The organism is Halomonas caseinilytica (assembly GCF_001662285.1).
Lineage (GTDB): Bacteria > Pseudomonadota > Gammaproteobacteria > Pseudomonadales > Halomonadaceae > Halomonas > Halomonas caseinilytica.
Window position 1 is genome coordinate 681,954 of record NZ_BDEO01000001.1, and the last position, 56,595, is coordinate 738,548.

General features: G+C 64.0%; 55 protein-coding genes (2 of these 55 running past the window's edge). 31 read left to right on the forward strand and 24 right to left on the reverse strand.

Annotated elements, in window-relative coordinates:
* From HSDC_RS02940 to HSDC_RS02960, 5 genes are all read right to left on the reverse strand, one after another.
* Positions 1–625 carry the 5' portion of a glycosyltransferase family 4 protein gene (locus HSDC_RS02940; protein WP_064698408.1) on the reverse strand. 533 nt of this gene lie to the left of the window's left edge, so the window shows 625 of its 1,158 coding nt (coding positions 1–625); its start codon is at positions 623–625; its stop codon lies off the left edge, out of view.
* A gap of 106 nt (positions 626–731) precedes the next feature.
* Complete coding sequence (locus tag HSDC_RS02945) at positions 732–1,643, reverse strand: murein hydrolase activator EnvC family protein (protein WP_082919922.1); 912 nt, start codon at positions 1,641–1,643, stop codon at positions 732–734.
* Positions 1,592–2,461 carry a 1-acylglycerol-3-phosphate O-acyltransferase, YihG family gene (gene yihG / locus HSDC_RS02950; protein WP_064698409.1) on the reverse strand — a complete coding sequence of 290 codons (870 nt, stop codon included), beginning with the start codon at positions 2,459–2,461 and terminating at the stop codon, positions 1,592–1,594. The genes HSDC_RS02945 and yihG overlap by 52 nt, the downstream gene beginning before the upstream one ends.
* 86 nt (positions 2,462–2,547) lie before the next feature.
* Positions 2,548–4,497 carry an acetoacetate--CoA ligase gene (locus tag HSDC_RS02955; RefSeq protein WP_064698410.1) on the reverse strand — a complete coding sequence of 650 codons (1,950 nt, stop codon included), beginning with the start codon at positions 4,495–4,497 and terminating at the stop codon, positions 2,548–2,550.
* Between the two features lie 100 nt (positions 4,498–4,597).
* Positions 4,598–5,512 (reverse strand): LysR family transcriptional regulator, encoded by a 915-nt coding sequence (locus HSDC_RS02960; RefSeq protein WP_064698411.1) that lies wholly within the window; start codon positions 5,510–5,512, stop codon positions 4,598–4,600.
* 159 nt (positions 5,513–5,671) lie between these two features.
* Between HSDC_RS02960 and HSDC_RS02965 the strand changes: the two genes are divergently transcribed.
* Together HSDC_RS02965 and HSDC_RS02970 are read left to right on the forward strand one after the other, a co-directional pair.
* Entirely contained in the window at positions 5,672–6,373 is a 702-nt protein-coding gene (locus HSDC_RS02965; protein WP_064698412.1) for a CoA transferase subunit A, read from the forward strand.
* A 147-nt stretch (positions 6,374–6,520) separates the two neighbouring features.
* The gene (locus tag HSDC_RS02970; protein ID WP_064698413.1) at positions 6,521–7,183 is read left to right on the forward strand and encodes a CoA transferase subunit B; all 663 of its coding nucleotides are present in this window, start codon (positions 6,521–6,523) and stop codon (positions 7,181–7,183) included.
* Positions 7,184–7,373: 190 nt separating this feature from the next.
* Here the strand turns inward: HSDC_RS02970 and HSDC_RS02975 are convergent, their stop codons facing one another.
* The 3 genes from HSDC_RS02975 to HSDC_RS02985 all read right to left on the reverse strand — a co-directional run bounded on the left by HSDC_RS02975 (position 7,374) and on the right by HSDC_RS02985 (position 9,672).
* On the reverse strand, positions 7,374–8,138 hold the full coding sequence (locus HSDC_RS02975; RefSeq protein ID WP_064698414.1) for a VOC family protein: 765 nt from the start codon (positions 8,136–8,138) through the stop codon (positions 7,374–7,376).
* 293 nt (positions 8,139–8,431) lie between these two features.
* Complete coding sequence (locus HSDC_RS02980) at positions 8,432–8,704, reverse strand: GrxA family glutaredoxin (RefSeq protein WP_064698415.1); 273 nt, start codon at positions 8,702–8,704, stop codon at positions 8,432–8,434.
* Positions 8,705–8,850: 146 nt separating this feature from the next.
* Positions 8,851–9,672, reverse strand: a complete 822-nt coding sequence (locus tag HSDC_RS02985; protein WP_064698416.1) for an inositol monophosphatase family protein — start codon at positions 9,670–9,672, stop codon at positions 8,851–8,853.
* Positions 9,673–9,825: 153 nt separating this feature from the next.
* On the opposite strand from HSDC_RS02985, the gene HSDC_RS02990 reads away from it, so the two are divergent.
* Positions 9,826–10,596: a 3-hydroxybutyrate dehydrogenase gene (locus HSDC_RS02990; RefSeq protein WP_064698417.1), complete on the forward strand. Its 771-nt coding sequence runs from the start codon at positions 9,826–9,828 to the stop codon at positions 10,594–10,596.
* 5 nt (positions 10,597–10,601) lie between these two features.
* A complete protein-coding gene (locus HSDC_RS02995) occupies positions 10,602–11,363 on the forward strand; it encodes a TatD family hydrolase (protein WP_064698418.1) in 762 nt (253 codons plus the stop codon).
* Between the two features lie 33 nt (positions 11,364–11,396).
* Here HSDC_RS02995 and ygfZ read toward each other — a convergent pair whose 3' ends face one another.
* Positions 11,397–12,434, reverse strand: coding sequence for a CAF17-like 4Fe-4S cluster assembly/insertion protein YgfZ (gene ygfZ / locus HSDC_RS03000; protein ID WP_082919923.1), 1,038 nt, complete (start codon positions 12,432–12,434; stop codon positions 11,397–11,399).
* Positions 12,435–12,591: 157 nt separating this feature from the next.
* Between ygfZ and HSDC_RS03005 the strand changes: the two genes are divergently transcribed.
* The 6 genes from HSDC_RS03005 (at position 12,592) to HSDC_RS03030 (ending at position 19,517) form a co-directional block, all read left to right on the forward strand.
* Positions 12,592–12,789, forward strand: coding sequence for a hypothetical protein (locus HSDC_RS03005; protein ID WP_064698419.1), 198 nt, complete (start codon positions 12,592–12,594; stop codon positions 12,787–12,789).
* Positions 12,790–13,194 carry an OsmC family protein gene (locus HSDC_RS03010; RefSeq protein ID WP_064698420.1) on the forward strand — a complete coding sequence of 135 codons (405 nt, stop codon included), beginning with the start codon at positions 12,790–12,792 and terminating at the stop codon, positions 13,192–13,194.
* Positions 13,195–13,236: 42 nt separating this feature from the next.
* The gene (uvrB, locus tag HSDC_RS03015) at positions 13,237–15,258 is read left to right on the forward strand and encodes an excinuclease ABC subunit UvrB (protein WP_064698421.1); all 2,022 of its coding nucleotides are present in this window, start codon (positions 13,237–13,239) and stop codon (positions 15,256–15,258) included.
* Between the two features lie 185 nt (positions 15,259–15,443).
* Positions 15,444–16,949, forward strand: a complete 1,506-nt coding sequence (locus tag HSDC_RS03020; protein WP_064698422.1) for a fumarate hydratase — start codon at positions 15,444–15,446, stop codon at positions 16,947–16,949.
* A gap of 129 nt (positions 16,950–17,078) precedes the next feature.
* Positions 17,079–18,497, forward strand: a complete 1,419-nt coding sequence (cls, locus tag HSDC_RS03025; protein ID WP_064698645.1) for a cardiolipin synthase — start codon at positions 17,079–17,081, stop codon at positions 18,495–18,497.
* 102 nt (positions 18,498–18,599) lie between these two features.
* Positions 18,600–19,517 (forward strand): LysR substrate-binding domain-containing protein, encoded by a 918-nt coding sequence (locus tag HSDC_RS03030; protein WP_064698423.1) that lies wholly within the window; start codon positions 18,600–18,602, stop codon positions 19,515–19,517.
* Positions 19,518–19,549: 32 nt separating this feature from the next.
* Here the strand turns inward: HSDC_RS03030 and HSDC_RS03035 are convergent, their stop codons facing one another.
* Entirely contained in the window at positions 19,550–20,644 is a 1,095-nt protein-coding gene (locus tag HSDC_RS03035; RefSeq protein ID WP_064698424.1) for a bifunctional nicotinamide-nucleotide adenylyltransferase/Nudix hydroxylase, read from the reverse strand.
* 142 nt (positions 20,645–20,786) lie between these two features.
* Between HSDC_RS03035 and HSDC_RS03040 the strand changes: the two genes are divergently transcribed.
* Positions 20,787–21,866, forward strand: coding sequence for a YihY/virulence factor BrkB family protein (locus tag HSDC_RS03040; RefSeq protein WP_244534407.1), 1,080 nt, complete (start codon positions 20,787–20,789; stop codon positions 21,864–21,866).
* A 14-nt stretch (positions 21,867–21,880) separates the two neighbouring features.
* Here HSDC_RS03040 and HSDC_RS03045 read toward each other — a convergent pair whose 3' ends face one another.
* Positions 21,881–22,918 carry a Glu/Leu/Phe/Val family dehydrogenase gene (locus tag HSDC_RS03045; protein ID WP_064698425.1) on the reverse strand — a complete coding sequence of 346 codons (1,038 nt, stop codon included), beginning with the start codon at positions 22,916–22,918 and terminating at the stop codon, positions 21,881–21,883.
* 175 nt (positions 22,919–23,093) lie between these two features.
* On the opposite strand from HSDC_RS03045, the gene HSDC_RS03050 reads away from it, so the two are divergent.
* The gene (locus tag HSDC_RS03050) at positions 23,094–23,366 is read left to right on the forward strand and encodes an acylphosphatase (RefSeq protein WP_064698426.1); all 273 of its coding nucleotides are present in this window, start codon (positions 23,094–23,096) and stop codon (positions 23,364–23,366) included.
* Positions 23,367–23,419: 53 nt separating this feature from the next.
* Here HSDC_RS03050 and HSDC_RS03055 read toward each other — a convergent pair whose 3' ends face one another.
* The 3 genes from HSDC_RS03055 to HSDC_RS03065 all read right to left on the reverse strand — a co-directional run bounded on the left by HSDC_RS03055 (position 23,420) and on the right by HSDC_RS03065 (position 26,621).
* The gene (locus HSDC_RS03055; protein WP_064698427.1) at positions 23,420–24,361 is read right to left on the reverse strand and encodes a nucleoside hydrolase; all 942 of its coding nucleotides are present in this window, start codon (positions 24,359–24,361) and stop codon (positions 23,420–23,422) included.
* 178 nt (positions 24,362–24,539) lie between these two features.
* Positions 24,540–25,439: a ribokinase gene (locus HSDC_RS03060; protein ID WP_064698428.1), complete on the reverse strand. Its 900-nt coding sequence runs from the start codon at positions 25,437–25,439 to the stop codon at positions 24,540–24,542.
* A 237-nt stretch (positions 25,440–25,676) separates the two neighbouring features.
* Positions 25,677–26,621: a D-2-hydroxyacid dehydrogenase gene (locus tag HSDC_RS03065; RefSeq protein ID WP_064698429.1), complete on the reverse strand. Its 945-nt coding sequence runs from the start codon at positions 26,619–26,621 to the stop codon at positions 25,677–25,679.
* Positions 26,622–26,893: 272 nt separating this feature from the next.
* Here HSDC_RS03065 and HSDC_RS03070 point away from each other — a divergent pair, with 272 nt between their 5' ends.
* The 13 genes from HSDC_RS03070 (at position 26,894) to HSDC_RS03130 (ending at position 37,897) form a co-directional block, all read left to right on the forward strand.
* Positions 26,894–27,154 carry an FmdB family zinc ribbon protein gene (locus HSDC_RS03070; protein ID WP_064698647.1) on the forward strand — a complete coding sequence of 87 codons (261 nt, stop codon included), beginning with the start codon at positions 26,894–26,896 and terminating at the stop codon, positions 27,152–27,154.
* Positions 27,155–27,210: 56 nt separating this feature from the next.
* Entirely contained in the window at positions 27,211–28,992 is a 1,782-nt protein-coding gene (gene aspS, locus HSDC_RS03075) for an aspartate--tRNA ligase (RefSeq protein ID WP_064698430.1), read from the forward strand.
* A gap of 101 nt (positions 28,993–29,093) precedes the next feature.
* Positions 29,094–29,852 carry a YebC/PmpR family DNA-binding transcriptional regulator gene (locus HSDC_RS03080; protein WP_064698431.1) on the forward strand — a complete coding sequence of 253 codons (759 nt, stop codon included), beginning with the start codon at positions 29,094–29,096 and terminating at the stop codon, positions 29,850–29,852.
* A gap of 18 nt (positions 29,853–29,870) precedes the next feature.
* A complete protein-coding gene (gene ruvC / locus HSDC_RS03085; RefSeq protein WP_064698432.1) occupies positions 29,871–30,413 on the forward strand; it encodes a crossover junction endodeoxyribonuclease RuvC in 543 nt (180 codons plus the stop codon).
* 133 nt (positions 30,414–30,546) lie between these two features.
* Entirely contained in the window at positions 30,547–31,158 is a 612-nt protein-coding gene (gene ruvA / locus HSDC_RS03090) for a Holliday junction branch migration protein RuvA (RefSeq protein ID WP_064698433.1), read from the forward strand.
* A 128-nt stretch (positions 31,159–31,286) separates the two neighbouring features.
* The gene (gene ruvB, locus HSDC_RS03095; RefSeq protein WP_064698434.1) at positions 31,287–32,309 is read left to right on the forward strand and encodes a Holliday junction branch migration DNA helicase RuvB; all 1,023 of its coding nucleotides are present in this window, start codon (positions 31,287–31,289) and stop codon (positions 32,307–32,309) included.
* Between the two features lie 25 nt (positions 32,310–32,334).
* A complete protein-coding gene (gene tolQ / locus HSDC_RS03100) occupies positions 32,335–33,024 on the forward strand; it encodes a protein TolQ (protein ID WP_064698648.1) in 690 nt (229 codons plus the stop codon).
* A gap of 12 nt (positions 33,025–33,036) precedes the next feature.
* The gene (gene tolR, locus HSDC_RS03105; protein ID WP_064698435.1) at positions 33,037–33,477 is read left to right on the forward strand and encodes a protein TolR; all 441 of its coding nucleotides are present in this window, start codon (positions 33,037–33,039) and stop codon (positions 33,475–33,477) included.
* A 9-nt stretch (positions 33,478–33,486) separates the two neighbouring features.
* The gene (tolA, locus tag HSDC_RS03110) at positions 33,487–34,383 is read left to right on the forward strand and encodes a cell envelope integrity protein TolA (RefSeq protein WP_064698436.1); all 897 of its coding nucleotides are present in this window, start codon (positions 33,487–33,489) and stop codon (positions 34,381–34,383) included.
* The gene (gene tolB / locus HSDC_RS03115; RefSeq protein ID WP_064698437.1) at positions 34,383–35,672 is read left to right on the forward strand and encodes a Tol-Pal system beta propeller repeat protein TolB; all 1,290 of its coding nucleotides are present in this window, start codon (positions 34,383–34,385) and stop codon (positions 35,670–35,672) included. Before tolA ends, tolB begins: the two co-directional genes overlap by 1 nt.
* A gap of 28 nt (positions 35,673–35,700) precedes the next feature.
* The gene (pal, locus tag HSDC_RS03120; protein ID WP_064698438.1) at positions 35,701–36,234 is read left to right on the forward strand and encodes a peptidoglycan-associated lipoprotein Pal; all 534 of its coding nucleotides are present in this window, start codon (positions 35,701–35,703) and stop codon (positions 36,232–36,234) included.
* Positions 36,235–36,317: 83 nt separating this feature from the next.
* Entirely contained in the window at positions 36,318–37,115 is a 798-nt protein-coding gene (gene ybgF / locus HSDC_RS03125; RefSeq protein WP_064698439.1) for a tol-pal system protein YbgF, read from the forward strand.
* 20 nt (positions 37,116–37,135) lie between these two features.
* A complete protein-coding gene (locus HSDC_RS03130; protein WP_064698649.1) occupies positions 37,136–37,897 on the forward strand; it encodes a YciK family oxidoreductase in 762 nt (253 codons plus the stop codon).
* Positions 37,898–37,954: 57 nt separating this feature from the next.
* Here the strand turns inward: HSDC_RS03130 and HSDC_RS03135 are convergent, their stop codons facing one another.
* Positions 37,955–38,635: an HAD-IA family hydrolase gene (locus tag HSDC_RS03135; RefSeq protein ID WP_064698440.1), complete on the reverse strand. Its 681-nt coding sequence runs from the start codon at positions 38,633–38,635 to the stop codon at positions 37,955–37,957.
* The gene (gene ubiG / locus HSDC_RS03140) at positions 38,635–39,360 is read right to left on the reverse strand and encodes a bifunctional 2-polyprenyl-6-hydroxyphenol methylase/3-demethylubiquinol 3-O-methyltransferase UbiG (protein WP_170862750.1); all 726 of its coding nucleotides are present in this window, start codon (positions 39,358–39,360) and stop codon (positions 38,635–38,637) included. Before ubiG ends, HSDC_RS03135 begins: the two co-directional genes overlap by 1 nt.
* A gap of 146 nt (positions 39,361–39,506) precedes the next feature.
* On the opposite strand from ubiG, the gene galU reads away from it, so the two are divergent.
* On the forward strand, positions 39,507–40,400 hold the full coding sequence (gene galU, locus HSDC_RS03145) for a UTP--glucose-1-phosphate uridylyltransferase GalU (RefSeq protein WP_064698442.1): 894 nt from the start codon (positions 39,507–39,509) through the stop codon (positions 40,398–40,400).
* 3 nt (positions 40,401–40,403) lie between these two features.
* On the forward strand, positions 40,404–41,702 hold the full coding sequence (locus HSDC_RS03150) for a UDP binding domain-containing protein (RefSeq protein WP_064698443.1): 1,299 nt from the start codon (positions 40,404–40,406) through the stop codon (positions 41,700–41,702).
* 173 nt (positions 41,703–41,875) lie between these two features.
* Here the strand turns inward: HSDC_RS03150 and HSDC_RS03155 are convergent, their stop codons facing one another.
* Positions 41,876–42,457 carry a superoxide dismutase gene (locus HSDC_RS03155; RefSeq protein ID WP_064698444.1) on the reverse strand — a complete coding sequence of 194 codons (582 nt, stop codon included), beginning with the start codon at positions 42,455–42,457 and terminating at the stop codon, positions 41,876–41,878.
* A 274-nt stretch (positions 42,458–42,731) separates the two neighbouring features.
* On the opposite strand from HSDC_RS03155, the gene HSDC_RS03160 reads away from it, so the two are divergent.
* Genes HSDC_RS03160 through msrA form a run of 4 tightly spaced genes read left to right on the forward strand, consistent with a single transcriptional unit; the run spans position 42,732 to position 50,115 of the window.
* Positions 42,732–43,541 (forward strand): coiled-coil domain-containing protein, encoded by an 810-nt coding sequence (locus HSDC_RS03160; protein ID WP_064698445.1) that lies wholly within the window; start codon positions 42,732–42,734, stop codon positions 43,539–43,541.
* 45 nt (positions 43,542–43,586) lie between these two features.
* The gene (tamA, locus tag HSDC_RS03165; RefSeq protein WP_302846708.1) at positions 43,587–45,431 is read left to right on the forward strand and encodes an autotransporter assembly complex protein TamA; all 1,845 of its coding nucleotides are present in this window, start codon (positions 43,587–43,589) and stop codon (positions 45,429–45,431) included.
* A gap of 11 nt (positions 45,432–45,442) precedes the next feature.
* The gene (gene tamB, locus HSDC_RS03170) at positions 45,443–49,459 is read left to right on the forward strand and encodes an autotransporter assembly complex protein TamB (protein ID WP_064698447.1); all 4,017 of its coding nucleotides are present in this window, start codon (positions 45,443–45,445) and stop codon (positions 49,457–49,459) included.
* A gap of 41 nt (positions 49,460–49,500) precedes the next feature.
* Positions 49,501–50,115 carry a peptide-methionine (S)-S-oxide reductase MsrA gene (msrA, locus tag HSDC_RS03175; protein ID WP_064698448.1) on the forward strand — a complete coding sequence of 205 codons (615 nt, stop codon included), beginning with the start codon at positions 49,501–49,503 and terminating at the stop codon, positions 50,113–50,115.
* On the opposite strand, the gene HSDC_RS03180 is transcribed toward msrA, so the two are convergent.
* From HSDC_RS03180 to HSDC_RS03210, 7 genes are all read right to left on the reverse strand, one after another.
* Positions 50,096–51,121: a hydrolase gene (locus HSDC_RS03180; RefSeq protein ID WP_064698449.1), complete on the reverse strand. Its 1,026-nt coding sequence runs from the start codon at positions 51,119–51,121 to the stop codon at positions 50,096–50,098. The genes msrA and HSDC_RS03180 overlap by 20 nt on opposite strands.
* A complete protein-coding gene (locus HSDC_RS03185) occupies positions 51,118–52,047 on the reverse strand; it encodes a LysR family transcriptional regulator (protein WP_064698450.1) in 930 nt (309 codons plus the stop codon). Before HSDC_RS03185 ends, HSDC_RS03180 begins: the two co-directional genes overlap by 4 nt.
* Before the next feature lie 154 nt (positions 52,048–52,201).
* Entirely contained in the window at positions 52,202–53,248 is a 1,047-nt protein-coding gene (locus HSDC_RS03190; RefSeq protein WP_064698451.1) for an ABC transporter ATP-binding protein, read from the reverse strand.
* Complete coding sequence (locus HSDC_RS03195) at positions 53,245–54,267, reverse strand: ABC transporter ATP-binding protein (RefSeq protein WP_064698452.1); 1,023 nt, start codon at positions 54,265–54,267, stop codon at positions 53,245–53,247. The genes HSDC_RS03190 and HSDC_RS03195 overlap by 4 nt, the downstream gene beginning before the upstream one ends.
* Before the next feature lie 5 nt (positions 54,268–54,272).
* A complete protein-coding gene (locus HSDC_RS03200; protein WP_064698453.1) occupies positions 54,273–55,214 on the reverse strand; it encodes an ABC transporter permease in 942 nt (313 codons plus the stop codon).
* Positions 55,211–56,257, reverse strand: coding sequence for an ABC transporter permease (locus HSDC_RS03205; RefSeq protein ID WP_064698454.1), 1,047 nt, complete (start codon positions 56,255–56,257; stop codon positions 55,211–55,213). Before HSDC_RS03205 ends, HSDC_RS03200 begins: the two co-directional genes overlap by 4 nt.
* A 129-nt stretch (positions 56,258–56,386) precedes the next feature.
* Positions 56,387–56,595, reverse strand: partial view of an ABC transporter substrate-binding protein gene (locus HSDC_RS03210; RefSeq protein WP_064698650.1) — the final stretch only. It continues 1,366 nt past the right edge of the window; only the last 209 of its 1,575 coding nucleotides appear in the window; its start codon lies off the right edge, out of view; its stop codon occupies positions 56,387–56,389.

Here is a 56,595-nt window from a genome sequence, read left to right on the forward strand (position 1 = left end):
CGACGTAGAGCGCCACAGGGCGGTGTTCGTCACCGTCCCAGCTCGCTCTCAGCTCAGGGCTGCGATGCGCTGGCGAGAATGTCTCGCCGTCGATGCCGCGGGCCATGACGCGCACATTCTCGAATCCCTTCGACGTCAGCTCCTCGGCCTGTCGATGGGTGGGTACCAAGGTGCCGGCACAGCGATTGTGGAAATGTCGCAGGCGCCGGGTGACCAACGGCGACAGCCAGGCGATGCCATAGTCGCGGCAGTAATGGTCGAAGTTGGTGTGCCAGCCGCTGACCACGGGAATCTCGAGACGTTCGGCGGCACGCAGCGCCGACCAGCCCAGAGGTCCTTCGGTGGCCACGTAGATGACATCGGGACGCTCCGTTGCCCAGAATCGTTGCAGGCGACGACCCGCCGGCAGGCCTAGGCGGACTTCGCGATAGCCGGGCATCGAGAACCCTTTGACCTGCAGTTCGGCACTCATGCCGTCGGCGCCGTGCGCCTGGCCGGCCGGGCGAGGGCGTACCAGCTGCAGGGTAAAACCCCGTTGCAACAGTTCGGTGCTCAGTTGCTTCAGGGTATGGGCGACACCGTTGATATCCGGTGACCAGGTTTCGCTGACCAGGCAGATGCGCATGTCGATCCTCGTGCCATCCGGCGCCGGAATGGCGCCGTTTGACACAGACCGTGCCCGGTGTGGATGACAACCGGGCGACAGCACTGTGAAGAGACGATGACACCGACTAGCGCAGGACGTCCAAGGGATCCATCGGCTTGCCGCCATGGCGCATGTCGAACAGAAGCTCGTGGCGGCCATTCGCGGTTTGGCCCACGACACACAGAGGCGTGCCGCGCTTCACGCGTTGTCCGCTGTCGACGAGAAGGCGCGAGCAGCGAGCATAGACGCTTTGCAGGTTGTCCGGATGATGGACGATGACGACCTGGCCGAGCTGGCGCATGCTGTCGGCGAAACGCACCTGGCCGTCGGCCACGGCCTTGGCGCGGGCTCCCTGGTCGGTGGTGAGCAGCATCGGTTGCAGGGTGCCGTGGGCGTCCTTGCCGAAACGCCTTGCCACGTCGTAATCATCGAGCGGCCAAGGCCAGCCCTTGGCATCAGCGGGCATGGTGCCAGGGTCGGGCAGGCGAGCCGGAGGCGTCGATGCCGAGCTGCTGCTGGCCGATGAGCCGCCGCCGAGCGGCACCTGGATCAGGTGACCGACCTTGAGGTCAGTGGGGGTGACATCGGGGTTCGCCGCGACCACCTGGCTGGGGTCGGCGCCGAAGCGCCGGGCCACGGAGGTGAAGGTGTCGCCGGGACGTATCTGGTAGCGGTACGGGCCTCCGGAGGGGGCGCGTTCCTGTCGGCTGGGCACCAGGATGCGCTGGCCGACGGCGAGACCTCGGGGCTCGATGCCGGGATTGAAGCGCTGCAGCCTGATCAGCGGAACCTCTGCGCGGCGAGCGATGGCGCCGAGGGTATCGCCACGGCGGATGGAGACCCAACTGCCGGCGATTCCTGCCGGCTCTCCGCTGGCGGCATCACGGGAAGTGCCAGGTGTCGAAGACTGGCTGGCACAACCGGTCAGCAGCGCGAACAGGAATATCAGAGCGAGTCGAGGGAGGCATCCTTTGCCTGCCACAGGGCGTTCAGCCATGAGTGGAAGCGTTCCTTGTAGTTCGGGTCCTGATGATAGTTGCCGTCTCGCATCCAGGCGGGGACTTGCAGATGGCGTGCCCGGAGGTGAATGAGCCCCTCCTGGCCGCACAGGAATCGCCAGAAATGCGGGGCGGGGGTGTCGTAGCTCAAGGTGACATCGAGGATGCCGCCGAGTCGGTCGCCGAGCAATCCGACGACCTGGGCGATACCGCCTGCCCGGGGTGGCAGCAGGTGCCGATAAGGGCTCTGGCGAGCGGCGTGCTTGGCGGGCGTGAAGCGAGTGCCCTCGACGAAGTTGTAGATGGCGATGGGACGTTCGCGGGCATGGCGGCACATGCGCTCGGTAGCTTCCTGGTCGCGGCGCGCGAGATGCGGGTTGCGCTCGCGCTGTTCCCGGGTCAGGCGCCGGAGCATGGGAAATTCCAGGGCCCAGAAGGCGAGACCGACGACAGGGATCCAGATCAGCTGACGCTTGACGAAGAAGTGCGGCATGGGAATGCGCCGATGCAGGACCAACAGCAGCACGAAGATGTCGGTCCAGCTACGATGATTGGAGAGCACCAGCCACCAGTCATCGCGACTCAGATTGTCGGGCAGTTCCAGGTCCAGGCGCGGTGACAGCCAGTGGCGCATCCACCAGAGGTTGATGTCCAGCCACCAGCGGGCGATGGCATTGAGCCCCGAGAGCACCCGGCGGCGCAGGGGGCGTCCCGGGGTGACGAGCTTGAGCAGGGTGAGCGCGATCAGCGGCACCGCCCAGAACAGGGTGTTGAGTGTCAGCAGCAGCAGGCTGACGATCCCTTTCAGGGTCGACATGCCGGTTTCCTCCATGATCGTCATCAGCCCGCAATGCTAATGGAGAATGTACCCGCTCGCCAGGCGCCATGGCCGAGCTGCGGGAATCATTCACGCAATTCGGGAAGATCCTCGAACAGTGACAATGCCTCGGGGTTGGCCAGGGCCTCGCGATTCTTCACCGGGCGGCCGTGTACCACGTTGCGCACTGCCAGCTCGACGAGCTTGCCCGAGAGAGTCCGGGGTAGATCCTCGACCTGAATGATGCGTGCCGGTACGTGGCGAGGCGTGGTGTTGGCACGGATGGTGGTCTTGATCTCGTCGCGCAGGGCGTCATCGAGGCGCAGGCCCGACTTCAGCCGCACGAACAGCACCACGCGGACATCGTCCCCCCAGTCCTGGCCGATGCACAGGGATTCCAGCACGCCCTCGACCTTCTCGACCTGGCGATAAATCTCGGCGGTGCCGATCCTGACGCCGCCGGGATTGAGAACGGCATCGGAGCGACCGTGGATGATCAGGCCATCCTCGGGGGTGATCTCGGCGTAGTCGCCATGGGCCCAGATGCCGGGGAAGGTGGCGAAATAGGCATCGTGATAGCGTTCGCCGTCGGGATCATTCCAGAAGCCGATCGGCATCGACGGGAAGGGGCGGGTGCAGACGAGCTCGCCCTTCTCGCCGCGCAGTGGCCGGCCATCGTCGTCGAAGACCTCCACGGCCATGCCCAGGCCCCGGCATTGCAGTTGGCCTCGGTAGACGGGGCGGATCGGGCATCCCAGGGCGAAGCAGGAGACAATATCGGTACCACCGGAGATCGAGGCCAGCAGCAGGTCGTCCTTGATGTCACGATAGACATAGTCGAAGGATTCGTGGGACAGCGCCGAGCCGGTGGAAAGGATCGCGCGCAGGGCGGCGAGATCGTGATCCTTGCCAGGGACGAGGCCTTCCTTCTCGCAGGCGGCCAGATAGCGGGCACTGGTGCCGAACACCGTGATGCCCTCGCGCTCGGCGATACGCCACAGGACCTCGGCATCGGGGGCAAAGGCGGCGCCGTCGAACAGCACCAGGGTCGCGCCGCTGGCCAGTCCGGAAACCAGCCAGTTCCACATCATCCAGCCGCAGGTGGTGTAGTAGAAGAGGGTGTCCGAGGCATCGAGATCCGTGTGCAGGCGGTGCTCCTTGAGGTGCTGGAGCAAGGTGCCTCCGGCGCTGTGAACGATGCACTTGGGTGTGCCGGTGGTGCCCGACGAATAGAGAATATAGAGCGGGTGATCGAAGGGCTGGGCGCGGAAGTCGATTTCCTCGGCCCCGTTGTCGAGATAGTCGTCCCAGGCGACCGCCCTGGGAATTGCGTCCAGAACCGGCGCGTCATCGAGGAAGGGAAACACCACCAGGGTGTCGAGCCCATCGAGGGCGCGGGCGATCTCGGCCAGCCGGGGGCGAGTGTCGATGGGCTTGCCGTTCCAGGTGTAGCCGTCGGCGGCGATCAGCACCTTGGGGGTGATCTGGCCGAACCGGTCGAGAACGCCCTGGAAGCCGAAGTCCGGCGAGCAGGAAGACCACACGGCGCCGAGGCTGGTGGTTGCCAGCATGGCAATCACTGCGTGCTCACTGTTGGGGACGAAGCCGGCAACCCGGTCGCCCGGCTCGACGCCGTCGTCACGCAGCGCCCGGGCCAGCCTGGCCACGCGCCGGTAGAGTTCGGCATGGCTCAGCTCGCGACGGCGCCCGCGCTCGTCGTGGACGATCAGGGCCGGCGCCTCGTCTCGGCGGCGCAGCAGGTTGGCGGCGAAGTTGAGCCGGGCCTCGGGGAACCAGCGGGCGCCCGGCATAGCATCGGGCGATTCGAGCACCGGTTCGCCGCGGTGTTCGGCGACGATCTCGAAGGTGTCCCACAGCAAGGACCAGAAGCGCTCGGGGTATTCGATGCTCCAGGCATGGAGGTCGGCGTAGTCATGGAGCTGCGCGCCATGCTTGGCTTCGATGTGGCGCATCAGCGCCGCCATTTGGGTGGCGGCGGTCGTCTCGGGGGAGGGTTGCCAGAGTGGGGCCGTCATCTCGTTCCTCTCTCAAGGGCTCGGGCGTCACCGGTTTCCTTCAGCCTAGCAGCCCGAGGTCGTGGATCCTTCGTTGTTCATCGCGGGCCTGCGACCTGGTTCAGCACTGCAGCCTGGGCGTTTGCAGTGTCGGTGGCTCGACGCCATCGCGCAGCACATCCCGCAGTGCCTGGGCGGCCACCGAGAGCTCGCCGGTCTTCGGTGAGAGCACACCGACCGTGCGTTCGATGATCGGAGAGTGCAGCGGCAGGCAGCGTGCGCCAAGCTCGTGCATCTGGTCGATGCATAGCGATGGCACGGCGCTCACTCCCAGGCCATCGGCGACCATGCGTCCCACCGTGGTCAGCTGGTGGCTCTCGAAGGTCACGGCCAATGAAATGCCATCCTCATGGAGACGCCGCTCAAGCATGCGCCGCACCATGGAAGGACGTTGCAGCGTGATGAAGTCCTGCGTCAATAGCCGGTCCCAGTCGAGACTGTTCTGGTCGGCGAGGGGCGAGTCGGCAGGTACCACGGCGACGAAACGGTCCGTGAACAGCGGATCGACCCGTAGTGTGTCGCTGGCTTCGGGCTCGAAGGCGATCCCCAGTTCGACACGCCCCTGGCGCACCATGTCGATGACGTCCTCGTTGATCACGTCGTGCACGGTGACGTTGATGCCGGGATGACGTCGGCGAAAGCTGGCCAGCAACGCGGGGAGCTGGTTGCCGGCAAACGAAGGCATGGCCGCCACGGCAACGCTGCCGAGTCGCAGCGTGAAGCGCTGGCGCAGGATTTCCTCGGTATTGTCCCAGTCGGCCAGCAGGCGCTTGGCCAGGGGCAGCAAGGACTCGCCCTCGGGGGTCAGGCGCACGCTACGGGTACTACGGTTGAGCAGGCGCCCACCGAGGGTGTCCTCGAGCCCCTTGATGGTCAGGCTGAGTGCTGGCTGCGAGAGATGCAGGCGTTCACAGGCCTGAGTGAAGCTGAGGGTCTGGGCGACGGCGAGAAAGGCTCGAAGCTGCTTGACGGTCATGGCGAACGATTCATGGCGACTCAATTTATTTGTTTTTACAAAAAAACGATAAGAAAAACAAACTTAACAAATAGATGGCCTGCCCCTGACACTGCAGGACAAGGTCCCGTCATGGTGGGGCGATGACAACAATTTCCTGGCAATCACTGAGGCATCGATATGGCCGGATTCGACAAGCGTGTGGATTCCTATGAGGCGGCAATGGCCGGCCTCGAGAGCGGCATGACCGTGATCGCCGGTGGCTTCGGGCTGTGCGGTATCCCCGAGAACCTGATCAATGAAATCAAGCGGCGTGGCGTCAAGGAGCTGACCGTCTATTCCAACAACTGCGGCGTCGATGGCTTCGGCCTTGGTGTCCTGCTGGAAGACAGGCAGATCCGTACCATCCATGCCTCCTACGTGGGCGAGAATGCGCTTTTCGAACAACAGATGTTGGAAGGCGAGATCGAGGTAGTGCTCACGCCTCAAGGGACCCTGGCCGAGAAGATGCGCGCCGGGGGAGCGGGGATCCCCGCCTTCTATACCGCCACCGGCTATGGCACGCCGATCGGCGAGGGCAAGGAGGTGCGCGAGTTCAACGGACGTCCCTGCATTCTCGAGGAATCCGTGGTCGGCGACTTCGCCATCGTCAAGGGCTGGAAGGCCGACCGGTACGGCAATGTCGTCTACCGTGACACTGCCCAGAACTTCAATCCCCTGGCGGCGACTGCCGGGCGTGTCACCGTGGTCGAGGTGGAAGAGATCGTCGAGCCTGGTGAGCTGCGTCCCGACCAGATCCATACGCCGGGGATCTATGTCGACCGGATCATCCAGGGCACCTTCGAGAAGCGTATCGAGAAGCGCACCGTGCACGAAAGCTGAGCGTTTTTCTCCGTCTTCCGGACATCCGCCGTGTAGCACGAGAGGGCGTCGGTAGCGCCCAGGGAGGGGGCATAGCGCCTCCTCGTAGATCTGCCCCGGCATTGGCCCGACGGCGTTGTTCCCTTACAAGATACAAGAGGCATCAAGATGGCACTGACTCGCGAACAGATGGCAAGGCGCGTGGCGCGCGAACTCGAGGACGGTTTTTACGTCAACCTGGGCATCGGTATCCCGACCCTGGTGGCCAATTATGTCCCCGACGACATCGATGTGATGTTGCAGTCCGAGAATGGCCTGCTCGGCATGGGGCGCTTTCCCACCGAGGAGGAACTCGACCCGGACATGATCAATGCCGGCAAGCAGACCGTCACCGCCCGGCCCGGTGCGGCGATCTTCTCATCGGCAGAGTCCTTCGCGATGATTCGCGGCGGGCATGTCGATCTCACCGTGCTCGGTGCCTTCGAGGTCGACCAGTACGGCAACATCGCCTCCTGGATGATTCCCGGCAAGCTGATCAAGGGCATGGGCGGCGCCATGGATCTGGTGGCCGGGGCCGAGAACATCATCTGCACCATGACCCATGCGTCCAAGCACGGTGAATCGAAGCTGCTCGAGCAGTGCACCCTGCCGCTGACCGGTGCCGGTTGCATCAACCGTGTGCTCACCGACCTGGCCTACCTGGAGATCGAGAATGGCGCCTTCGTGCTCAAGGAGCGTGCACCAGGCGTCAGCGTCGAGGAGATTCAGGAGAAGACCGCTGGCCGCCTGGTCGTGCCCGAACATGTGCCGGAGATGACGTTCGTCGATTGAGCGAGCGGCGGACTGGTTCCGTTTCGGGGTCTCGGTGATGCGGCTGCCGAAAATCTGACCATTTCGAGTCGGGGGTGGTCGGCAGGCCGCCTGGGCGACATTTTACCGAGCCGATTCACAGTGTTATCCACAGAAATTGTGGATGGCCATGTTGCATTGCACTGACGTCGGAACGGGCGGTCATGCCGCGTCACCCCAGCTCGCAGCGTGTATGGTGCGGCAGCAGGAGTTCGGCGCAGCGCTCCTGATTGGCGTTGACCCGCTTCTGCACCAGCGCCAGCCCCCCGAGAGGAACGCGATGGAGGTCGCCATCGGCGAAGGGCAGGCGTTGGGAGTGAGTCGCGTAGAAGCGATAGTCGAGCAAGGGCGAGACGGGAAAGACGCCGTGCTGGCGATCGGCATCGCCGAAGAAGCCGGCCTGGTGCAACTGGGCGTCGAGGCGGTCGATGTCGTCGCCGATATCGTGGCAATCGAAGCCCGTGTGGTGGACGCGTGTTCCCATGACAGCGAGCCAGCCTGCCAGTGGGTGGGCCTGTGCCAGGGCCTGATAGTCGTCCCAGCTCGGCATGGGCCAGGGACGCCCTCCGCAGGGTAGCGTCAGGCTGGGTCTCGCCTCGGCGCGGTCGAAGAGTCGGCGCAGCCGTTCCCGAGGGCCACGCGACAGGGTGCCCAGTTGCAGTTCGGCGAGAACCAGCGAGGGGGCCTGGTGATCGGCCGTGGCCAGCAGGGTGACCAGTAGGCCGCGATCCGCCATGGCATAGCGGTGGCGAGGCTGGTAGCCATGTGTCGCCAGCAGGGGCAGGAGTGCATTCATCTCCCAGGGCCCGTGACTGAGCGTGAGCAGTGTCAGGTATTCCACCCGTGTCGTGACTGGCCAGAGACGGAGTCCGCCGATGTCAGGCTGGTGGTGAACATAATCCAGCCATAATTGCTGGATAAACGCTTCCCGTTGCATCCTTGATCCTTAATGCCGACGCCCTGTGCCGCTCGGAAAGCGCTGCGAGTCGCTCCGTCTTCCATGACGGCCGCGTTACGGGCGGCGTGGTCGGGGTCCGCTGCCGAATTCCCGCGAAACGCCGAGGCGCTTTCCTGTGCTCGAATATGAAGATTGTAAACGGCTTCGGTGTGGGCGGATTCAACGAGAGGGAAGGTTGCGCTCGGAGAGGGCCAAGCGCGCGGGGATGGCAACCAACGAAAAAACCGCCCGAGGGCGGTTTTGGCAGGACGTCCGAGATGCCGATGAACGACTCACTGGGTCGCGGTGGATAGCAGCCCCTGTTCGGCAACGTACTGGTCGAATTCGGTGAAACCGCCGATGTGTGTCTGGTCGGCGAAGATCTGTGGCACCGTCTCCACCGGCTTGCCGATGGTCTTTTCCATGTCGGCCTTGGTGATGCCTTCCTCGTGGATATCCACGTAGCGTAAGCCCTCGATGGCGCCGGCGCTTTCCAGTCTCTCGGCGAGTTCCTTGGCGCGGACGCAGAACGGGCAGGCGGGGCGGCCGAAGATGACGACGAACATCAGCAATCTCCTTGCATCGTGGGATGCATGAATGGAATGGGGTGGAGGAATCGGGCGACATTGTGACCGAGCCGCCACCGTTTGGCCAATAGCCAACGCCGAACGACCATCATTGGATCAGGCTATCAGGCGTTACCAGTCAGGCGTTACCAAGAGGAGAGCTCACTGGCATCGGCGCGTCGCAGCAGCTCGCTCAGCTCGTCATGCAGGCCGGGACTGCTGACCAGCAGGTTCTCGCCGTAGAGGTCTTCGGGAATGCCTCCCGGGCCGGGATACAGGTGACCGGTGCGGGCGCCGGCTTCCCGGGCGATCAAGAGGCCGGCGGCGAAGTCCCAGGGCGAGACGCTCTCGTAGTAGGCATCCAGTCGCCCGCAGGCGACATCGCAGAGGTCGAGGGCGGCCGCGCCATTGCGACGAATGTCCTGGCAATGCGTCAACACGGCCATCAGGCGGCGCATCAAGGGCGGGCGGCTATCGCGCCGGTAGGGGAAGCCGGTGCCCACCAGGGCGCGCGAGAGTTGTGACGTCTGGCTGGCCTGGATCGGCTCGCCGTTGCGCCAGGCGCCCTGGCCGGCGAGGGCCGTGTAGGTCTCGTCGAGGAAGGGCGTATGGACCACGCCGAGACGCAGGTGTCCTCCGCTCGCCCAGCCAATTGAGACCGCTACGTGACGGAGCCCGTGCGCGAAATTGACGGTACCGTCGATGGGGTCGACCACCCATAATGCCTGGGGCGCCTCCAGGGCCTCGCGATCCGGCGCCAGCTCCTCGCTGAGGCGATGTTCGTCGGGGAAGTCCGTCTGGAGCCGTTTACTGATGTAGGTATCCACCTCGACGTCGGCATCGGTCACCAGTTCCTGACCATCCTTGTAGCGCTGGCCGAAATCCTGTCCCGTTCGTGCGTCGCGGATCATGCGTCCAGCTTGTCGGGCGATGTCCTCGGCGATCTCCAGTCGTTGCTCGGGGGTCATGATGGCTCCTCGGCATGAGTGTCTCGTGGCATTCAGTGTCCTGTATCACAGCCTGGCTGTCGAATGTCGATGACCGGCGTGATAGGCAGGACAACGCGCTTTGCCCTATGCTGATGGCGTTTCCTTTTCGCATCACAGCATGAGGAGTCACGCATGAATGCCAATGCCGCCACGCCCCGCGTCGCCCTGGTCACCGGTACCAGCAGTGGTATCGGAGAGGCGGTGGTCCGCCACTTCTGCGAGCTGGGGCATCAGGTCCTGGCCGTGGACTTCAATCCGGCCGGCGAGGAGGTCGCCGAACGTGCCGGCGCCGCCTTTCACCAGGCTGACCTCACGGATGGCGATGCCTGCCGGGCGGCGGTACAAGACGCGATCCGGCGCTTCGGCCGTCTCGATATCCTGGTCAACAATGCCGGCATCCAGCATGTCTCGCCCATCGAGACCTTTCCGGAAGAGAAGTGGCGCCACATCATCGACCTGATGTTGACGGCTCCCTTCCTGCTGACTCAGGCCGCCTGGCCTTCCATGCGGGAAAATGGCTGGGGACGCATCGTCAACATTGCCTCGGTGCATGCTCAGGTCGCTTCACCCGGCAAGGCGGCCTATGTCAGTGCCAAGCATGGCATGATCGGCTTGACCAGGACGGCCGCTCTCGAGGGAGGCGAACAGGGAATTACCGCCAACGCGCTTTGCCCGGCCTACGTCAAGACGCCGCTGGTCGACAACCAGATCGCCGACCAGGCGCGGATGCATGGCATGGAGGAGCAGGAGGTCATCGAGCAGGTCATGCTCAAGAACGCCGCCGTGAAGCGGTTGATCGACCCCGATGAGGTCGCCTCGCTGGTCGGCTACCTGGCGTCCGACGCCGCCGGTGCCGTTACGGGAGCGAGCTGGAACATCGATCTTGGCTGGACGGCCCAGTAATTCCCATGCTCATCGACGCGCATTGTCATCTGGACTTCCCCGAGTTCGATGTCGACCGTGACGATGTGCTGGCGCGGGCCAGGTCGTCGGGCGTCGAGCGCTTCGTGGTGCCGGGTACGACGCGGGCTCGGTGGCGCGAGGTGCTCACACTCGGCGATCGCGATGGCATTGCGGTATGTCTCGGACTGCATCCCTGCTTCCTGGATCGGCACGCCGAGACCGACGTCGAGGCGCTGGAGGAGGCGCTCAAGGCCAATCCCACCGTCGTGGCATTGGGCGAGTGCGGTATCGACGCGCGCTTTGCCGATACCCTGAAGGCACAATGGCGGTTGTTCGATGCTCAGGTGCGACTGGCTCGACAGCGACATCTGCCCTTGGTCATTCACTGCGTGCGGGCCAATGACCAAGTAGCCAAGCGCCTGCGCCAACTGGCGCCACCGGCCGGCGGGTTGATCCATGCCTTCGCCGGCTCTCCCGAGCAGGCTCTGGCCTTTCGCAGACTGGGATTCGTCGTGGGCCTGGGCGGCGCGGTAACGCATGAACGGGCCAGTCGGCTGCGTCGCGCCGTGGCATCGCTGGACGATGATGGCTATGTACTGGAAACCGACAGCCCCGACATGCCGCTCGCCGGCCATCGAGGCGAACGCAACGAACCCGCGAGGGTGGTGGAGGTAGGCCGGGTGGTGGCCGAATTGCGTGATCAGCCATTCACCCGGGTGGCGACAAACAGTTCGGCTACGGCGACCCGGCTATTCGGCCTGGAATGAGGAGGTCGGCTGCGTTCAGGAACGCACGGAAACTCAGCGCTTCTCCGCCAATTGCTCCGGATCGAGGCGCTCGAGAGGGTAGGGGAGCTTGAGAAGCTTGAGCTGCTGTCCGGCCACGCTCAAGGCCCCGTTGGGCTCCCGGGTACTTATCACCGCCAGGATCTCGGCCTGGCCATAGGCATCCAGTTCGGCACTGAGTACCTCGCCAAGCCGCTTGTCGGCAGCGTCCAGAATGGCGCTGCCGGGCTCGGGCCGGTGACCGCCCTCGAGCTGGGCACGCATCAGGCGCTTCTTGACCTGACCGCGGAAGTGCGCCCGGGCGACGACTTCCTGGCCGGTGTAGCAGCCTTTCTTGAAACTGATGCCTCCCAGGGCTTCCCAGTTGATCATCTGTGGCAGATAGCTGTCGCGCTGGCTGGCATCGAGCCAGACCAGGCCGGCCTGGATGTCGTGAAGCCGCCATGTGGCGCTATCGACCGGCGTGACCTGGGCGGCCAGTTGCCCCCAGACCGCCTCGGCGTCTGCCGTCGGTAGACAGAGCAGCATGCGTGGCACCGGGCCGGGATGACCCACGACCTGATGGTCGCCTCGATCGACCTGCCGCCAGGGGGGCGGAGGCGTCACGTCCAGCAGGGCTTCGGCCACGGCGGGCGCCTCGTGGCCGAACAGGCCGATCAGGGCAAGATCGTCGCGGGGCGTCAGCTCGACTCGATAGAAGGGGGCGAACTTGGCGAGGTGCTCGGACAGGGAGGCGACCAGCTCGTGATGCGTCAACAGGCGATAGTGGCCCGGTGCCACGCGCCATACCTGGACGTTGGCCAGGACGCGTCCCTTGGGGGTGCAGAAGCACCCCAGCGGCGCGAACTCGCCATCCACCAGGGAGAGCTGGGCGCTGGTCTGCCCCTGTAGGAAGCGTTCGGCGCCGTCGCCGACGACATCGAGGATGCCGAGGTGGACGAGCGGGGTCATTACAGGACCTTCCAGAGCCCGGCGAGCCGGCTCGGAGGTGTCGAAGACGACATCTGTACCGTCTTCGAGGTGACCGCCGGTTCGAGCGATCCAGTCGTTCATGTCGGGATCCTTGTCATCTGCCATGCGCGGCGTTCTTAAAAGGTACGCATGAAAGACATGCGGGCGAGGCGGCGGTAATGCAAGTGTCGCGGGCCAGCCAAGCGGGCGTCGTGCTAGACTCGAAGACCAATGTTCTAAGGTCAATGGAGCCGGATACATGGCGCAGTTGTCGCTGGGGTTCAAGGGCGTCGAGAACGCCGATCAGGTCAATCGCATCACCACTGCCCTGATGATGCTGGATGGCGTCGAGAGTGTCGAGGTGGGGCGACACGGTGCCGATGTGGATGGCAATGTGCGTCGTCAGGCCGTGATCGAGGCCATCCAGTCGCTCGGGCTGGGAATCGAGGTGTCCTGAATGAGCATACGTCTCCGCAGCGAGCGGAATGGCCGGTTACGCGAGCGGGCCACCATCGACGGATTCGAGGATCTGCTCGTCGGTGTGCCCGAGGCATTTGGTGGCGATGGCCAGGCGCCGGATCCTCACGATTATTTCGACCTTTCGCTGGGTGCCTGCAAGGCCATCACCGCCCGGATGTACGCGCAGCGCAAGGGGTGGCCTCTGGAAGGCGTCGAGGTGACGGTCAAGCGCGATGAACGCGACGAGGCGCGGGGTGTCTATCGCCTCGAGGTGGTCATGAGCTTTCATGGCGATCTGGACGAGGCGCAGCGGGAGCGACTCGAGGACATCAGCGACAAGTGCCCGATCCACCGCCTGATGACAACGTCCGACGTCGAGATCACGACGCGTCGTTCGGTATAGCCGGATATCCCGGTCGGAGAGTCAATACTGCAGGGAGAACCGATGAGCAAGCCGTTTCGTCTGGAATCGAAGTTCGAGCCCGCCGGGGATCAGCCCGCGGCCATCGATGGCCTGGTCAAGGGGCTCGAGGCCGGCCTGGCCCACCAGACGCTGCTCGGCGTGACCGGGTCGGGCAAGACCTTCACCATGGCCAACGTCGTCGAGCGACTGCAGCGCCCGACCATCGTCATGGCGCCGAACAAGACCCTGGCCGCCCAGCTCTATGGCGAGTTCAAGGCGTTCTTTCCCGAGAATGCCGTCGAATATTTCGTTTCCTACTACGACTATTATCAGCCCGAGGCCTATGTGCCTTCCTCGGACACCTTCATCGAGAAGGATGCCTCGATCAACGATCACATCGAGCAGATGCGGCTTTCCGCCACCAAGGCGTTGCTCGAGCGCCGCGATGCGTTGATCGTGGTCTCGGTCTCGGCGATCTATGGCCTCGGCGACCCCGACCAGTATCTGAAGATGCGCCTGCACTTCAATCGCGGCGAGCTCATCGACCAGCGTGCCTTCCTGCGGCGACTGGCCGAGCTGCAGTACACCCGCAACGACCTGGACTTCAAGCGGGGGACCTACCGGGTACGCGGCGATGTCATCGACATCTTCCCGGCCGATGCCGAGGACGAGGCGGTACGGGTCGAGTTGTTCGACGACGAGATCGACCAGATCAGCCTGTTCGACCCGCTGACCGGTGAGGTCCGGGGCAAGGTGCCACGTATGACGATCTATCCCAAGACGCATTATGTGACGCCGCGCGAAACCATCATGGGGGCCATCGACTCGATCAAGGAGGAGCTGGCGGAGCGGCTGGCCTGGATGCGACAACACGACAAGCTGGTCGAAGCGCAGCGACTGGAGCAGCGTTCGCTCTATGACATCGAGATGATGCTGGAGCTTGGTTACTGCAACGGCATCGAGAACTATTCCCGCTATCTCTCGGGGCGGGCGCCCGGCGAGCCGCCGCCCACCTTCTTCGATTACCTGCCTGCGGATGCCTTGCTGTTCATCGACGAGTCCCACGTCAGCATTCCCCAGGTCGGGGGCATGTACAAGGGCGACCGTTCACGCAAGGAAACGCTGGTGGAATACGGCTTCCGGCTGCCCTCGGCGCTGGACAATCGCCCCATGACATTCCAGGAGTGGGAGCGCATCTGCCCCCAGGCCGTGTTCGTCTCGGCCACGCCGGGCCCCTACGAGGCTGAGCACGCCGGGCAGGTCGTCGAGCAGGTGGTGCGTCCTACCGGGCTTCTCGACCCCGAGATCGAAGTGCGTCCGGCCTCCACCCAGGTTGATGATCTGCTCTCGGAAGTCCGAGCGCGCAGTGCAGTGGACGAGCGTGTTCTGGTCACCACCTTGACCAAGCGCATGGCCGAGGATCTCACCGAGTACCTGGACGAACACGATGTCAGGGTGCGATACCTGCATTCCGACATCGACACCGTCGAGCGGGTGGAGATCATCCGCGACCTGCGACTCGGCAAGTTCGATGTCCTGGTGGGAATCAACCTGCTGCGCGAGGGCCTGGATATTCCCGAAGTCTCGCTCGTGGCCGTGCTCGATGCCGACAAGGAAGGCTTCTTGCGCAACGAACGTTCGCTGATTCAGACCATCGGTCGGGCGGCGCGCAATGCTCACGGCAAGGCGGTGCTTTATGGTGACCGGATCACCGACTCCATGCGGCGCGCCATCGACGAGACCGAGCGCCGGCGCGCCAAGCAGATGGCTCATAACGAGGAGCACGGCATCACGCCGGTAACGGTATCGCGTTCGGTGGCCGATATCCTCGAGTCGGCCGAGACGCCGGGGCGCAAGGGCAAGGGTCGCAAGACCGAGCGCAAGGTGGCCGAAGGGGCGGCGATCTACGATCCGGACTCACTGTCGCCGGCGGAACTGCAGAAGGAATTGACGCGACTGGAGGATGCCATGGTCGAGGCCGCGCAGAACCTCGAGTTCGAGGAAGCGGCGCGGCTGAGGGATAAGCTGCAGGCGCTCAAGGAGCGCCAGTTGGCGATAGGGTAAACGCCAAGGCAGAGGATACAGGATTTATACCGTTATCTATCTAGTGTTGATCCGCACTATCGCCGGGTGTCAAGCTGCCGGAGAAGCGAAGGTTAGGGTATGATGAGCGCTCCTTGAAGCCCGCCGCCGGCGTTTCGGGTCGGTAAAGAAGCGGGCGCGTCGACCCACAAAGGAGCGACTTGCTCATGACCGTGATTCGCCAGGACGACCTCATCCAGAGTGTCGCCGACGCCCTGCAGTATATTTCCTACTACCATCCCAAGGATTTCATCGATGCCATGGCGGAGGCGTACGAGCGGGAGGAAAACCCCGCTGCCAAGGACGCCATCGCCCAGATTCTGATCAATTCCCGGATGTGTGCCATCGGCCATCGCCCGATCTGCCAGGATACCGGCATTGTCACTGTCTTCGTGCATGTGGGCATGAATGTGCGCTTCGAGGCGGACATGAGTCTTGATGACATGATCAACGAGGGCGTGCGCCGAGCCTATCTGTTGCCGGACAACGTCCTGCGTGCTTCGGTGCTGGCCGACCCCGACGGCAAGCGACAGAACACCCGCGACAACACCCCGGCGGTGATTCACCACAAGCTGGTGCCCGGCGACACCGTAGAGGTCCATGTGGCCGCCAAGGGCGGCGGCAGCGAGGCCAAGTCGAAGTTCGCCATGCTCAATCCCTCCGATAGCGTGGTCGACTGGGTGCTCGAGCAATTGCCGAAGATGGGCGCTGGCTGGTGCCCGCCGGGCATGCTGGGCATCGGCATCGGCGGTACCGCCGAGAAGGCCATGGAACTGGCCAAGGAATCGTTGCTGGACCCCATCGACATCCAGGAACTTCAGGCGCGCGGGGCATCGAACCGTGCCGAGGAGTTGCGCCTGGAGCTCTACGACAAGGTCAACCGGACCGGCATCGGTGCCCAGGGGCTTGGCGGTCTGACGACGGTACTGGATATCAAGGTCAAGGACTATCCGACCCATGCCGCCAACAAGCCGGTGGCGATCATTCCTAATTGTGCGGCGACGCGTCATGCGCACTTCACGCTGGATGGGTCCGGGGCGGCCGCTCTCCCGGCGCCCAAGCTCGAGGACTGGCCGGAAATCACCCGAGAGGCCGGCGACAACGTCAAGCGTGTCGATCTCGATGCGATCACCGCCGAGGAAATCCGTACCTGGCAGCCCGGCGACACCCTGCTGCTCAACGGTAAGCTGCTCACTGGCCGTGACGCCGCTCACAAGCGAATGGTCGACATGATCGCCAAGGGCGAGCCGTTGCCCGTGGACCTGAAGGGGCGCTTCATCTATTACGTGGGACCGGTGGATCCCGTCGGAGACGAGGTGGTCGGTCCGGCTGGCCCGACCACGGCCACCCGGATGGACAAGTTCACGCGGACCATGCTGGAGCAGACCGGTCTGCTGGGAATGGTCGGCAAGGCCGAGCGCGGCGAGGCGGCCATCGAAGCGATACGCGACAACCAGGCCGTCTATCTGATGGCGGTCGGCGGTTCCGCCTACCTGGTGGCCCAGGCGATCAAGCAGGCGCGTGTTGTCGGCTTCGAGGATCTCGGCATGGAAGCGATCTACGAGTTCGAGGTCGAGGACATGCCGGTGACCGTTGCCGTGGACAGCGCGGGCACCTCGGTACACCAGACCGGGCCGGCCAAGTGGAAGGAGATCATCGCCGAGCGCGCCTGAGGCGCTCTGCCCATTCGCTGCGTCGTGGATGCCTGCGACAACGGCCCCGTCGACTGGCGGGGCCGTTGTCGTAGCGCGTATGCTATTGGCCGTCGATCATCGACGTTATCCCACGGAAAGGGTATGAGCATGGCTTCCTGGCTGTTCGGCGTACTGATTCTCGCGCTTCATGTGCTTGGCATCCTGTCGGCGATCCAGGCATTGATGTCCAGCCGTACCTCTCAGGGGGCGGTCGCCTGGATCATTTCGCTGGTCGCCGTACCCTATCTGGCCGTGCCGGCTTATTGGGTGTTCGGCAGGCCGCGCTTCTATGGCTATGTGTCGGCGCGGGGCGAGCGGGATTCCGTGCTGCGACGGGTGCTGGCGCGCTATCGCGCTCTGGTCGAACCCTATCTGGCCGGGGCGAAGGAAGCCGACGTGATGGCCGTGGAGAAGCTGGCGATGATGCCGTTGACCAGCGGCAACCGCACGGAACTGCTGGTGGATGGCGAATCGACCTTCGAGAGCCTGTTCGCGGGCATCGACAGGGCCAAGCAGTATGTTCTGGTGCAGTTCTTCATCGTTCGCGATGATTCCCTGGGACGCGATTTCAAACATCGACTGCAAGACGCCGCCGAGCGGGGCGTGCGTGTTTATTTTCTCTACGACGAGATCGGCTGCCACAAGCTGCCGGAGCGTTATCTGCGCGATCTGCGTGACGCGGGAGTGGACGTGAGCGCCTTCCATTCCTCCCGGGGTCTGCGCCATCGTTTCCAGTTGAACTTCCGCAATCACCGCAAGGTGCTGGTGGTCGACGGTCGCGAAGGCTGGGTCGGTGGGTTCAACGTCGGTGTCGAGTACCTGGGACAGAACCCACGGCATGGCCATTGGCGCGATACCCATCTGCGCCTGGTGGGGCCCAGCGTGCTGGGGCTCCAGGAAGCGTTCTGGGAGGATTGGCACTGGGCGACGGGGGAGGTGATCAGCCTGACCTGGACGCCGCAGGTTACCTGCGAGGAGAGCCAGAACGTGGTGATCGTGCCCTCGGGACCGGCGGATCCCCAGGAAACCGCCAGCCTGCTGGTGCAGCATGCCATTCACAGCGCCCACGAGCGTCTCTGGGTGACGAGCCCTTATTTCGTGCCGGATCACAGCGTCCAGGATGCCCTGCGGCTGGCCGCCATGCGTGGGGTGGACGTGCGCATCATGATGCCGGAGCGGCCGGACCACCTGCTGGTCTTCCTCTCGGCCTTTTCCTTCCTTCCCGACATGCTGCGCGCCGGTGTGAAGGTGTATCGCTACCAGCCGGGCTTTTTGCATCAGAAGGTCATTTTGATCGATGACGTGGCGGCCAGCGTGGGCACCGTGAATCTCGATAACCGTTCCTTCCGGCTCAATTTCGAGATCACGGCCGTGGTGCCGGACCGTCATTTCGCCGCCGAGGTGCACGACATGCTGGTGCGCGACTTCGTCGTCTGTCGCGAGGTCACGCTCGAGGAGATCGAGTCTCGCGCGCTGTGGCGCAAGTTGCTGTCACGAGCCGCTTATCTTCTCGCTCCCGTACAGTGATCCGCTTGGGATGGATCGGTTGCTGCGGTACATTACGCTCACGCCGAGCGTACGAACGGCTCCGGACGGGAGTCGTCCATGCATCAATGACCGGGAGTCGTGGTGAACCTCGAGACCAAGTGGCTGGAAGACTTCGTTGCCCTGGCCAATACGCGCAGCTTTTCCGCTTCGGCGCGACAGCGCCATGTCACTCAGCCGGCCTTCAGCCGGCGTATACGCTCCCTGGAACAGGCGGTAGGCGTCACGCTGGTCGACCGCTCCACCACGCCGGTGGATCTCACACCGGAAGGCCAGCTTTTCCTGGTCACCGCACGCAGCATGGTCGAACAGCTCAACGAGAGTCTTGGCCACCTGCGGGGGCTTTCCATCGCCAATGAGGCGCTGGATATCGTGGCCGCACATTCCCTGGCATTGAGTTTCTATCCGCAATGGATCTCCCGGTTGCAGAAAGGCGTCGGCGAATTGCCGACCCGGCTGGTGGCGATGAACGTGGGTGATGCCATTCATGTGCTGCGCGAGGGCAACTGCGATCTGATGCTGGCGTATTATGATCCTTATGCCAGCATGCAGCTCGATGCTGAGGTATTTCCCTCCTTTTCCATCGGTCAGGTCAAGATGTTGCCGGTCTGTCTGCCGGATGAGCGGGGACGGCCACGCTTCTCGCTCGAGAGCGGTGAGGCGATTCCCTATCTCTCCTATACCCAGGGTGCCTTCCTGGGACGCAGCGTGCGGATGCTGCTGAAGAACGACCCATTGCGCATGCGTCTGCGGACCGTCTACGAGACCGCCATGGCCGAAGGGCTCAAGGGCATGGTCATGCAGGGCGTCGGCATGGCCTGGATACCGGATTTCTGCATTCGCCAGGAGCTCAATGATGGCCGGCTCGTTCGAGCGGGCGACGAGAAGAACGACGTCCCTCTGGAGATCCGGCTGTATCGTTGCTCGCTGGTGCACAAGCCCGGCGTGGAGAAGCTCTGGCGGCAGATGATGAAGTTGCCCAGGGACTTCCTGCAGGCCTGAGCAGGGCGGTGGTCAGGTGTCAGCCCATTGGCTCATGGCTGACTGAAGTCGGCGGGTAACCCCAGGAAGTTCTGAATGATGAAGAAGTGGTCCTCGAACAGGCCATCCGGTTCGAGGTCGGCGAGCGGTACCCAACGCGCATGATCGCCGCCCTTGACCGGCTTCAGGCGAGGCAGTTGCTGGTCGGGGCGCAGGGCGAAGTAGAAGGCTTCGGCCAGGGTGCGGCCACGCCAGCTACGGTGAGGTTCGTCGAAGAGGCGCTGGCCGCGCAGCGAGCCCTTGAGCACAGGCTCGGGAACCTTGAGTCGTACCCGCTCGCGCAGTTCGCGCAGGCAGGCATCCAGCAGGCGCTCCTGTGGATTGATGAATCCCCCGGGCAGGGCATACAGCCCCTTGCCGGGCGCGGCGGTGCGCTTGACCAGCAGGATGTGGCCGGATTGCACCACCACCGCACTGACGGTGACGAAGACCGGAGGGTAGGGAGCCTGGGCCCAGGCCTGCCGATATTGATCCAGCAGGCTCTGCTCCTCGACCAGTTGCTCGTAGGCGTCGGTCTCGAGGAATCGCCGGATACCGTCGATCACGCCGGGCGGGAGGTCGTGGGAGGCACCGGCACTGGCATAGTCGGCGGCGGCGATTGGCGAGCGGAACAGTCGCTCCCGGATCTGGCTGGCCGAAATTCCCTCGACCATCGGTACGCTGACCGATTCCCATTGGGGAAAGAGGGACAGGTAATAGCTCGATTGCCCCCGGCTGGCGCCGATCAGGCCGATGCGCGGCAGCCGGGCATGGCGGGGCGATGCGATGTCGCGGACCTTGCGCTGCACGTCGCGCACCCACACATCGTTGTTGTAGAGCGCGTCGAGCAGCGGCACGATCTCCAGACGCTCGTTGTCCTCGTCGTCGAAGGCGCTGCGCAGCATGCGGCGGCGTTCGTCGAAAAGCCAGGGGTTACGCAGCGAACGGGCCTGCCAGGCGGAGCCGATCAGGACGATGACCTGGCGAGCCCGCTTGAGGGCCTGGTGAATGACCGCCAGGTGGCCGAGATGCGTCGGTTGAAAGCGGCCGATGAAGACCAGACAGTCGAAGTCGCGATCAGGGTGTTCGGCGTCTGGCGTCGCGGTCATGGCATCGCTCCAAGGAAAACCACCATTATGGTGACCCGCCTCGGAGCACGCAATTCTCCACCGCCGGCAAGCGATTCGCCCTGCACCTCCGTGGCCGCCTTCGGTATGCTGTGACATCAGCAAGGGAATGTGAGGAACTGCCGTGATCAAGCAAAGCGTGATGACCGCCTGGACTCTGGTTCGCGATTTCGTCCGGTTCTGGTGGACCGTGGTGAGTGGTGCCGTGAAGCTCTGGCTGGAACGCAATGCCTTCAGCTATGCCGGCTCACTGGCCTTTTATACGCTGTTTTCCCTGGCGCCGACGGTCATCATCGCAGTGACCGTGATCGGTCTGGTGCTGGGAGAGGAAGCGGCCCAGGGGCAGATAGTTGCCCAGCTCGAGGGCACCATGGGCGCGAGCGCCGCCGAACTCGTGCAGAACGCCGTCTCCCAGTCGCGCATCCAGGAATCCGGGATTCTGCCGACGCTGCTCGGCATCGGTGCCTTGCTGGTCGGTGCGACCACCGTGTTCGGTCAGATGCAGTTCTCGTTGAACACGCTCTGGGGCGTTACCGCGCGTCCGAGCAGCAACAGCCTGTGGATCTTCATCAAGAACCGGACCCTGTCACTGACGGTGGTACTGTCGATCGGGTTCATCCTGCTGGTGTCACTGGCCCTCGGCGTGATGGTCAAGGCGATGCTGAAAGCGGCCGATGGGCTGTTGCCCTTCGTCGGTTTCCTGACCAGTGGCGCGGAGTTTCTTGTCTCGCTGGCCCTGGTGTCGGCACTGTTCGCGACCATCTTCAAGGTCCTGCCCGATGTGGTGCTGCGTTGGCGCGACGTGCTGGTGGGCGCCGTCGTCACGGCCCTTCTGTTCGCGGTGGGACGTACGGCCATCGCCACCTACCTGGCCTACACGGCCACGGCCTCGACCTATGGCGCCGCCGGTTCGGTGGTCGTGGTGTTGCTGTGGGTCTATTACTCCTCGTTAATCCTGCTGTTCGGTGCTGCCTTCACCAAGTGCCATCTGGTGGCCAAGGGGTGTGAGATCGTGCCGCGCAACAGTGCTGTGCTGGTCAAGCATGAACTGCTCGACGAGATGCGCGAGAAACGCGGCAAGGGCCTGAAGATGCCGGCTTGGCCGCGGGGGCGGAAGCAGCGGGAACAAGCACCCGACGCCGATGAGGGGCAGGGCTCAGATGCTTGTTCGTCATCCGAGGCGACAGCCAGAGATTCCGGCTGACGCCCGGGGCGGTATCAGCCGCGAAAGCGCTCCCGTGCGAGAGTGTCGGCCACGCTGGCGGGATCGTGGTTTTCTCGGCGGGCTCGCGCGAAGATCTCGTCCAGGGTGGTTTCGATGCCGGCGATGTGTGACATGACCGCTTCGCGCCGATAGTCCTGGCGTCGCTGCCAGGCGATCTCGATCACGCCTCCGGCATTGGCGACATAGTCCGGCGTATAGAGGATGCCGCGCGACTGCAGCATGTCGGCGATCTCCGGGCTGGCCAGTTGATTGTTGGCCGCGCCGCAGACCACGCGGGCCTTGAGTCGCTCGACCACAGAAGGCGACAGGGCTGCTCCCATGGCGCAGGGCGCGAAGACGTCGACATCGGCCTCGACGATGTCGTCGGGGGCGGTGATCTCCGCGTCGAGCGAGGCGGCGAGTTGCCCCAGGGCGTCCCGATCGACATCGGTCATGATCAAGTGAGCCCCGGCTTCGTGCAATTGCCGAGCCAGTTGGGCACCGACGTGGCCGACTCCCTGGATGGCCACCCGCAAGCCATCGAAATCCTCCCGGTCCAGGCCGTGACGCACGGCGCTGCGCATGGCGCAGAAAACGCCCCTGGCAGTGAAGGGGGAAGGGTCGCCGGAGGCGCCTTCCCGGCCGAGGCCTCCGACATGCTCGGTGGTCTCTGCAATCACCCGCATATCGGCTTCGCTCGAACCGGAATCCTCGGCGGTGATGTAGTCGCCGTTCAGCGAATCGACCAGCCGGCCCATGGCGCGCAGCAGTTCCGGGGTCTTGTCGCGACGCGGGTCGGCGATGATCACGGCCTTGCCGCCGCCCAGCGGCAGGTCGGCCAGCGCCGACTTGTAGGTCATGCCGCGGGACAGGCGCAACACATCGGTCAATGCCTCATCGTCACTGGCGTAGGGGAAGATGCGCAGGCCGCCCAGGGCCGGGCCTAGCCGAGTATCGTGGATGGCGACAATGGCCCGCAGGCCGCTCGTGGGATCGTCGCCAAAAACGATGCGCTGGTGGTGGTCGAACTCGGGGTGAGAGAAGACCGACATGATGCAGACTCCCTTTTGAGGATGGTTGTTGTGGTGCTGTCGTCCGGGTAGGACGAGCGCTTGGCGTCGCGATGGCTTTTGGCCGGCGTCCACCTTGTGTCATCTTAAAGGGTAGTCCCTTGAGGCAGAAGCGAACTATCGCAGCAGGCGTGATGACGATCCGGGAGGAGACAGCATGGAGAGGCGTTGCGTGAGGGCCTTGGTGACCGGCAAGGTCCAGGGTGTCTGGTATCGACGCGCGACCCAGGAAAAGGCGCTGCAGGCCGGCGTGACCGGGCATGCGCGCAACCTGCCCGACGGGCGTGTCGAGGTGTTGATGTGTGGTCGTGCCGAGGCGGTGCGCGAGCTCGGCGAGTGGCTATGGAAAGGGCCACCCGATGCTCGGGTGACCCATGTCGAGCTCGAAGGCGTGGAGGTGCATGAGCCGGATTCCTTCACGACCGGCTAGGCCGTTTCCGAAAAGTGCCTATGCTCGGCGATGGACAGAAAGCTCGCACGACATCAGGCAAGGGTCTCGGTGATCCACTCGACGACGGCCTCGCCGTCAACGCCGAGACAGACATCGGTGAGCGGGGTCTGTGACCAGCGAGGCTCGATGTAGCCGCGATGTTCCGGCGCGAAGATGGTCTGCCCCTCGGCCTCGCCTTCGGTGGCAACGTTGAGGTGGCCGCGCTGGGTGGTGAAGAGGTCCGGTCGAACCAGCCAGGCTAGGGCGCAGCTATCGTGTGGGCAGCAACCGTCGATACCCAGCATTTCCCGGTAGAAGTCGCGGTAGAAGGCGTAGCTGCCGGCCAGCACCTTGCCGAGCTTGCCCTGGCCGGCTTCAATGCGCGCCATGTGAGACGGCGAGAGGACGCAACGGTGGGTCACGTCGAGGCCGACCATGACCAGCGGCCAGCCAGCCGTCAGCACCCGTGCGGCGGCGTGAGGGTCGTTGAAGATGTTGGCCTCGGCCACGGGCGTGACATTGCCGCCTTCTTTGATCGAACCGCCCATCACCACGACTTGTTTGACCTTGTCGATCAGGGTGGGATCGAGCTGGAGGGCGGCCGCCAGGTTGCCGAGTGGACCGACGGCGACCAGCGAGACTTCGCCGGGGCGCGCGTTGACAGTGTCGACGATGAATTGCGCGGCGCTGCGCGACTCGGCTTGCCCCTGTACGCTCGGCAGCTCGATGTCTCCCAGGCCGTTGGCGCCGTGGATGTGGGCGGGAGCCGGGTGGCGGGGCTTGACCAGTGGCGCGGCCGCTCCCTGGGCCACGGGGATGGTCGTGTCGGCCAGTTCGGCCAGCAGCAGGGCGTTATGGGTCGCGGTGGTGACATCCACGTTGCCATAGGTCGTGGTCATGCCCAGCAGCTCGATGTCCGGGTGCGCCAGGGCGATGGCGATCGCCTGGGCATCGTCCACGCCCGGATCGGTATCGAAGATGATCGGATGTGTCATGGTGGCTCCTTTTCCGGGGTTGAGAGGCTTTCAAAGCCTAAAGGGGGGCTTTACGGTGACAAGCCTTCGCGAGGGCGCTGTGACCCCTTCCATGGGCGCTACCTTTGCCATCCATGGCAGGACCCTCGCGTTGCCTTATCCCCGATGCTCACTGCCACTGAAAGCTTGGAAATACATGCTAAGTGCCCTGACCAAGCAGGGTTTCGACATCGGCAAGCTCAGGGATGCTCTCGGTGGCGCCGAGGCGCTGAACGCCGATAGCGGCCGCCGTGGCAGCACGCTCGAGACAGGTCTCGGCCGGCATGCCGGCCTGTCGGGCCGCGAGGTAATAACCGATGAAGGTATCGCCGGCGGCGGTGGTGTCGCGTGGCGTGACGGGCAGGGGCGGCTGGAAAAGGCGTGTCTCGCCATGTTGATACCAGGCGCCGTCACCGCCCAGGGTCAGCACCGTCTCCGTGTCGGGCAAGCGCGCGGCGAGAGCGTCGAGCAGTTCATTCGCGGCGGCGCCTTCCGGCAGCCCGGTCAGCGCCTCGGCCTCGCCACGATTGACGAACAGTAGCTGACAGAGCTCCAGGGGCAGGGCGGCCACTTCCTCGGTCATCGGGGCCGGATTGAAAGCGATCTGCATGCCTTTGGCATGAGCTCGTTCCAGTACCCATGCCAGGGCGTTGCACTCGTTCTGGGCGAGCAGCCAATCGTCGGGGGCGGCGGCTTCGATCAGTTCATCCAGCGACGCTTCACTGAAGCCATGATTGGCGCCAGGGAAGAGCAGGATGGCGTTCTCGCCCTGGTCGTCGACCTGGATGATGGCATGACCGCCAGGCTCATCGACCAGCATGATGGTCTCGGTATCCACCCCGGCTTGTTCCAGCAGTTCCTTGGCCCAGGCATCGTGCCGGCCGAGGCGTCCCCAGTGACGAACCTGCCCCCCGGCCCGGGCCATGGCCAGCGACTGGTTGGCTCCCTTGCCACCGAGACCGACGCGATAATCATGCCCAGCGAGGGTTTCCCCCGGGCGAACCAGGTGGGGGACACGGTAGAAGTGGTCGAGGTTGATCGAGCCGAAATTGTGCAGCATGCCGATTCCGAGTTGATGTCAGGAGTGGGAAGGTGGGGCATTCATGGAGCATGAGTATCCAAGCCCGAAAGAGTGCGCGCAACCTGTACACGGGATCGTATCGACTTTATACCGTTATCTAGTTGCAGCTAAACCACAAATCACACTGATCCCCCCACGAAAACACGCCGCGATGGCCCTGGCCATCGAGCACCCTAAAGGCCTGTCATGGCGAAACTCTTGCCAGAACTTCGGGGGTCAACAGGAGATCAAGCCGAAATCTGCCAGATTCTGTGCCGTCAGTTCGACGATGCGCTGACGGGCTTCGGGCGCGATCCAGGCATTATGGGGCGTCACGATCAGGTTCAGTGGCTCCGCAAGGGCATCCAGCAAAGGGTGGCCATTCCTCGGCGGTTCTTCGGGCAGCACATCGACGCCCAGGCCGCTCAGGCGACCTTCGCGTAGCGCCGTCAGGGCAGCCTCTTCATCGATGATGCTGCCTCGGGCACAGTTGATCAGCAGACAAGCTGGCTTGAGCCGGGCAAGCATGTCGGCATCGATCAGGTGATGAGTGGCCTCGGTCAGCGGGCAGTGGAGACTGACGACATCGGCCGTGGGAGCCAGCTCGGCCAGTGAAGAGCGGCGATCACCGCCGCTGTCCGCGCCCGGCCGGGCGGCGAAGCTCACCTGCATGCCGAGCCCCTCGGCCAGTTTTCCCACTCGGCTGCCGAACTCTCCCTGGCCGACGATCACCAGATGCTTGCCCTCAAGTTGCAAGGTTCGATGTTCCATCAGGCAGAAGAAAGGGCTCGTGTTCCAGCGCCCCTGGGCGACGTCATCCTGATAGCGCGGCAGCCGGGCAGCGAGGGCTAGGATCATCATCAGGCTGTGCTGGGCCACGCTGGCGGTGCCATAGGCGGTGACATTGCGGACTTCGACACCCAGGCGTTCGGCGGCCGCCATGTCGATGTTGTTGGTGCCGGTGGCCAGTACGCAGATCAGGCGCAGCCGGGGCAACGCTTCCAGGGTCTCGGCGCCCAGTTTCACCTTGTTGACGATGGCCACATCGGCATCGGTCAGTCGTTCGGCGGCCTCATCGGTGGCCGTGAAGTCGTGGCATGTCAGCTGCGTGACCTGGCGTTCGATCGGCGAGAGATCGATGTCCGGACCTAGGCTGGCGGCGTCGAGAATGACGGCATGCATGGCGAAATCCTTGCTCTGGGGGTGAATGGATGAATGACGGGGCGCAGCGACCGGGGCATTCGTCGACGAGCCTGCGACCCGCGCAGCTGAATGGCCAAGGGAATCCCCGGGGCTGGGCCTCGAGGCCTCCAACGGGCTATAATATGCGGCCTTCGCGTCAGGCTTGGATTATCCGCAGGCCGACCCTATATCGCAGAACGATGCAGTACGAGCATCACGACCGCGCACTGTCGCGGGGCTCATGGGACATCGTTACCGGGAGAATCATGACCATGCCCATCTACGAATATGAGTGCAAGGCCTGCGGCCATCGCCTGGAAAAGTTGCAGAAGCTCAGTGCCGCTCCACTGACCGACTGCCCGGCTTGCGAGCGGTCCGAACTCGGACGTCTGGTCTCGGCCGCGGGCTTCCGCCTGGCCGGTGGTGGCTGGTACGAGACCGATTTCAAGACCGGCAGCAAGAAGAACCTGGCTGGCGGCAACGAGGGTGGCAAGGCCGCCGAGACATCGAGCAAGGACGGCACGGCGGCCTGAGCCGCGCCGATTTGCCGTTTCACTCTACCCACGGAACACGATAAACAGGATACGACATGCGCAGCCATTATTGCGGCCAGTTGAACGAGACCATGGTGGACCAGACGGTCACCCTGTGCGGGTGGGTGCATCGCCGCCGTGACCACGGTGGCGTGATCTTCCTCGACATGCGCGACCGTGACGGTATCGCCCAGGTCGTGGTCGATCCCGATACCGCCGAGGCCTTCGCCAATGCTGACCGCGCTCGCAGCGAGTATGTGCTGCGCATCGTCGGCCGTATTCGCCTGCGTCCGGAAGGCACCCAGAACCCCAACATGCCGACCGGCATGATCGAGGTGCTGGCCAAGGACGTCGAGGTGCTCAATACCGCCGCGACGCCCCCCTTCCAGCTCGACGAGCATGGCAAGGTCGGCGAGGAGATCCGTCTCAAGCATCGCTACATCGATCTGCGCCGGCCGGAGATGATCGACAAGCTGCGTCTGCGCTCGCGGATCTCGCACACCGTGCGTGCCTATCTCGAGAACCAGGGCTTCCTGGATATCGAGACGCCGATCCTGACCCGGGCGACGCCGGAGGGTGCGCGGGACTATCTGGTGCCCAGCCGTACCCATGCGGGCAGCTTCTTCGCTCTGCCCCAATCGCCGCAGTTGTTCAAGCAACTGCTGATGGTGTCCGGCTTCGACCGCTACTACCAGATCGCCAAGTGCTTCCGCGACGAGGACCTGCGCGCCGATCGTCAGCCGGAATTCACCCAGATCGACCTCGAGGCCTCCTTCGTCGAGGAAGACGACATCATGGCCATCACCGAGGGGATGATTCGTCAGCTGTTCCAGGAAGTGCTGGATGTCGAATTGCCCGAATTCCCTCGCATGCCCTATGCCGAGGCCATGCGCCGCTTCGGCTCCGACAAGCCGGACCTGCGCATCCCGCTGGAACTCGTCGATGTCGACGATCTGATGAAGGACGTCGACTTCAAGGTCTTTTCCGGGCCGGCCAATGCCGATGACGGCCGTGTCGCGGCACTCAAGGTCAAGGGCGGCGCTTCGCTGTCACGCAAGGAGATCGACGATTACACCAATTTCGTCGGCATCTATGGCGCTCGCGGCCTGGCCTGGATCAAGGTCAACGACCGGGCCAGCGGCATCGAGGGACTGCAGTCGCCCATCGTCAAGTTCATGGATGGGGTCGTCGAGCCCTTGCTGGACCGCGTCGGTGCCGAGGACGGAGACATCATCTTCTTCGGTGCCGACAAGGCTCGTATCGTCAATGAGGCGCTCGGTGCGCTGCGCGTGCGCCTGGGCGAGGACCTCGATCTCTACACCGCCGAGTGGGCGCCGCTGTGGGTGGTCGACTTCCCGATGTTCGAGGAAGACGACAACGGTCGCCTGCAGGCGCTGCACCACCCGTTCACCGCGCCATCCTGCGATGTCGAGACGCTCAAGCAGCGGCCCGCCGACGCGCTTTCCCGTGCCTACGATATGGTGCTCAACGGCACCGAGCTTGGTGGCGGCTCGATTCGTATCCATGACCAGGCGATGCAGCAGACCGTGCTCGAGGTGCTGGGTATCGGCGAGGAAGAGGCTCGCGAGAAGTTCGGCTTCCTGCTCGACGCTCTCCAGTATGGCGCGCCGCCCCATGGAGGCCTGGCCTTCGGTCTCGACCGTCTGGTCATGCTGATGGGCGGGGCCCGGACGATCCGTGAAGTGATCGCTTTCCCGAAGACGCAGAGCGCGGCCTGCCTGATGACCGACGCGCCGGGCGAGGTCAGCGGCCAGCAGCTCAAGGAGCTGAACATCCGCCTGCGACAGAAGGCCAAGGCGGAGAACGGCGGCGACTGAAGGTGCCGTTGTGGCTCGTCACTTGATGCGAACCGGCGCCCGAGGGGCGCCGGTCTCGTTTCAAGCGGCATGAAATCCAGCATCTAGAATGAGGGAATGGCATGGCAGGTCACAGCAAGTGGGCCAACATCAAGCACCGCAAGGCCGCCCAGGATGCCAAGCGGGGCAAGATCTTCACCAAGCTGATTCGCGAACTGACCGTGGCAGCACGCCACGGCGGCGCAGAGCCGGCCGACAACCCTCGACTGCGTGCGGCCATCGACAAGGCCCTGGCCAACAACATGACCAAGGACACCATCCAGCGGGCGGTGGACCGGGGGGCCGGGAACACCGATGGAGACGACATGGAAGAGGTCGTCTACGAAGGCTATGGTCCCGAAGGAGTGGCCATGATGGTCGAGGCCATGACCGACAACCGTAACCGTACCGTCTCCGAGGTACGACACGCCTTCAACAAGCATGGTGGCAATCTCGGCACGACCGGTTCGGTGGCCTTCATGTTCCATCGCCAGGGGCGCTTGACGTTGCCGGAAGGCACGAGCGAGGAAGCCGCCATGGAGGCGACGCTGGAGGCCGAGCCCGAGGAGATCGAGACGCTCGAGGATGGTCGCCTGGAAGTCGTGACCACGCCGGACAGTTTCGGAGCGGTCAAGGATGCCCTGGTCGAAGCCGGCCTCGAACCGACGGCCAGCGACGTCGGCCTGTATCCGGACAACTACGCCAGGATCGAGGATGTCGAACTGGGGCGGCGCATCATCACGCTGGTGGATCGCCTCGAGGACCTGGATGACGTGCAGAATGTTTACACCAATGCGGATTTCGCCGATGACATCATGGAGGCGCTGCACGACGATGCCTGACACCGAAGGAAGCGGGCGATGCTGATCCTGGGGATCGATCCGGGGTCGCGGATCACGGGATATGGCGTGCTGGACGTCACCACGGCCACGCCGCGCTATGTCGCCAGTGGCTGTATCCGTACCCGTGGCGACGACCTGGCCCAGCGCCTGGCCCAGGTCTATGCCGGCATAAGCGAGCTGATCGGCGTGCATGGACCCGGCGAGTTCGCCATCGAGCAGGTGTTCATGGCCAAGAATGCCGATTCTGCCCTGAAGCTCGGGCAGGCCCGAGGAACGGCCATCGTCTGTGCCGCCAACCATGGCTTGCCGGTCAGCGAATATGGACCGCGCCAGATCAAGCAGGCGGTGACCGGCAGCGGCGGGGCGGACAAGCTTCAGGTCCAGCACATGGTGACGGCCGTGCTGGGCCTGGACGGTTCTCCCCAGGCCGATGCGGCGGATGCCCTGGCGATTGCCCTGACGCATGCCCATGCGCGGTCGGGGCTGATCAACCGAGGCAGTTACGGAGGAGGACGTCGACGGGGAAAGGGAACATCCTGGCGGGATTTTCGACCTTCCTGATGTCGCGCATCGGCGACGTCCGAGGTGATGTCGAACGCCGTTCAAGCGGGCTGGCAAGCGGCCTGGGGGACCAGTATAGTGGTCGCGGCGCGTATCGCCGCGACGGATTCATGACCAAGGATTGTGACACGCCATGATCGGACGCCTGCGAGGCACTCTGCTGGAAAAACAGCCGCCCTGGTTGGTGGTGGACGTGGCCGGGGTCGGCTACGAGCTTGAAGCCTCGATGACCACGTTGCTGGCATTGCCAGGCTGCAACGAGGAGGTGTCGCTGTACACTCATCTCAGCATTCGCGACGATGCTCACCTGCTGTATGGTTTCGCCCGGGAGCAGGAGCGCTCCCTGTTCCGCGCCCTGATCAAGGTCAACGGCATCGGCCCCAAGCTGGCTCTGGCGATCCTATCGGGCATGGACGAGGATGCCTTCATCCGCTGCGTGATGGATGACGACATCAAGGCCTTGACTCGCTTGCCGGGCGTCGGCAAGAAAACCGCCGAACGTCTGGTCATCGAAATGCGTGACCGTTTCCCGCATTGGCAGGACAGCATCGACGTTTCCACCGACGACATCGGTCGGGGAGCGGCGCCCCCGCCGCCGAAGGATCCGCTGGCCGATGCCGAGGCCGCCCTGGTCAGCCTGGGCTACAAGCCGTCGGAAGCTACCCGCATGCTGTCCGGCCTCGAGGAAGAGGGCAGCACGGAAGCCATGATCAAGGCGGCGCTCGCGCGCCGGATGGCGGGCTGAGACATGATTCCGAGCATTGACCGTGGCCAAGCCGGAGCAGAACGGCATCCGTTGCCGGAGGCCGATGCGCCGTGCCGTAATCGGCATGCGCCGGCATTCGAGCCGCGTTTTCCCGAGGGAGGAGTCGCATGCTGGAAACCGACCGACTGATCGGTGCCGAGACCCGGGAAGGCGAAGGGCGGCTCGATCATGCCATCCGTCCCCGACACCTGAGCGACTACATCGGTCAGACGCGGGTGCGCGAACAGCTCGACATCTTCATCAGTGCCGCTCGCGGACGGGGCGAAAGCCTGGATCATACCCTGGTGTTCGGGCCGCCCGGCCTGGGCAAGACGACGCTCGCCAACATCATCGCCACCGAGATGGACGTGGGCCTCAAGGCTACCTCGGGGCCTGTCCTGGAGAAAGCCGGCGACCTGGCGGCGATGCTCACCAACCTGCAGCCTGGCGATGTGCTCTTCATCGACGAGATTCACCGGCTTTCCGCCGTGGTGGAGGAAGTTCTGTATCCGGCCATGGAGGATTTCCAGCTGGATATCGTCATCGGCGAGGGGCCGGCGGCTCGTTCGATCAAGCTCGACCTGCCGCCCTTCACCCTGGTCGGGGCCACTACCCGGGCGGGACTACTGACCTCACCGCTGCGCGATCGCTTCGGGATCGTCCAGCGTCTGGAGTTCTATTCCGTCGAGGAACTCACCGAGATCGTGACTCGCTCGGCGAAGCTGCTCGGCGTGCAAAGCGATGCTGACGGCGCCATGGAAGTGGCGCGACGTTCCCGGGGCACGCCGCGAATCGCCAATCGCCTGTTGCGTCGGGTACGCGACTTCGCCGAGGTCCGGGGTGGTGGTCAGATCGATGCCAGGATCGCCGATCAGGCATTGAACATGCTGCATGTGGACCATCATGGCCTGGACCACATGGACCGTCGCCTGCTGCTGGCGATGATCGAGAAGTTCGATGGAGGCCCTGTTGGTGTCGACTCCCTGGCCGCGGCCATCGGCGAGGAACGCGACACCATCGAAGACGTCATTGAACCTTACCTGATTCAACAGGGACTGATGATGCGTACCGCGCGTGGACGTGTGGTGACCCGGCAGGCCTGGCAGCACTTCGGCCTGGCTCCGGACGACCAGGCGCCACGCCAAGACTGATCAGCCAAGACCGACGAGGATGCCCGTGAACGACGCCATGTCCATTCCCCACCTGATCATGAACGCCAGCGGCGTGGTCCAGGCCGTGATGCTGTTGCTGCTGATCGGCTCGCTGCTGTCCTGGGTGGTGATCTTTCAGCGTAGCTTCGTGATGCGCCGTGCGCGCAAGGCGCATCGTGAATTCGAGGACCGCTTCTGGTCCGGAGTCGATCTCAACGAACTGTATCGAGAAACGCCGGTGGAGCAAGAAACCCTGGGAACCGAACACATCTTCCGGGCCGGTTTTCGCGAGTTCAATCGACTGCTGCCCAAGACCCGGAGCCCCCAGGCGATTCTCGATGGTGTCCAGCGCAGCATGCGCGTGGCCTGGTCGCGAGAAGAGGATCGGCTCAATCTGCACCTGGTCTTTCTGGCCACCGTGGCCTCGTCCAGTCCCTATATCGGCCTGTTCGGCACCGTATGGGGCATCATGGGCTCCTTCCAGTCACTGTCCATGGCCCAGCAGGCTACGCTGACCACGGTCGCGCCCTGGATCGCCGAGGCGTTGATCGCCACCGCCATGGGGCTGTTCGCGGCCATCCCGGCGGTGATCTTCTACAATCGCCTGTCCGCCGAGTCATCTCGTCTGCTGGGCAAGTACGAGGATTTCGCCGAGGAATTCCATTCCATCCTGCACCGCAACCTGCAGGGTCGCGGCGAAACGACCGAAGGCTGAGGGAGAGACGTCATGCACGGACCCTTCAACCGCATGGGTCGGCGCCGGCCGATGAACGAGATCAACGTGGTGCCGTTCATCGATGTCATGCTGGTGCTGCTGGTGATCTTCATGATCACCGCGCCGATGCTGACTCAGGGCGTCGACGTGGATTTGCCCCAGACGGTATCGGAGCCCATCGAGGACACCGAGGACCGCGATCCGATCATCGTCTCGGTGGACCGAGAAGGCCAGTATTTCGTCAGCCTGGGCGGAGACGAGACCCAGGTGAGCCTCGACGAACTCAGCGAAAGGGTGATCGTCCTGATGGAGCGCCACCCGGATACCAGGGTACTGGTACGTGGTGACCGCAATGTGTCCTACGGGCAGGTGGTGACCCTGATGGGTACCCTGCAGACCGCCGGCGTGGCCAATGTCGGGTTAATTTCCGAGCCACCGCCCGGGGAGTCCTGAGGAACCATCATGGCCAGACAGCATCGACGCGTGGGCTATGGCCTGCCGACCCTGCTCGCCATCGCCCTGCACCTGGGCATTCTGGTGGTCAGCGTGATTCGCTTCCCTTCGGCGGAGAGCGAGCCGCCGAGCCAATCCATCGTGCAGGCCACGCTGGTCAGTACCGAAACGACCACCGATCAAGCCCAGCGGGCCACCGAGCCTCAGGCGTCGTCACAGGCTGACGAGACCTCGGAAGATGAGGCTTCCCGCGAGGCCGAGGAAGCGGAAGCGCAACGTCAACGCGAGGCTGAAGAGCAGCGTCAACGCGAAGCCGAACGCCAGCGCCAGGCCGAGCAGGAACGTGCCGAGGCTCTCGAAGCGGCCCAGGCCGCCGCCGAGGAAGCCGAGCGCCGAGCGGAGGAGGCAAGGGCTCAGGCCGAACGTCGGGAACAGCAAGAAGCCGAACGCCAGCGCCAGGCGGAGGAAGAGGCACGTCGGCAGCGTGAGGCCGAAGAGCAGCGTCGACGTGAGGAAGAAGCCGCGCAGCGTGCCGCCGAAGCGGCCCAGAACAGTCTCGATCGTGCCATCGCCGGTGAGGCCGAAGCGGCGGCCAATGCCGAGCAAGCCCAGCAAGCGGCCAACGGCTTCATCAATCTCGTTCGGCAGGCCGTCGAGCAGGCCTGGGTGATTCCACCCAACGTGCCCGACAATGCCAATGCCCTGGTCGCGATTCGTCTGGGGCCATCCGGTGAAGTCTTCTCTGCCAGCATCGCGCGCAGCAGCGGCAACAGCGCGTTTGATCGCGCGGCGATCCAGGCGGTGGAGTCTGCTGCACCATTTTCCGAGTTGCGTGAATTGCCCGCATCGGTCCAGCGGGACTATCGTGAGTTCAATCTCAACTTCCGTCCGGGGGACATTCGCTGATGAGAGCCTTGATGACCACTTGGCTGACGGCACTGCTGCTGTTGTGCGCGCCGCTTGCCCAAGCCGAACTGACCATCGATATTACCCGTGGCAATGAACAGGCCACGCCCATCGCGGTGGTGCCGTTCGCCAATGAAGGCGCCAGCCTGCCCGAAGACCTGGCCCAGATCGTCGCCGATGACCTTGAGCGCAGTGGCTATTTCGATCCCCTCGAGCGTGAGGCGATGTTCGAGCAGCCTTCCAGCAGCGAAGAGGTGCGCTACGGTGACTGGAAGGCCCTGGATACCCGCTACATGGTGGTGGGGCGTGTCTCCCGCGAAGGAGAGGGAGTGCGCGTGCGCTACGAGCTGATGGACGTCAGCGGTGAATCCCGCATGCTGGGCGAGACCGTGACTGCCAATCCCGATCAGCTGCGGGCAGCCGCACACCGCATCAGCGACCAGGTGTTCGAAGCGATCACCGGTATTCGTGGCGCCTTTTCCACGCGCATCGCCTATGTCACCTCCGAGGGTGTCGGCGATGACATGTCGTTCAAGCTGTTCGTTGCCGACGCCGACGGCCACAACAGCCAGCAGGCGCTGAGCTCCGATGAGCCGATCATGTCACCAGCCTGGTCGCCGGACGGCCGCAAGCTGGCCTATGTGTCGTTCGAGGGTGAACGCCCGGCGATCTACGTCCAGGAAGTCAGCAGCGGTCGGCGCGTGAAGTTGACATCCTTCGAGGGGTTGAACAGTGCACCGAGTTGGTCCCCGGACGGCCGCAAGCTGGCCATGGCGCTGTCCCGCGACGGGCAGCCGGAAATCTATACCATCGACATCGGTTCGCGTGACCTGCAGCGGATTACCAACAGCCCTAGCATCGAGACCGAGCCGTCCTGGTCGCCGGATGGCCGTAGCCTGATCTACACCTCGGATCGCAGCGGTGGCCCTCAGATCTATCGTCAGGCGCTAGGTGGCGGAGACCCCGAACGCCTGACCTACACCGGCAACTACAATGCCCGGGCAAGGTTTGCGCCGGACGGTGAGGCGATCTTCCTGATCCACAAGGGCAACAATGGCTATCAGGTCGCCCGGCAAGATCTGGACAGCGGCCGACTGGTCGAACTCAGCGATGCCCGGCAAGCCGAGTCGCCCAGTGTCGCACCGAATGGCACCATGGTAATCTTCGCCACCCAGCAGGGAAGTCGTGGTGTGCTGGGGGCCGTATCCGCGGATGGACGCGCCTCGTTCCGTCTGCCCGCGGCCCAGGGTGATGTGCGCGAACCCGCGTGGTCACCGTTTCTGAACTGATCGATCCAGTAGCGCAAGGAGTCCTACGATGCAACTCAAGCCCTATGCCCGGTCCTTGGCCGTCGCTTTCTCCCTGGCTTTCGTGGCCGGGTGCTCCAGCACCGGTGGCACTCAGGACGGCTCCATGTCCGGTAGTGGTAGCGGTAGTGGTGCCGGCACCAGTGGCACCGGCACCGGCCAGGTCAGCGGTAGCGGCCTGAGCGACGGTTCCGGTCAGATGGCCGACTCCCGCATTCCCGAGGTGCGGACCATCTACTTCGCCTTCGACAGCGATGCTATCCGTCCCGAGTTCCAGTCGGTACTGAATGCGCACGCCCGTTTCCTGCGCAACAACCCCGATGCCAACGTGGTCCTTCAAGGACACACCGACGAACGCGGCACCCGTGAATACAACCTCGCCCTCGGCGAGCGTCGTGCCGGTGCCGTCGAAGAGTTCCTGAGCGTGGAAGGCGTGTCCCCGTCGCAAGTGGAAGTCGTGAGCTATGGCGAGGAACGTCCCGCCGCGCGTGGCAGCAACGAGGAAGCCTACGCCCAGAATCGTCGGGTCGTCTTCGCCTACTGAGCCGACGCCGAAAAGATGCGGTGTGAAGCGCGCAAGCGCTTCCCCGCACGGCCCCGACGACATCCGCGACGAGGGAATACGCGATGAGACAAGGTCTCAAACGACTGTGCACGCTGGGTATCTTCGGACTGCCGTTGGCCGTGAGTTTGCCAGCCGTGGCCCAGCAACCGGTGGTCAGGGATCTGTCCGCCGGTAACAGCAATTTCTACGACCAGGCCGCTACTCGCGAGGAGGCCGGCGGCAGCCTGGTGCTGTTCAACCGGGTGCAACGCAATCAGGAAGAGCTGCGCCGTCTGCGAGGCCAGGTCGAGGAGCTGCGTTATCAACTGGAGCAACTGCGCAAGCAGACCCGTCAGCAATACATGGACATCGAGGATCGTCTGACGAGTGCTGAAGCCGGTGCTTCATCCTCTGCAAGCAGCGAGCCCTCGCCTGATGCATCGAGCGCACGGGATGCAGCGGCCGCCTCCTCATCATCGTCGGGTGCCAGTGCCGGCAATGATGCCGCCGGTCGCGAAGCCTATCAGGCCGCCTTTGCCAAGGTTCAGGACCGGGATTTCGGTGCTGCCAGGCAGGCCTTCGAGGACTTCATCGAGCAGTATCCTGACAGTGATCTGACCGCCAACGCCCATTACTGGCTCGGTGAGCTCCACTCCGCGGAATCCGAGCTGGATGCCGCAGCAGAGGCCTTCCGTCGTGTCATCGAGGACTTTCCCGATAGCAACAAGGTGCCGGATGCTCTCTACAAGCTGGGGCTGCTCAAGGCGCGTCAGGGCGATCCTGAGGGCAGTCGTGAGCTGCTCGACCGGGTGCAGGAAGAGTACCCGGACAGCAGTGCCGCCAGTCTTGCCGACGATTTCCTCAGGCAATCGGGCAACTGACCCCAGCGAGGTGAGCCATGATGCCCTGCAAGATCGATTATGCGCCGGCCGATGATCTGCTCGCCGATCGTGTCATTCTCGTGACCGGCGCCGGTGATGGCATCGGACGAGCGGCTGCCCTGAGCTATGCCCGCCATGGTGCCACCGTGATCCTGCTTGGCCGAACCATTGCCAAGCTGGAGAGCGTCTACGACGAGATCGAGGCAGCGGGAGGGCCGCAGCCAGCGATCTTCCCGCTCAACTTCGAGGGGGCGACGCTCAAGGACTTCCACGACATGGCCGAGACGCTTGATGGTGAGTTCGGTCGTTTGGATGGCATCCTGCACAACGCCGGCCTACTGGGACGCATCACGCCCTTCGAGCAGTACGACCCGGCCCTGTGGGAGCAGGTCATGCAGGTCAACGTCAACGGTCCCTTGTGGATGACCCAGGCGCTGTTGCCCCTGCTGCGTACTTCCCGGGACGCCTCGGTGATTTTCACCTCGTCGAGTGTCGGGCGACGTGGGCGTGCCTACTGGGGAGCCTACTCGGTCTCGAAGTTCGCTACCGAGGGCTTCGTGGAGGTGCTGGCCGAGGAGGTCGAGCATCTTGGCAGCCTGCGCGTCAATAGTCTCAACCCCGGTGCGACCCGCACCGCCATGCGCAAGGCCGCCTACCCGGGCGAAGATCCCATGACCCTGCGGACTCCCGAGGACATCATGCCCACCTACCTGTGGCTGATGGGGCCGGACAGTCGCGGTCACAACGGCGAGAAATTCGACGCCCAACCGCCACGCACCTGACGATGCATCGGGTCGGAGTGGCAGGCGGCGTTCGGCTTGCCACTATTCGGTTTGCCACTATGGGCCGAGGTCGACATGACGCAGCAGATACCCGGTCAACTCCTCGGCGGTATCGACGCATAGATCCGCCGACCAGTCACGGTGATCGTTTTCCACTTCCATGTAGCCGTATCCCACCGCCACGGCGGTCATGCCGGCGGCGTGCGCGGCCTCGATGTCACGCCGATGGTCGCCGACATACCAGCAGCGTTCAGGCTCTACGCCGAGACGACGTGCCGCTTCGTGAAGTGGCGCCGGATCGGGTTTTTTTACCGGTAGATCGTCGGCACACAACAGGACGTCAGGGCGCAGGCCGAGTTCGGCCACCAAGGGAGCAGCGTAGGCCCGGGGCTTGTTGGTGACGATGCCCCAGGGGCGTCCGGCCTGTATCCAGGTGTCGAGCAAGTGCTCCAGGGGTGGAAAAACGTGGCTTTCCATGGCCACGGCCTCGCCATACCGGGCCAGCAGGAAATCCCGTGCGGCTGCGTGATCCGGGTGATCTTTCTCGAAGCCAAGCGCCAGGGTTACCAGGGCACTGCCGCCATTGGACACCTGGGAGCGGATCGCTGGATAGGGCAGAGCCGACATCCCGTGATGGGCTCTCAAGGCGTTGGTGGCCCGAGCCAGGTCCGGGGCGGTATCCACCAGGGTGCCGTCCAGGTCGAAGAGCAGGGCCTCGGGCGTCGGCAGGGACGGCATCACGACGCCTCCCGCCGACAATGCATGAGATAGTTGACCGAGACGTCGTTGGCCGACAGCCGATAGCGACGCGTCAGCGGCTGGTAGGTGAGGCCAGTCTGTTCACGGACCTCGAGTCCGGCCTCCCGGGCCCAGGCGGCAAGTTCAGACGGGCGGATGAATCTGGCGTAATCGTGGGTTCCTCGGGGGAGCATCCGCAACAGGTACTCGGCACCGATCACTGCCAGCGCATAGGCCTTGGGGTGGCGATTGATGGTCGAGAAGACGAGGTGTCCACCCGGCTTGACCAGCTTGGCACAGGCCCGCACGACAGACGCCGGGTCGGGAACGTGTTCGAGCATTTCCAGGCAGGTGACGATATCGAACTCACCTGGGTGCTGTTCGGCCATGGCTTCGACACTGACGCATCGATAGTCGACCTCGACGCCCGATTGTTCGGCGTGGCGGCGAGCCACGGCAAGCGGCGCCTCGCCCAGATCGATGCCAGTCACACTGCCGCCTCGATGCGCCATGGCCTCGGCCAGGATGCCGCCACCGCAACCCACATCGATCACTCGTCGTCCGGCCAGCCCTGCCCGGGCGTCGATGAAATCGAGGCGTAGCGGATTGATGTCGTGCAGCGGCTTGAATTCGCCGGTGGGATCCCACCAGCGATCGGCCAGGGCCTCGAACTTGGCGATCTCCGCCGCGTCGACGTTATCCGTGCGGGACTGGCTTGCCGTCATTGTCCTCTCCATTTGGGTTTTGCCAGCTCGCCCCGGTGGCGAACTCGGTCTCATTCGGTATCATGGCGCATGATACTCGTTCCGGGGAGCGCATTCCCATGGCGCTCCTCGATTTCATTTGCCAGTGACATGACAGGGACCGATTCATGATCCGCAAGGCCGTTCTACCCGTTGCCGGTTTTGGCACCCGCTGCTTGCCCGCCTCCAAGGCGATTCCCAAGGAAATGATCACCATCGTCGACCGCCCGGTGATCCAGTACGTGGTTCAGGAAGCGGTGGACGCGGGCATTCGTGACATCGTGCTGGTCACCCACGGCAGCAAGAGCGCCATCGAGAACCACTTCGACAAGCACTTCGAGCTCGAGGCGAGTCTCGAGGCCAAGGGCAAGTGGGAACTGCTGGAAGAGTTGCGCGCCATCGTGCCCCCCGATGTCAACATCATCAGCGTGCGCCAGTCCGAGCCTCTCGGTCTGGGGCATGCGGTGCTCTGCGCTCGCCCGGTGATCGGCGATGACGACCCCTTTGCCGTGCTGCTGCCGGATGTCCTGGTGGACGATAGTGACTTGAGCGGTGGTAATGACCTGGCCGGCATGGTGGACTCCTTCGAGGAGCGCGGGCGCAGTCAGTTGATGGTCGAGGAAGTGCCTCATGACATGGTGCACAAGTATGGCATCGTGGCCCCCGAAGGAGAGGCACCGGAAGCCGGAGCGGCCTGTTCACTGGCAGGGGTTGTCGAAAAGCCCAGCCGGGACGAGGCGCCCTCCGACCTGGCCGTGATCGGCCGCTATGTCCTGCCGGGACGGATCTTCCCGCTGCTGGCCGAAACACCGCCCGGCGCCGGTGACGAGATCCAGCTCACCGATGCCATCGAGACATTGCGCCGGGAAGAAGGCGTGGATGCCTGGCGGATGCGTGGCCGCACCTACGATTGCGGCCATCAGCTCGGCTACCTGGAAGCCATCCTGGCCTACGGGCGCCGCCATGCCAGTTACGGCGCCGGCTTCCGCGAGCTGCTCACTCGTTACGCTGGCGAGGAGTGACGGATGCGTGTCGTCGTCATCGGCAGTGAATTGGCGGCCGCCACGGCGGCGGCCGCGCTTTCCTGGGTGGGGCATGACGTGGTGTGGCGTCCTCACATCTCGTCGGACTGGGAAACGCTTTCCACCAGTGCCTGGCTGGCCAGCGAGCCCCATCTTCGCTCCCACCTGGAAGAGGGACGACACCAGGGAAAGCTGAGCATTCTCCAGCCCGATGAGCCGATTCCGCCCTCGGCGCCCTGCGACGTGCTGTGGCTAGCCCTGTCACCGGAGCAGCGTAGCGAGGCTGGCGACCTGGTTGCAGGTGCTGTGCCTTGCCTGTCGGAATCGGCGGTGCTGGTCAACAACTCCACCTTTCCCGTTGGCGAAACCGAAGCGCTCGAGGCGCAGCTCGGCGGCAGCGGGCGGCGGAATGCTGTCGCGCTGGCCGATCTGCTCGAGGAGGGGCGTGCCTGGGAAGCCTTCACACGCCCCTCACGCTGGTTGTTCGGTTGCGACGACGACCGTGCCGAGCATCAGGTGCGGGAACTCTTGCGCGCCTTCAATCGTCGGCGCGAGGTCTTCCAGCGCATGCCCCGTCGAGCCGCCGAGTTGAGCAAGCTGGCCATCAACGGGATGCTGGCCACCCGGATCAGTTACATGAACGAGATTGCCGGTCTGGCCGACAGCCTGGGTGTCGATGTGGAACAGGTTCGCCTGGGCATGGGGGCCGATACCCGCATCGGCTACGAGTATCTCTATCCCGGATGTGGCTTTGGTGGCCCCAACTTCTCACGCGACCTGATGCGACTGGCCGACGTGCAATCGGCCAGTGGTCGACATTCGGCACTGCTCGACCAGGTACTCGACATCAACGAGCACAAGAAGGAAACCCTGTTCCGCAAGCTGTGGGCCCACTACCACGGTTGCCTGGAAGGCAGGACCGTGGCCATCTGGGGAGCGGCCTTCAAACCGGGGACGGCGCGTATCGATCACGCCCCGGTGTTGACACTGTTGCGCGCCCTCTGGGCTCAGGGCGTGCATGTTCGCCTGCATGATCCGGCGGCCCTCGAGGCCTTGCGCGACGCGGTCGGCGAACATCCGCTATTGACCTGCATCGAAGGAGATCCTATCGAAGCGACTGAGGGCGCTGATGCCTTGATGCTGGTCACCGAATGGAAAGCGTACTGGAATCCGGACTGGCAGCGCCTGGCCTCCCAGCTTGCCGGTCGTCTGTTGCTGGATGGCCGCAACATCTATGATCCCCGCTATGTGGCTTCCATGGGGCTGCATTATCGGGGAATCGGTCGCCGTGCCGACCCCTGAGTCACGCCGTGCCTGCCACGCGAGGCAGCACCGAGGTGATACGAGGCAATCGCAAGGCCCCGCCAATGGGCGGGGCCTCGAACCAGGCGTCGCCACACCTGAAGGTGCACGTATTCGGCGATGTTCGGGATGCAAGTTCCAGGTGACGAGGTCCTGAACGCCAAGCCAAGGTTCTAGGCAGCGAAGTTCTGGGCCACGAAGTCCCAGTTCATGATCTTCCAGATGTTCTCGAGATACTTGCGGCGCGCATGCCGGTAGTCGATGTAGTAAGCATGTTCCCAGACATCGACGATCAGCAGGGGAGTGTGGTCATGCGCGACAGGGCAGTCGGCATCGTCGCCGTTGATGATCGTCAGGCTGTTGTCGCCGTTTGTGGCCAGCCAGGTCCACCCGGAACCGAAGTTGTCCATGGCCATCGCGTTGAAGGCTTCCTTGAATCCTTCGAAGGAGCCGTAATCGGCGTCGATGGCCTCGGCCAGTGCGCCACTCGGCCTACCACCCCCCTTGGGGGACAGGCAATGCCAGTAGAACGCATGGTTCCAGACCTGTGCGGCCTCGTTGAACAGCCGGCCGGAGGATGACGTGATGATCTCGCCCAGCGACTTGTCGGCATCCTCGGTGCCCTCGACCAGTTGGTTGAGACGCGTCACATAGGCCTGATGGTGCTTGCCGTAGTGATACTCGAGGGTCTCAGCCGAGAGGTAGGGTTCCAGTGCATTCTTCTCGTACGGCAGGACGGGCAACTCGAATGCCATCGTCGGGGGTCTCCTCGTCGTCACGATGATCGGGGGAAGTCGGACGGCCGACGTGTTGCGGGGCAGAGGAGTGCGGTATATCACCGCTCATTGATATTTCCCCGTTCGCTCCGCCGACAAAAAACTTTACACTATTCAGCGTGCTGTGCCTGTCCGGTCGGCGGCATCATATCACCCGCTTTCGGGTGGCCCAATTCCGGCGACCGACAACGGGGGCACCGGGCAATGCCCGTCACAGCCGTACTCGTTCGTCTCACCGCCCAAGGAGATCGTCATGGCAGAGCGCCCGGAAGACAACCGGTTCAGCCGACCGATCGTTCCGGACCCGGATGCCAGCCTGGCCGGCCATCGCACGCATGCTGTCGCCAGGGTTCGCCTGTGGCCTCTGTGGTGCCTGATCCTGTTGTTGATGCTAGTGCTGGCCGGCCTGGCCGTCGGAGGTTGGCAGCTTCATCAGGATGTCCAGCAGCGGCTGACCCGTCTCGGCGGTGAGCTTTCCAATGTTCATGCGCGCTTCGATGCCGAGGAAGGCCGCGGCGAGGCGCTGTCGTCGCTGCAACAGCGGCTGGACACGCTCGAGTCTCGCCAGCAGGCAGCCGACGAGCATATCGACGCACGTCTGGCCCAATGGGAAGAAGACGTCCTGTCTCCGCTCGAGGAGCGCCTGGCCGACCACGAGGACCGCCTGGAGTCTCTGTCGGAGGAAGCCGAGGTTCGCGACAAAACCCTGACAGCGGTCCGGAATTCCCTCGACGCGCTTGAGCGCGCCGGCGAGGAAGGGCGTGGCGGTCTCGGGGATCAGCTCGCCACGCTGGAAGAGGCGCTTGAAGAAGACGAATCGCGCCTCGGCGAGGTATCGGAAGGGATCGACGAGCGCTTCTCGACCCTGAAGGCCGATCTGACAACACTGGATGAGCGGATGTCCGGACTCGAGGACGAGATTGAAGCCCTCACCGGTTCGCGAGAAGATGCGCGTAACCAGGCCTCGACGCTCTCGTCGCGCCTGGAGGAAATGCAGACGGAGCTGCGTGATCTGCGCCAGACGCAACTGGCGTTGAGTGCCCAGCTGGAAGCCCTGCGGTAGTCACGAGACGTCAGCCAGGAAGCCTTCGATATTATGGATAATCGCGTGTTCACACGCCTCGGGGCCGGGGCCTTGTGTCTCGGCGTGGCAGCGCCGACCCTCGCGCTGGACGCCTCGATCGAGGGCGTCGACGACAAGCTGGCCAGTAACATCGAGATCTATCTCGATGACCTGGAGGCGTCTCAATACCACCCGGAGCGCCTGGAAGCCGAGGTGCGTCGCCTGGCTGCCGAGGCACTGCGTCCCTTCGGTTACTACGAGCCCAGCCTGACAGTACGTTTCGACGATCCCGAAGCTCCCTCCCATGTCGAGCTCGAGGTCGACAAGGGCGAGCCGGTGCGTATCGACCGCCTGAACTTCGTGCTGCAAGGTGCCGCGGCCGACGATGCGCCTTTCACCGAGGCCATCGAGGCCTATCCCCAGAAGGAAGGGGAGGTGTTGCGCCACGCGCCCTTTGACGCGTTGCGCAGCCGCCTCTCGAGTCTGGCGCTGCAGCGTGGTTATTTCGATTGGCGTTTCACCCAGCGTCGTCTCGAGGTGCGCCCCTGGGACCACAGTGCACGCTTGTCACTGGGACTGGACAGCGGTCAGCGTTACCGTTTCGGCAACGTCTATTTCCAGGGCGAGCATATCGAACCCGAGCGGCTCCAGAATCTGGTGCCCTTCGAGGAGGGCGCACCCTATCTTGCCGGCGAGGTCGCGCGTTTCAACCAGAATCTGGGCCAGACCGAATGGTTCGGCTCGGTGAGCGTGCGCCCACGTCTCGATCAGGGAACACAGAGCCTGGCGCTGCCGGCTCGGGAGATCGGCTGGTGGCATTCCCTGGATGTCGCAGGCATTCCGGAGGCGTCATCGCCTCCTCCTCGTATCAGCTCACAAGCCCTGGGGGCCGCCGCCAAGCTGCAGGCGCCCGAGACGCCACGGGTGCCGATCGATGTGCTGGTCACCCCGGCCGACCGCCATCAGTTCGAAACCGGCATCGGCTACGCCACCGATGTGGGACCGCGAGCACGCCTCACCTGGGATCAGCCCTGGGTCAATCGCTACGGCCACAGCTGGGACCACGACCTTTATGTTTCCGGTCCCGAGCAGAAATTCAGCGGCACCTATACCATGCCGCTCGAGGATCCTCTGCGCGACAATTATGAACTGCAGTACGGGATTCGCCACAAGGACAACGATGACACCGAGTCTCTCGAAGCCAGCGTCGAATTCGGGCGCCGCTGGAAGTTCGACAACGGCTGGGAACAGTACCTCTACGTGCGCAGTACCTATGAAGACTTCACCCAGGCAGGAGAGTCCAACCAGGTTCTGCTTTTGTATCCCGGCGTGCGCTGGTCACGGACCCGGACACGCAACCCGACCTTCCCGACCTGGGGCGATCGTCAGCAGCTCACCGTCCAGTATTCCAACGAGGCCTGGGGATCGGACGCCGAGTTCCTGAGGGTCAACGGCGATACCCAGTGGATTCGCATGCTCGGTGACGACAATCGCTTCGTCGGCCGCCTCGGGGTTGGCAGTGTGAGTACCGACGATTTCGGTAATGTGCCGCCTTCGCTGCGTTTCTTCACCGGTGGCGACAACAGCGTGCGTGGCTATTCCTACGAAAGCCTTTCCCCGGAAGACGACGAGGGTCGCCTGATCGGCGGCGAGCAACGCTTCGTGGCCAGCATCGAGGCGCAACGCCGGGTGGCCGACAAATGGTGGCTTGCCTCCTTCGTGGACACCGGCGACGCCTTTACCGATTGGTGGCCGGAGGACCTCAAGACGGGCGCAGGACTGGGGGTTCGATGGATCTCGCCGGTAGGGCCGATCCGCTTCGATGTTGCCCACCCCTTCGATGACGAGGATGCCTACCGTATTCACTTTTCCATCGGACCGGAATTCTGAGAGGCCACCACGTGAGAGTACGTCGTCTGACCTGGGCCCTGGCCCGTCTGTTGATCCTGCTGCCGCTCTGGCTCATTGGCCTGCTGTCGCTGGTACTGGGCATTGCGCTTTCTCCCTGGGGCACCGGCCTGCTGATCGATCAGGGCAAGCGCATGGGCTTCTATGACGTTTCCCGTGTCGAAGGCGCCCCGCTGGATACCTTGATACTCGAGGATCTGCGTCTCGATGCCGGGCCGGCCAGCGTGGCCATCCAACGGCTGGAGCTGGCCTGGGCCGAGGACTGTCTGCTCGACGGTCGCCTTTGCCTGGATCGCTTCGATGTACAGGGCGCCCGGATACGACTTGCATCGAGCGATGCACCGCCTCCCGCAGAGGACGAGCAGACAGAGGGCGGGGGACTGCCGGGGCCGATCGAGCTGCCGTTCCCCATCGAGCTGCGCGAATTGGCCTTGCGCGACGTGGAGGTACGCCTTGCCGACGGCACACGACTGCACTGGAAAGAGTTCACGACCGGGGCGGTGGCCGAAGCGAATACCCTGCGACTGCTGCCGACTCGGCTGGAAGGCACCCGTCTCACCCTGCCGCTCTCGGTGGGCCACCAGTTGGCACTCAGCGAAAGCGAGCATGAGGGAGCGATCCTGACGGCGGCCGCCATCGACGCCTCCATCTCGGCACATTCTCCCTTGCCCGCCAGCACCGCCCCCGAGGCTGCCGGCATGGCCAGTCAGTCACTCGACGAGAAGCCTCGCATTGAGCTGCCGGAAATCCATCTGCCGCTGGCCGTCGACGTTCCGGAGCTGAGGGTGGTGGATGCGGCCGTGGAAGGTGCCGTTGCCTATCAGCTCGACGAACTGGCGTTGAGTGTCACGGCACGCGACCAGGAGATCAGCATCGAGCCGTTGTCGGTGGCCAGCCCGGAGGCTGATGCCCGGTTGCAGGCACGCGTGATGCTGAGTGGCAACTACCCGCTGGATGCACAACTGAATGCTGAACTCTATCTGCCCGACCGCATGCCGGCCCTGAAGGGCGAACGCATCGAACTCGGCGTCAGCGGGGACCTCGCGGATCTCCAGGTGGACCTGACGACGACAGGATCGGTGGAGACACGCTTGTCTGCCACGCTCGACGCCCTGGCGCCGACATTACCCTTCACTGCCAGCTTCCAGAGTCCTGCCCTGCAATGGCCACTGCCCGGCGCCGACAACGACACCGGCGAGGCGGCCAGCGCCGACGATGCCCAGAAGGCCGAAGGCCAGGAGACACCACCGGTCCCCTGGCGGGCCGAGAACCTGTCGCTTGAGGCCGAGGGCGACCTGACGGACTATCGCACCCGACTTTCCCTGGTCGCCGAGGGACCGCAACTGCCGCGCACCCGACTCGACCTGAGCGGACACGGCGATCTCGCCCATTTCCTCTGGGAGCCCCTGGCGCTGGCAATGGATGAGGCAAGCGTGACCACCGAGGGGCGTGTCGATTGGGCCGATGGTCTGGCCGTCGAGGCGCGCCTCGCGCTGAACGACGTGAACCCCGAACCCTTCGTCGAGGGGCTGGCGGGCCGGCTTGACGGGGATGCCGAGATTTCCTTCAACCAGGACGCCGACGGCTGGCGACTCGAGGTGCCGGCGCTGAACGTGAATGGCACCCTTGCCGATTATCCGTTGACTCTGGATGCGGCGCTCGCCGGCGACAGCCGCATGAACTGGGACATCCAGACCCTCGAATTCCGCCAGGGCGACAATCGCCTCAGCGCCAGCGGTCAGGTGACGCCCGATCAACTTGGAGTGAACGCCGAGCTGGACATGCCGGCCCTGAAGAGCCTCTACCCGTCGTTGGCCGGCGCCCTGGCGGGCCACATCGAGGCATCGGGCAGCCTGGAGGCACCTCAGCTCGATCTGGACCTCACCGGCAATGGCCTGGCCTTCGCCGAGAATCGCGTGGACGCCCTGAACCTGGCAGGCGAGGTCGCCGGTCTCGAGGACCCGAGCCTCGATCTGGCCCTGAGCGCCGAGGGTGTCGCCGCCGCCGGCCAGGTTCTCGATACCGTCGCGCTGAACCTCGATGGGCACCTGGCGCAACACCGGCTGACGCTGGACGTCGATGGCCCGGCGGAAGGGCAGTTGTCGTCGCTGAACCTGGCCCTGGATGGCGCCATGGATCGCGAACGTCAACGCTACAGCGGTCGCCTGACACCGCTCGAGGCCGAGACCGAATACGGCCGCCTGGCCCTCGACGATGCCCTGGTTTTCGATGCCGATCTCGCCTCGAGCGCGGTGGACGTACAGCCGTTCTGCCTGCGTCGCGACGAAGGCGGTGGTCTGTGTCTCGAAGAGGCGCTGTCGGCATCACCCGAGGCCGGCCGGGCCGTGCTCGCCATCCGCGAGTTGCCCATGGACCTGATCAATGACTCGATGCCGGCCGGCTGGCATGTCGAGGGTGCCACCGAGGGCGGCTTGACGGCCGAATGGTCGCGCGGGGGTGCCGCCTGGCAAGCCGATGCACGACTCGACAGCGACGTCGAGATCGCCGGGCAAGATGCCTACGGCAAGCCCTGGTCAGTGCCCGGCACGGGCCTCGCGCTCGATCTACAGGCCGACCAGTCGCGCGCCGATGTCGACCTGGCATTGACCCTGGGCGACAGCGGGGCGGTGCAGTTGAATCTCGGCATCGACGATCCCATGGGTGTCGGTCGTCTGGATGGCAGGCTCAGCGTCGATGACATGCGCCTGAATCCCTATCGTCCCTTGGTGGCCGACGTGAAGACCCTGGAAGGCAACTTCGGGGGAAATGTCGACATCACCGGCAACCGTGATCAGCCACGACTCGACGGCCGCCTCGAACTCGCCGGCCTGCAGGCTGCCGGGCTGGGATTGCCGCTGACGGTGAAGGATGGGCGTGTGACGGTGAACCTGGCCGGCGACCGGGCCGATCTCGATGGCTTCCTGGCGAGCGAGCAGGGGCGACTGGAGATCGACGGCGATGCGGCCTGGCCTTCTGTCGATGCCTGGCAGGTTGCCCTGGACGTGCAGGGCACGGACGAACCGATACAGGCCTCGTTGCCTGGCTTCGGACAGCTTCGCCTGGCGCCGGACCTGGCGATACGGGCGAATCCCGATCGCCTGCGGGTACGTGGCGATGTCCGTATTCCCTGGGCACGGCTCGAGGTCGGGCAGGTGCCGGCATCAGCCCAGTCGGTGAGCCCGGATGAAGTGATCGTCACCCGGGAGGAAGCCGAGGCGCAGGAAGCGGCCCAGGCGGCCGGGGAATCCACTGCCGAGGCCATGTCCGAGGCCGGCATGGCCATGGACGTGCGCATCACCCTGGCCCTAGGGCCCGACATGCGCCTGTCGGCCTATGGCTTGGAGACCGGCCTGGCCGGCAATCTGGAGGTGCGCCAGGAAGGCGGGCCGGTCCAGATCTTCGGCGACGTCAATCTCGAGGACGGCCGTTTCCGTGCCTTCGCCCAGGACCTGATCATCCGCGAAGGGATTCTCTATTTCAGTGGCCCGCCCGGAGAGCCCTTGCTGGATTTCGAGGCCATTCGCAATCCCGACAGCACCGAAGATGACGTCATCGCCGGCATTCAGGTATCCGGCCCGGCCTCGAGCCCGAGCCTGGAGATCTTCTCCGAACCGGCCATGGATGAATCCCGTGCGCTGTCCTATGTACTGCGTGGCCGTGCACCGGACGCCAGCGGCGGCGCCGATGGAGCGCTGACCTCGGCGCTGATCGGCCTGAGCCTGGGACAGGCCGGCGGTACGGTGGGGGCGCTGGGCGAGGCCTTCGGCATCCAGGATCTGCGCCTGGACTCGGCCGGCAGTGGCGATGACAGCCAGGTGGTGGTGACCGGCAACCTGACCGATCGCCTGAGTGTCGGATACGGTGTGGGCGTCTTCTCGCCCATCGCCGAATTGACCCTGCGCTACAAACTGTGGCGCAACCTCTATCTGGAAGCCGTCTCCGGCGCCTCTCAGGCCGTGGACCTGATCTATACCTTCAGTCTGCCGGGCGATCCGCCCACGCTCGAATGAGCGCCGGCAACGAAGCAACAGGCAACCGACGAGGAAACGACATGAGCGCACAATCCGCAGACGCACCGGTAGGACGCGACACACCGATGGCGATTTCTGCCCTGCATACGGTCAATGGACGTCGCATGACGCCACCTTGGCCTGAAGGCCTGCAGGAGATCGTGTTGGGGCTGGGGTGCTTCTGGGGCGCCGAGCGCCTGTTCTGGCAACTGCCTGGCGTGTTTGTGACGGCCGTGGGGTATGCAGGCGGTGTCACGCCGAACCCGACCTACCAGGAAACCTGTACCGGCCGCACCGGCCATGCCGAGGTGGTCAGGGTGGTCTTCGACCCGACGGAGATCACCCTCGATACCCTGTTACGCCACTTCTGGGAGGCACACGACCCGACCCAGGGAAACCGCCAGGGCAACGACATCGGCCCCCAGTATCGCTCGATCATCCTCACGCTCGACGATGAACAACGCGCGGTGGCCGAGCGTAGCCGCGCTGCCTATGCCGAGGCGCTGGCGGCTCAGGGCAGGGGGGCGGTCACCACCGAGATCGCACCGCTCGAGGTGTTCTACTACGCCGAGGAATATCACCAGCAGTATCTCGACAAGAACCCTGGCGGCTACTGCGGCCTCAAGGGGACCGGCGTCAGTTGCCCGATTGGCTGAAGGCGGGTAGCGAGACGGTAGCACGCTCTGACCATTCATCGAGCTGTCGCTCGACCCGCCGGGCGAGCCAGCTGGTGGGGTGGCCGTTTCGCCACTCCACATAGCCGACATGGCCGCCATGACGAGCGATTTCCAGGCGAATGCCGGGACCGAGTGTCAGGCCGTCATACAGCCCCGGCGGCATGAAAGGGTCGTCTTCGGCGTGCAGGATCAGCGTCGGCAGGTGAATGTCACCGAGCAGGGGCGCGGCGGCGGCGCGCTGGTAATAGTCCGCCGCATCATTGAAGCCATGAAGCGGCGCTGTGATCGCATCATCGTAGGCGCGCAGCGTGGTGCAACGCCCCAGGTCGCCGTGGCTCAGCGCCAGCGGAAGTTCGCGACGGGCCAGGCGCGGGGCTACCTTGGCCTTGAGGGCACCGAGCAGGTGACGCTGATAGAGCCGTGCCGTGCCGCGTTCCAGCGTATCGGCACAGGCCGCCAGGTTCACCGGTGGTGCCACGGCAATGGCACCGGTCAGTCCCAGTGCATTGTCGGCATCCTCGGCGACCAGCTTGAGCAGCATGTTGGCACCCAGCGAAACGCCCAACGCGACCCTGGGCGCCGATGGATAGTGCCGGGCGAGACGTTCCAGTAGCCGGCGGGCATCGGCCGTGTCGCCGCTATGGTAGGCACGAGGCAGGCGGTTGGGCCATTTGCCGCAACCGCGAAAGTGCATCAGCACCGCTCGCCAGCCACGACGCTCGGCGGCCCTCAGCAGATGGCGCGCATAAGGTGAGTCCACGGACCCTTCCAGGCCATGGAACAACACCAGCACGGGGGCTTCGGCGGACAAAGTGGGCGCATCGAGCCAGGTGAGTTCGACGAAATCGCCATCGGGCAACTCAAGGATTTCGTCGACGAGAGACAACGCTGGCCGAGGCAGGATACGCGGCAGCAGGGTCTGCAGGTGTCGATTGGCGAACCCCGGCAGTGGCTGAAAGTCGGCCGGGTGGCGTCCGGCGATCATCGGTGGTCTCCCGGGGTGCCGGGGCCATCGTCGAGTGATTGCCAGATTGCGTCCACGGCCTGATGCGAGTGATGGCGACGCCGATACAGCCGAATCTCCAGCGGCACTTCCCAGCGTTCGCTCCCTGCGGGCACCAGTTTCCCGCCGGCAAGGGCTCGTGTCACGCTACGCTGCGGCAGCCAGCCCAAGCCATACCCGAGCCCGACGAGCTCGCGAATATTGCCGCTCTGGATACTCTCGTTGAGTACGCTGAACGTCGGTACATCGGGCTGTGACTCGAGATGGCGGCTAATGGCCGCATCGATCAGGCCCCGAGGATGATAGGCGATCAAGGGCAGCGAGCGGCGGCCGTTTCCCTCCAGGTCGAAGCGAGGGCGTCCCTCGGGGTCCGGCAGGGAGACAGGGACGAGGCGTTCATGCCCGAGCAGATGATACTCGAACGCCTCGGTCTCCAGCTCCAGCGGACAGTCGCCGACAGGCCAGTAGCACAGTACCAGATCGCATTCATCTCTCCCCAGCGCCCGGAAGTAGTCGTTCGCCAGCCAGGCGGTGGCACGCAGGTAGGGCTTGATCGGCGGTGGGGTCGCCCAACCGTCAAGCCATTCCGGCAGGAAATTGGCCAGCAGGCTCTGGGGTGCCGCCAGGCGAACCATGCCGGCCTGACTCTCGGCGAGATGCCCAAGGCGTTGCCGAGTATTGGCCACGCGGCGCGTCACGTCCTGACACAGCGTCAGGAATTCTTCGCCTTCGGGTGTCAATGACAGGGGCAGTGTCTGCCGGTTAATCAGGGTCGCGCCCATCTCCTCCTCGAGGAGCTTGATGCGCCGCGAAAAGGTCGGCTGGGTGACGTTCTGCTCCTCGGCCGCCCGGGAGAAGTGCCGGGTACGCGCCAGGGCGATGAAATCTTCCAACCAGCGTATTTCCATATCAGCCCTCTTGCCGACGACCGGGTGAGAGGATCGCCCCCAACCAGTCATGGCTTTCACGTTTCAGATAGCGTCACGCCGCACCAGGAGAGCCCGGATCGGCGGGCTCTCGACTGGATTCGAACGCTCGTATTATGCCAGAAACGCCACGGGCTCAGCCGATACGTCCCTCTTCCACGGCATGGCAGGCCACCTGGCCACCATCGTCGGTCTCGATCAACGCAGGCACTTCCTCGCGGCAGCGAGCCTTGGCGTGGGGACAACGACCATGGAAGACGCATCCCGAAGGCAGGTGCACGGGCGTCGGCACCTCGCCCTCCAGACGAATGTGCTGTGGACGGTCGTCCTCGAGTCGTGGAATGGCCGACATCAGGGCCTGGGTATAAGGATGGCGCGGGCGCGCGAAGAGAGTAGCGGTCGGTGCCACCTCACAGACTCTTCCCAGATACATCACCGCCACCCGGGTGCCGAAATGCTCGACGACGGCGAGGTCATGCGTGATGAACAGGTAAGTGAGATTGTGACGCTGCTGAGCTTCCATCAGCAGATTGAGCACCTGGGCCTGGATGGACACATCCAGTGCCGAGATCGGCTCGTCGGCCACGATGAACTCGGGGTCGACCGCCAGGGCACGGGCAATGGCGATGCGCTGGCGTTGGCCGCCCGAGAATTCGTGGCCGTAGCGCGCTCCCCAGTCCGGGTCGATGCCGACCGACTGCATGACCTCGCCGACCTTGTCCTTGACCTGCTGGGCCGTCCAGTCGGGATGATGGAGCCGGATCGGCTCCTCCAGGGTCTGCTGAATCGTCATGCGCGGGTTCAGCGAGGCATACGGATTCTGGAAGATCATCTGCATGCGTCGGCGATAGGGCAGCAACTGCCTGGTGGAAAGGTCATCGATGCGCTGGCCGGCGTAGTGAATTTCACCGGCGGTCGGTGTGATCAAGCCCATCACGGTGCGCGCCACGGTGGATTTGCCGCAGCCTGACTCGCCTACCACACACAATGCCTCGCCGCGCTGGATTTCCAGATCGACGCCGTTGATGGCATGCACGTGCTCCTGGTGACGAACCAGCTTGCCGCCCTTGAATTGCAGCTGTTCGAGAAAGTCGCCGCAGAGAGAGAAACGCTTTTCCAGGCCACGCAACGCCAGCAAGGGTTGCGTCGTTTCCGGAACGGGGGATGTGGCGGTCGAATTCATCGGTCTTGCTCCTCGGCCGGAATGCGTTCGCTTTCGATCATTTCGGCGACCATGTGGCAGGCAGCCTGGCAGTTGCCGGACGTCACGAACTCGGGCACCTGGTCATGGCAGGCTTGGCGACGGCTGCCATCGGCACGCTCGACGAAGGCGCAGCGTGGATGGAAGGCACAGCCGCTCGGCAGGTTGGACAGCGATGGCATGCTGCCGGGGATCTGGTTGAGCCGCGAGCCGGGAGTGGCCATTTGCGGCAGGGCATTGATCAAGCCTTGGGTATAGGGATGCTGTGGATCGTTGATGATCTCGCGGGTCGGGCCCTGTTCGATGACGCGACCGGCGTACATGACCAGCATGCGCTGAGTGACCTGGCTGACCACGCCGAGATCGTGCGTGATCAGAATCAGGCCGACGTTGTGTTTCTCGCACAGTTCCAGCAGCAACGCCATGATCTCCGCTTGAATGGTGACATCCAGTGCTGTGGTCGGCTCGTCGGCAATGATGACGTCAGGATCGAGCAGCAGGGCGATGGCGATGATCACACGCTGCCGCATGCCACCGGAAAGTTCGTGGGGATACTGATCCAGTCGGGCCTCGGGCGAGGGAATCTGGACCTGCTGCAGCTTGTTCAGCGAGATGCTGCGCGCTTCCCGAGTGCTGATCCGGCGGTGCGCCTTGAGGCATTCCACCATCTGTTCACCGATGGTCAGCACCGGATTGAGGGTCATCATCGGGTCCTGGAAGATCATCGACATGCGATGACCACGCACCTTGCGAAGCTTGCGATCGCTCAGCCCGATCAGTTCCTGACCGTCGAAGCAGATGCTGCCGCCGGCGATGTAGCCTGGCTTGGCGATCAGGTTGAGCAGGCTGAAGGCGGCTACCGACTTGCCGGCGCCGGATTCGCCCACAATGCCCAACCGCTCGCCGCGATCCAGGCTGAAACAGACGTCGCGCAGTGCCCGGACATCGCCGCCACGCAGCGCGAAGCGCACGTCGAGGTGGTTAACGTCGAGTAGAGACATGAGATTCAGCCCTTGTAGAGTCGCGGATTGAGCACATCGCGCAGCCAGTCGCCGAGCAGATTGATCACCAGCACCAGCACCACCAGCACCACGCCGGGGATCAGGGTGATCCACCAGGAGCCGGACTGGAGGTAGTCGAAGCCGGACTTGATCAGCGAGCCCAGCGACGGCTGGGTCTCGGGCATGCCGAGGCCGAGGAAGGACAGTGCCGCCTCCGAGATGATGGCGTTGGCCACCTGTACAGTGGAGATGACGAAGATCGGCGACAGCGTGTTGGGCAGGATATGCCGGAACATGATGCGTCGGCTCGACAGGCCCATTACCCGTGCGGCGTCGACGTATTCCTTGCCTTTCTCGGCAAGGACCGAGGCGCGCACGGTTCGTGCGTACTGCGGCCATTCGGCCAGGCCGATGATCAGTACCAGCAAGGGGACGGCGTAGTCACTGAAGGTGCCGCCACCGAAGATCGCCTTGAACAGGGCGCCGACCACGATGGCCACCATCAGGGTGGAAAAGGACAACTGGATGTCGGCCAGTCGCATCAGGAAGGCATCGACACGACCGCCCAGGTAGCCGGCCAGCAGGCCGAAGCATACTCCCAAGGTTGCCTGCATGAGTACGGCACCGAAACCGATGATCAGTGATACGCGCGCACCGTACAGGATGGTCGACAACAGATCGCGCCCCTGGGCATCGGTTCCCATGAGGTAGGCCGGATCGCTGCCATCCACCCAGAAGGGAGGCAATTCCGAGGCAAGGATGTCGATCTGTGAAAGGTCATAGGGATTCATCGGCGCCAGCCAGGGCGCGAGAACCGCAACGGCGACCAAAGCGATGAACACCAGCAGGCTGACCTGGGCGATCAGATCGCGCTTGAAACTATAGAGCAGGTAGGAATCGCAAAAGCGTTCCCAACGACTCTTGGGGCGAGACGTCAGCGTGGTCATGCGGGTTTTCCTGTCAGCTTGACGGTGGGGTTGATCAGGCCATAGATGAGATCGACCAGAGTGTTGGTGATCACGAAGATCAGCCCCACGATCATCAGGTAGGTGACGATCAGCGGTATGTCGGAACGTTCGATGGCATCGAGGAACATCAGGCCCATGCCGGGCCACTGGAACACCGTCTCGGTCAGGATGGTGTAGGCCACCAGGGTCCCGATCTGTACACCGCCCACGGTGATCACCGGCAGCATGGTGTTCTTCAGTGCATGCAGGAAGTAGATGCGACGCGGCGAGATGCCCTTGGCACGGGCGAACTTCACGTAGTCGGACTGCAGCACCTCGAGCATCTCGGCGCGGATCAGGCGGATGAACAGCGGCAGCATGATCGAAGCCAGGGAGATGGCCGGCAGAACCAGGTAGGACAGCCCCTCCAGGGAGGCGAAGTTGGTTTCCCAAGTACCGAAGACGGGCACCGGATCCCCTCGACCATAGGCCGGCATGCCGCCCTCGGTGGTGATCAGGTCATTGAGCCAGGCGCCCCAGCCGGTGTCAGCAGGGAAGGGCGTCCAGCTGACGCCGATGGCGAACAGCTGGATCAGCACGATGGCGGTGAGAAAGACCGGAATCGAGATGCCGACGATCGAGACGCCCATGAAGAAACGCGACAGCCAGGCACGTGGCTTGATGGCGCTATAGACGCCGATGGGCACAGACAGCACGATGATCAGGAAAGTGGCGGCGGCCACCAGTTCCAGGGTTGCCGGTAGATGGCGCAGCACGACGTCAGTGGTCGGCTGGTTGAAGACGTAGGAGTAGCCGAAGTCGAAATGCGCGGCATTGACGGCGAAACGCAGGTACTGGACCAGGAAGGGATCGTTGAGGCCGAGCTCTTCACGCAGTGCCTCGCGTTCGCTCTCCGGCACGGATTGGCCGACCATCTGTTGGATGGGGTCGCCCAGATTGTCTTGTATGGCGAAGGCGATCACGCTGATGACGAACATCACCAGCAGCGCATGAAAGAGGCGCTTGATCAGAAAAGCGATCATGAGTGGCGTTCCATTGTCGAGAAAGGCCCGAGCACGCGGTGACACGCCCCCTGCGGGGAGCGTGTCTCGGAGCGGGGTGTCGAATCGCCGTCTCTCGCCCACGGTCAGGCGAGAGACGGCGGAAGGGTATTACTCTTCTTCGACGACGAGATCCCCGAGGTAGGGGAAGTTCATCACGTTGACGATCGGCTCGAGATCGACGTTGGTATCGGCGGCCCAGGCAAGGTTCTGCCAATGTAGAGGGATGAAGGCGGCCTCGTCGTACAGCGTCTGCTCCATCTGCTGCAACATCTCGGCACGCTTCGCCTGGTCGAGCTCAAGATTGGCCTCGGAGACCA

Coding starts and splice junctions, on each gene's coding strand:
- HSDC_RS03150 (WP_064698443.1), top strand. CDS start 40,404: ATGCGTGTCGTCGTCATCGGCAGTGAATTGGCGGCCGCCACGGCGGCG.
- ruvA (WP_064698433.1), top strand. CDS start 30,547: ATGATCGGACGCCTGCGAGGCACTCTGCTGGAAAAACAGCCGCCCTGG.
- HSDC_RS03190 (WP_064698451.1), bottom strand. CDS start 53,248: ATGAATTCGACCGCCACATCCCCCGTTCCGGAAACGACGCAACCCTTG.
- HSDC_RS03035 (WP_064698424.1), bottom strand. CDS start 20,644: ATGACCGCGACGCCAGACGCCGAACACCCTGATCGCGACTTCGACTGT.
- HSDC_RS03005 (WP_064698419.1), top strand. CDS start 12,592: ATGGCGCAGTTGTCGCTGGGGTTCAAGGGCGTCGAGAACGCCGATCAG.
- HSDC_RS02995 (WP_064698418.1), top strand. CDS start 10,602: ATGCTCATCGACGCGCATTGTCATCTGGACTTCCCCGAGTTCGATGTC.
- HSDC_RS03080 (WP_064698431.1), top strand. CDS start 29,094: ATGGCAGGTCACAGCAAGTGGGCCAACATCAAGCACCGCAAGGCCGCC.
- ybgF (WP_064698439.1), top strand. CDS start 36,318: ATGAGACAAGGTCTCAAACGACTGTGCACGCTGGGTATCTTCGGACTG.
- ruvC (WP_064698432.1), top strand. CDS start 29,871: ATGCTGATCCTGGGGATCGATCCGGGGTCGCGGATCACGGGATATGGC.
- galU (WP_064698442.1), top strand. CDS start 39,507: ATGATCCGCAAGGCCGTTCTACCCGTTGCCGGTTTTGGCACCCGCTGC.
- uvrB (WP_064698421.1), top strand. CDS start 13,237: ATGAGCAAGCCGTTTCGTCTGGAATCGAAGTTCGAGCCCGCCGGGGAT.
- HSDC_RS02970 (WP_064698413.1), top strand. CDS start 6,521: ATGGCACTGACTCGCGAACAGATGGCAAGGCGCGTGGCGCGCGAACTC.
- HSDC_RS03045 (WP_064698425.1), bottom strand. CDS start 22,918: ATGTCGGTCTTCTCTCACCCCGAGTTCGACCACCACCAGCGCATCGTT.
- HSDC_RS02975 (WP_064698414.1), bottom strand. CDS start 8,138: ATGCAACGGGAAGCGTTTATCCAGCAATTATGGCTGGATTATGTTCAC.
- HSDC_RS03010 (WP_064698420.1), top strand. CDS start 12,790: ATGAGCATACGTCTCCGCAGCGAGCGGAATGGCCGGTTACGCGAGCGG.
- HSDC_RS02990 (WP_064698417.1), top strand. CDS start 9,826: ATGAATGCCAATGCCGCCACGCCCCGCGTCGCCCTGGTCACCGGTACC.
- HSDC_RS03060 (WP_064698428.1), bottom strand. CDS start 25,439: ATGCTGCACAATTTCGGCTCGATCAACCTCGACCACTTCTACCGTGTC.
- HSDC_RS03160 (WP_064698445.1), top strand. CDS start 42,732: ATGGCAGAGCGCCCGGAAGACAACCGGTTCAGCCGACCGATCGTTCCG.
- HSDC_RS03020 (WP_064698422.1), top strand. CDS start 15,444: ATGACCGTGATTCGCCAGGACGACCTCATCCAGAGTGTCGCCGACGCC.
- cls (WP_064698645.1), top strand. CDS start 17,079: ATGGCTTCCTGGCTGTTCGGCGTACTGATTCTCGCGCTTCATGTGCTT.
- HSDC_RS03155 (WP_064698444.1), bottom strand. CDS start 42,457: ATGGCATTCGAGTTGCCCGTCCTGCCGTACGAGAAGAATGCACTGGAA.
- HSDC_RS03205 (WP_064698454.1), bottom strand. CDS start 56,257: ATGATCGCTTTTCTGATCAAGCGCCTCTTTCATGCGCTGCTGGTGATG.
- ubiG (WP_170862750.1), bottom strand. CDS start 39,360: ATGACGGCAAGCCAGTCCCGCACGGATAACGTCGACGCGGCGGAGATC.
- HSDC_RS02980 (WP_064698415.1), bottom strand. CDS start 8,704: ATGTTCGTCGTCATCTTCGGCCGCCCCGCCTGCCCGTTCTGCGTCCGC.
- ruvB (WP_064698434.1), top strand. CDS start 31,287: ATGCTGGAAACCGACCGACTGATCGGTGCCGAGACCCGGGAAGGCGAA.
- tolA (WP_064698436.1), top strand. CDS start 33,487: ATGGCCAGACAGCATCGACGCGTGGGCTATGGCCTGCCGACCCTGCTC.
- tolB (WP_064698437.1), top strand. CDS start 34,383: ATGAGAGCCTTGATGACCACTTGGCTGACGGCACTGCTGCTGTTGTGC.
- HSDC_RS03065 (WP_064698429.1), bottom strand. CDS start 26,621: ATGCATGCCGTCATTCTCGACGCCGCCAGCCTAGGTCCGGACATCGAT.
- aspS (WP_064698430.1), top strand. CDS start 27,211: ATGCGCAGCCATTATTGCGGCCAGTTGAACGAGACCATGGTGGACCAG.
- HSDC_RS03200 (WP_064698453.1), bottom strand. CDS start 55,214: ATGACCACGCTGACGTCTCGCCCCAAGAGTCGTTGGGAACGCTTTTGC.
- HSDC_RS03180 (WP_064698449.1), bottom strand. CDS start 51,121: ATGATCGCCGGACGCCACCCGGCCGACTTTCAGCCACTGCCGGGGTTC.
- msrA (WP_064698448.1), top strand. CDS start 49,501: ATGAGCGCACAATCCGCAGACGCACCGGTAGGACGCGACACACCGATG.
- HSDC_RS03050 (WP_064698426.1), top strand. CDS start 23,094: ATGGAGAGGCGTTGCGTGAGGGCCTTGGTGACCGGCAAGGTCCAGGGT.
- HSDC_RS02955 (WP_064698410.1), bottom strand. CDS start 4,497: ATGACGGCCCCACTCTGGCAACCCTCCCCCGAGACGACCGCCGCCACC.
- pal (WP_064698438.1), top strand. CDS start 35,701: ATGCAACTCAAGCCCTATGCCCGGTCCTTGGCCGTCGCTTTCTCCCTG.
- HSDC_RS03070 (WP_064698647.1), top strand. CDS start 26,894: ATGCCCATCTACGAATATGAGTGCAAGGCCTGCGGCCATCGCCTGGAA.
- HSDC_RS02965 (WP_064698412.1), top strand. CDS start 5,672: ATGGCCGGATTCGACAAGCGTGTGGATTCCTATGAGGCGGCAATGGCC.
- HSDC_RS03195 (WP_064698452.1), bottom strand. CDS start 54,267: ATGTCTCTACTCGACGTTAACCACCTCGACGTGCGCTTCGCGCTGCGT.
- tolR (WP_064698435.1), top strand. CDS start 33,037: ATGCACGGACCCTTCAACCGCATGGGTCGGCGCCGGCCGATGAACGAG.
- HSDC_RS03130 (WP_064698649.1), top strand. CDS start 37,136: ATGCCCTGCAAGATCGATTATGCGCCGGCCGATGATCTGCTCGCCGAT.
- HSDC_RS03055 (WP_064698427.1), bottom strand. CDS start 24,361: ATGACACATCCGATCATCTTCGATACCGATCCGGGCGTGGACGATGCC.
- yihG (WP_064698409.1), bottom strand. CDS start 2,461: ATGTCGACCCTGAAAGGGATCGTCAGCCTGCTGCTGCTGACACTCAAC.
- HSDC_RS02945 (WP_082919922.1), bottom strand. CDS start 1,643: ATGGCTGAACGCCCTGTGGCAGGCAAAGGATGCCTCCCTCGACTCGCT.
- HSDC_RS02960 (WP_064698411.1), bottom strand. CDS start 5,512: ATGACCGTCAAGCAGCTTCGAGCCTTTCTCGCCGTCGCCCAGACCCTC.
- ygfZ (WP_082919923.1), bottom strand. CDS start 12,434: ATGAACGACTGGATCGCTCGAACCGGCGGTCACCTCGAAGACGGTACA.
- HSDC_RS03185 (WP_064698450.1), bottom strand. CDS start 52,047: ATGGAAATACGCTGGTTGGAAGATTTCATCGCCCTGGCGCGTACCCGG.
- HSDC_RS02985 (WP_064698416.1), bottom strand. CDS start 9,672: ATGACCCCCGAGCAACGACTGGAGATCGCCGAGGACATCGCCCGACAA.
- HSDC_RS03135 (WP_064698440.1), bottom strand. CDS start 38,635: ATGCCGTCCCTGCCGACGCCCGAGGCCCTGCTCTTCGACCTGGACGGC.